The 55,917-nt window shown below is 56.0% G+C and carries 56 protein-coding genes and 1 tRNA gene (1 of these 57 running past the window's edge); 30 read left to right on the forward strand and 27 right to left on the reverse strand.

The features are described 5' to 3' along the window. Together ABWV33_RS10220 and infC are read right to left on the reverse strand one after the other, a co-directional pair. Positions 1-722: the 5' portion of a DUF3300 domain-containing protein gene (locus ABWV33_RS10220; RefSeq protein WP_353330539.1), read on the reverse strand. 595 nt of this gene lie to the left of the window's left edge; only the first 722 of its 1,317 coding nucleotides appear in the window; it begins with the start codon at positions 720-722; its stop codon lies off the left edge, out of view. Positions 723-857: 135 nt separating this feature from the next. Next, on the reverse strand, positions 858-1,436 hold the full coding sequence (gene infC / locus ABWV33_RS10225) for a translation initiation factor IF-3 (protein WP_162930607.1): 579 nt from the start codon (positions 1,434-1,436) through the stop codon (positions 858-860). A 162-nt stretch (positions 1,437-1,598) separates the two neighbouring features. On the opposite strand from infC, the gene ABWV33_RS10230 reads away from it, so the two are divergent. Next, the gene (locus tag ABWV33_RS10230; RefSeq protein WP_353330541.1) at positions 1,599-2,240 is read left to right on the forward strand and encodes a hypothetical protein; all 642 of its coding nucleotides are present in this window, start codon (positions 1,599-1,601) and stop codon (positions 2,238-2,240) included. Positions 2,241-2,324: 84 nt separating this feature from the next. On the opposite strand, the gene ABWV33_RS10235 is transcribed toward ABWV33_RS10230, so the two are convergent. The 6 genes from ABWV33_RS10235 to cobA all read right to left on the reverse strand — a co-directional run bounded on the left by ABWV33_RS10235 (position 2,325) and on the right by cobA (position 7,271). Next, complete coding sequence (locus ABWV33_RS10235) at positions 2,325-3,167, reverse strand: ferredoxin--NADP reductase (protein ID WP_113824545.1); 843 nt, start codon at positions 3,165-3,167, stop codon at positions 2,325-2,327. A gap of 109 nt (positions 3,168-3,276) precedes the next feature. Beyond that, positions 3,277-3,684 carry a DUF934 domain-containing protein gene (locus tag ABWV33_RS10240; protein ID WP_353330543.1) on the reverse strand — a complete coding sequence of 136 codons (408 nt, stop codon included), beginning with the start codon at positions 3,682-3,684 and terminating at the stop codon, positions 3,277-3,279. Next, entirely contained in the window at positions 3,681-4,442 is a 762-nt protein-coding gene (locus tag ABWV33_RS10245; RefSeq protein WP_113824543.1) for a phosphoadenylyl-sulfate reductase, read from the reverse strand. Before ABWV33_RS10245 ends, ABWV33_RS10240 begins: the two co-directional genes overlap by 4 nt. Beyond that, entirely contained in the window at positions 4,432-6,096 is a 1,665-nt protein-coding gene (locus ABWV33_RS10250) for a nitrite/sulfite reductase (protein ID WP_353330545.1), read from the reverse strand. The genes ABWV33_RS10245 and ABWV33_RS10250 overlap by 11 nt, the downstream gene beginning before the upstream one ends. Before the next feature lie 75 nt (positions 6,097-6,171). After that, on the reverse strand, positions 6,172-6,486 hold the full coding sequence (locus tag ABWV33_RS10255; protein WP_353330547.1) for a DUF2849 domain-containing protein: 315 nt from the start codon (positions 6,484-6,486) through the stop codon (positions 6,172-6,174). Continuing rightward, complete coding sequence (cobA, locus tag ABWV33_RS10260) at positions 6,486-7,271, reverse strand: uroporphyrinogen-III C-methyltransferase (RefSeq protein ID WP_353330549.1); 786 nt, start codon at positions 7,269-7,271, stop codon at positions 6,486-6,488. Before cobA ends, ABWV33_RS10255 begins: the two co-directional genes overlap by 1 nt. A 142-nt stretch (positions 7,272-7,413) precedes the next feature. On the opposite strand from cobA, the gene ABWV33_RS10265 reads away from it, so the two are divergent. Next, positions 7,414-7,875: an Lrp/AsnC family transcriptional regulator gene (locus tag ABWV33_RS10265; RefSeq protein WP_121996965.1), complete on the forward strand. Its 462-nt coding sequence runs from the start codon at positions 7,414-7,416 to the stop codon at positions 7,873-7,875. Between the two features lie 32 nt (positions 7,876-7,907). Here ABWV33_RS10265 and ABWV33_RS10270 read toward each other — a convergent pair whose 3' ends face one another. Continuing rightward, complete coding sequence (locus ABWV33_RS10270) at positions 7,908-9,089, reverse strand: cytochrome P450 (RefSeq protein WP_353330551.1); 1,182 nt, start codon at positions 9,087-9,089, stop codon at positions 7,908-7,910. Between the two features lie 46 nt (positions 9,090-9,135). Here ABWV33_RS10270 and ABWV33_RS10275 point away from each other — a divergent pair, with 46 nt between their 5' ends. The 6 genes from ABWV33_RS10275 to ABWV33_RS10300 all read left to right on the forward strand — a co-directional run bounded on the left by ABWV33_RS10275 (position 9,136) and on the right by ABWV33_RS10300 (position 18,139). Then, a complete protein-coding gene (locus ABWV33_RS10275; RefSeq protein ID WP_353330553.1) occupies positions 9,136-10,869 on the forward strand; it encodes a sensor histidine kinase in 1,734 nt (577 codons plus the stop codon). After that, complete coding sequence (locus ABWV33_RS10280) at positions 10,866-12,095, forward strand: sigma-54-dependent transcriptional regulator (protein ID WP_353330554.1); 1,230 nt, start codon at positions 10,866-10,868, stop codon at positions 12,093-12,095. Before ABWV33_RS10275 ends, ABWV33_RS10280 begins: the two co-directional genes overlap by 4 nt. Before the next feature lie 371 nt (positions 12,096-12,466). Continuing rightward, positions 12,467-13,468 (forward strand): DctP family TRAP transporter solute-binding subunit, encoded by a 1,002-nt coding sequence (locus tag ABWV33_RS10285; protein ID WP_113824535.1) that lies wholly within the window; start codon positions 12,467-12,469, stop codon positions 13,466-13,468. Between the two features lie 121 nt (positions 13,469-13,589). Next, positions 13,590-14,270 carry a TRAP transporter small permease gene (locus ABWV33_RS10290; protein ID WP_113824534.1) on the forward strand — a complete coding sequence of 227 codons (681 nt, stop codon included), beginning with the start codon at positions 13,590-13,592 and terminating at the stop codon, positions 14,268-14,270. After that, positions 14,270-15,688, forward strand: a complete 1,419-nt coding sequence (locus tag ABWV33_RS10295) for a TRAP transporter large permease (protein ID WP_113824533.1) — start codon at positions 14,270-14,272, stop codon at positions 15,686-15,688. Before ABWV33_RS10290 ends, ABWV33_RS10295 begins: the two co-directional genes overlap by 1 nt. A 192-nt stretch (positions 15,689-15,880) precedes the next feature. Further along, positions 15,881-18,139, forward strand: a complete 2,259-nt coding sequence (locus tag ABWV33_RS10300; protein ID WP_353330557.1) for a molybdopterin guanine dinucleotide-containing S/N-oxide reductase — start codon at positions 15,881-15,883, stop codon at positions 18,137-18,139. 105 nt (positions 18,140-18,244) lie between these two features. On the opposite strand, the gene tpiA is transcribed toward ABWV33_RS10300, so the two are convergent. Beyond that, complete coding sequence (tpiA, locus tag ABWV33_RS10305) at positions 18,245-18,994, reverse strand: triose-phosphate isomerase (RefSeq protein ID WP_353330559.1); 750 nt, start codon at positions 18,992-18,994, stop codon at positions 18,245-18,247. A 126-nt stretch (positions 18,995-19,120) separates the two neighbouring features. Between tpiA and ABWV33_RS10310 the strand changes: the two genes are divergently transcribed. Further along, positions 19,121-20,053: an isopenicillin N synthase family dioxygenase gene (locus ABWV33_RS10310; protein WP_353330561.1), complete on the forward strand. Its 933-nt coding sequence runs from the start codon at positions 19,121-19,123 to the stop codon at positions 20,051-20,053. 16 nt (positions 20,054-20,069) lie between these two features. Here the strand turns inward: ABWV33_RS10310 and ABWV33_RS10315 are convergent, their stop codons facing one another. From ABWV33_RS10315 to ABWV33_RS10335, 5 genes are all read right to left on the reverse strand, one after another. Continuing rightward, on the reverse strand, positions 20,070-20,438 hold the full coding sequence (locus ABWV33_RS10315; RefSeq protein WP_353330563.1) for a HesB/IscA family protein: 369 nt from the start codon (positions 20,436-20,438) through the stop codon (positions 20,070-20,072). A 165-nt stretch (positions 20,439-20,603) separates the two neighbouring features. Further along, positions 20,604-21,833: a glycerophosphodiester phosphodiesterase family protein gene (locus ABWV33_RS10320; RefSeq protein ID WP_353330565.1), complete on the reverse strand. Its 1,230-nt coding sequence runs from the start codon at positions 21,831-21,833 to the stop codon at positions 20,604-20,606. Between the two features lie 142 nt (positions 21,834-21,975). Next, entirely contained in the window at positions 21,976-22,338 is a 363-nt protein-coding gene (locus ABWV33_RS10325) for an SUF system Fe-S cluster assembly protein (RefSeq protein WP_113824527.1), read from the reverse strand. A gap of 514 nt (positions 22,339-22,852) precedes the next feature. Continuing rightward, positions 22,853-23,380 (reverse strand): porin, encoded by a 528-nt coding sequence (locus ABWV33_RS10330; RefSeq protein WP_353330567.1) that lies wholly within the window; start codon positions 23,378-23,380, stop codon positions 22,853-22,855. 229 nt (positions 23,381-23,609) lie between these two features. After that, positions 23,610-24,302 (reverse strand): CatB-related O-acetyltransferase, encoded by a 693-nt coding sequence (locus ABWV33_RS10335; RefSeq protein WP_353330569.1) that lies wholly within the window; start codon positions 24,300-24,302, stop codon positions 23,610-23,612. A gap of 101 nt (positions 24,303-24,403) precedes the next feature. On the opposite strand from ABWV33_RS10335, the gene ABWV33_RS10340 reads away from it, so the two are divergent. After that, entirely contained in the window at positions 24,404-24,871 is a 468-nt protein-coding gene (locus ABWV33_RS10340) for a MarR family winged helix-turn-helix transcriptional regulator (protein WP_353330571.1), read from the forward strand. Positions 24,872-25,046: 175 nt separating this feature from the next. On the opposite strand, the gene ABWV33_RS10345 is transcribed toward ABWV33_RS10340, so the two are convergent. Further along, positions 25,047-25,325: an NfeD family protein gene (locus ABWV33_RS10345; RefSeq protein WP_121996975.1), complete on the reverse strand. Its 279-nt coding sequence runs from the start codon at positions 25,323-25,325 to the stop codon at positions 25,047-25,049. Further along, a complete protein-coding gene (locus ABWV33_RS10350) occupies positions 25,325-26,215 on the reverse strand; it encodes an SPFH domain-containing protein (RefSeq protein ID WP_121996976.1) in 891 nt (296 codons plus the stop codon). Before ABWV33_RS10350 ends, ABWV33_RS10345 begins: the two co-directional genes overlap by 1 nt. Positions 26,216-26,377: 162 nt before the next feature. On the opposite strand from ABWV33_RS10350, the gene ABWV33_RS10355 reads away from it, so the two are divergent. The 5 genes from ABWV33_RS10355 to ABWV33_RS10375 all read left to right on the forward strand — a co-directional run bounded on the left by ABWV33_RS10355 (position 26,378) and on the right by ABWV33_RS10375 (position 31,937). Next, the gene (locus ABWV33_RS10355; protein WP_502930906.1) at positions 26,378-27,289 is read left to right on the forward strand and encodes a nucleoside hydrolase; all 912 of its coding nucleotides are present in this window, start codon (positions 26,378-26,380) and stop codon (positions 27,287-27,289) included. A gap of 73 nt (positions 27,290-27,362) precedes the next feature. Continuing rightward, the gene (gene tgt, locus ABWV33_RS10360; protein ID WP_353330576.1) at positions 27,363-28,493 is read left to right on the forward strand and encodes a tRNA guanosine(34) transglycosylase Tgt; all 1,131 of its coding nucleotides are present in this window, start codon (positions 27,363-27,365) and stop codon (positions 28,491-28,493) included. A 285-nt stretch (positions 28,494-28,778) separates the two neighbouring features. Next, positions 28,779-31,193 (forward strand): endopeptidase La, encoded by a 2,415-nt coding sequence (lon, locus tag ABWV33_RS10365; protein ID WP_113824520.1) that lies wholly within the window; start codon positions 28,779-28,781, stop codon positions 31,191-31,193. A 182-nt stretch (positions 31,194-31,375) separates the two neighbouring features. Further along, positions 31,376-31,849: an HU family DNA-binding protein gene (locus ABWV33_RS10370; RefSeq protein WP_251134324.1), complete on the forward strand. Its 474-nt coding sequence runs from the start codon at positions 31,376-31,378 to the stop codon at positions 31,847-31,849. A gap of 12 nt (positions 31,850-31,861) precedes the next feature. After that, positions 31,862-31,937 (forward strand) — tRNA-Val (locus tag ABWV33_RS10375). A 98-nt stretch (positions 31,938-32,035) separates the two neighbouring features. Here the strand turns inward: ABWV33_RS10375 and ABWV33_RS10380 are convergent. After that, entirely contained in the window at positions 32,036-32,452 is a 417-nt protein-coding gene (locus ABWV33_RS10380) for a YqaA family protein (protein ID WP_353330578.1), read from the reverse strand. 555 nt (positions 32,453-33,007) lie between these two features. On the opposite strand from ABWV33_RS10380, the gene ABWV33_RS10385 reads away from it, so the two are divergent. The 5 genes from ABWV33_RS10385 (at position 33,008) to ABWV33_RS10405 (ending at position 38,767) form a co-directional block, all read left to right on the forward strand. Then, entirely contained in the window at positions 33,008-35,815 is a 2,808-nt protein-coding gene (locus ABWV33_RS10385; RefSeq protein WP_353330580.1) for a [protein-PII] uridylyltransferase family protein, read from the forward strand. After that, a complete protein-coding gene (locus tag ABWV33_RS10390) occupies positions 35,790-36,065 on the forward strand; it encodes a hypothetical protein (protein WP_113824516.1) in 276 nt (91 codons plus the stop codon). Before ABWV33_RS10385 ends, ABWV33_RS10390 begins: the two co-directional genes overlap by 26 nt. Before the next feature lie 126 nt (positions 36,066-36,191). After that, entirely contained in the window at positions 36,192-36,980 is a 789-nt protein-coding gene (locus ABWV33_RS10395; RefSeq protein ID WP_113824515.1) for a DUF6778 family protein, read from the forward strand. A gap of 39 nt (positions 36,981-37,019) precedes the next feature. Further along, entirely contained in the window at positions 37,020-38,231 is a 1,212-nt protein-coding gene (locus ABWV33_RS10400) for an RSP_2647 family RNA methyltransferase (protein ID WP_353330583.1), read from the forward strand. Then, positions 38,228-38,767, forward strand: a complete 540-nt coding sequence (locus ABWV33_RS10405) for an RSP_2648 family PIN domain-containing protein (RefSeq protein ID WP_353330585.1) — start codon at positions 38,228-38,230, stop codon at positions 38,765-38,767. Before ABWV33_RS10400 ends, ABWV33_RS10405 begins: the two co-directional genes overlap by 4 nt. On the opposite strand, the gene ABWV33_RS10410 is transcribed toward ABWV33_RS10405, so the two are convergent. Then, the gene (locus tag ABWV33_RS10410) at positions 38,764-39,453 is read right to left on the reverse strand and encodes a M48 family metallopeptidase (RefSeq protein WP_121996985.1); all 690 of its coding nucleotides are present in this window, start codon (positions 39,451-39,453) and stop codon (positions 38,764-38,766) included. The two genes, ABWV33_RS10405 and ABWV33_RS10410, sit on opposite strands and share 4 nt — an antisense overlap. 131 nt (positions 39,454-39,584) lie before the next feature. Between ABWV33_RS10410 and ABWV33_RS10415 the strand changes: the two genes are divergently transcribed. Beyond that, positions 39,585-40,049, forward strand: a complete 465-nt coding sequence (locus ABWV33_RS10415) for a hypothetical protein (protein WP_353330587.1) — start codon at positions 39,585-39,587, stop codon at positions 40,047-40,049. A 96-nt stretch (positions 40,050-40,145) separates the two neighbouring features. On the opposite strand, the gene ABWV33_RS10420 is transcribed toward ABWV33_RS10415, so the two are convergent. From ABWV33_RS10420 to ABWV33_RS10440, 5 genes are all read right to left on the reverse strand, one after another. Continuing rightward, on the reverse strand, positions 40,146-41,330 hold the full coding sequence (locus ABWV33_RS10420; protein ID WP_353330589.1) for a vWA domain-containing protein: 1,185 nt from the start codon (positions 41,328-41,330) through the stop codon (positions 40,146-40,148). 4 nt (positions 41,331-41,334) lie between these two features. After that, the gene (locus ABWV33_RS10425; protein ID WP_113824509.1) at positions 41,335-41,502 is read right to left on the reverse strand and encodes an apolipoprotein acyltransferase; all 168 of its coding nucleotides are present in this window, start codon (positions 41,500-41,502) and stop codon (positions 41,335-41,337) included. Positions 41,503-41,508: 6 nt separating this feature from the next. Continuing rightward, positions 41,509-42,876 (reverse strand): DUF2927 domain-containing protein, encoded by a 1,368-nt coding sequence (locus tag ABWV33_RS10430; RefSeq protein WP_353330591.1) that lies wholly within the window; start codon positions 42,874-42,876, stop codon positions 41,509-41,511. Next, a complete protein-coding gene (locus tag ABWV33_RS10435) occupies positions 42,873-43,262 on the reverse strand; it encodes a GNAT family N-acetyltransferase (RefSeq protein WP_113824678.1) in 390 nt (129 codons plus the stop codon). The genes ABWV33_RS10430 and ABWV33_RS10435 overlap by 4 nt, the downstream gene beginning before the upstream one ends. 246 nt (positions 43,263-43,508) lie before the next feature. Continuing rightward, positions 43,509-44,354, reverse strand: coding sequence for an AAA family ATPase (locus tag ABWV33_RS10440; RefSeq protein ID WP_353330593.1), 846 nt, complete (start codon positions 44,352-44,354; stop codon positions 43,509-43,511). Between the two features lie 528 nt (positions 44,355-44,882). Between ABWV33_RS10440 and dksA the strand changes: the two genes are divergently transcribed. Both dksA and ABWV33_RS10450 read left to right on the forward strand, forming a co-directional pair. After that, positions 44,883-45,305 carry an RNA polymerase-binding protein DksA gene (dksA, locus tag ABWV33_RS10445; protein ID WP_113824677.1) on the forward strand — a complete coding sequence of 141 codons (423 nt, stop codon included), beginning with the start codon at positions 44,883-44,885 and terminating at the stop codon, positions 45,303-45,305. Positions 45,306-45,380: 75 nt separating this feature from the next. Beyond that, on the forward strand, positions 45,381-46,559 hold the full coding sequence (locus ABWV33_RS10450) for an FAD-dependent monooxygenase (RefSeq protein ID WP_353330595.1): 1,179 nt from the start codon (positions 45,381-45,383) through the stop codon (positions 46,557-46,559). On the opposite strand, the gene xth is transcribed toward ABWV33_RS10450, so the two are convergent. Then, a complete protein-coding gene (gene xth / locus ABWV33_RS10455; protein ID WP_353330597.1) occupies positions 46,560-47,363 on the reverse strand; it encodes an exodeoxyribonuclease III in 804 nt (267 codons plus the stop codon). A gap of 73 nt (positions 47,364-47,436) precedes the next feature. Next, complete coding sequence (locus tag ABWV33_RS10460; protein ID WP_113824504.1) at positions 47,437-47,760, reverse strand: HesB/IscA family protein; 324 nt, start codon at positions 47,758-47,760, stop codon at positions 47,437-47,439. 76 nt (positions 47,761-47,836) lie between these two features. Between ABWV33_RS10460 and ABWV33_RS10465 the strand changes: the two genes are divergently transcribed. The 7 genes from ABWV33_RS10465 to ABWV33_RS10495 all read left to right on the forward strand — a co-directional run bounded on the left by ABWV33_RS10465 (position 47,837) and on the right by ABWV33_RS10495 (position 54,734). Further along, a complete protein-coding gene (locus ABWV33_RS10465) occupies positions 47,837-48,991 on the forward strand; it encodes a deoxyguanosinetriphosphate triphosphohydrolase (RefSeq protein WP_353330599.1) in 1,155 nt (384 codons plus the stop codon). A 78-nt stretch (positions 48,992-49,069) separates the two neighbouring features. Beyond that, positions 49,070-50,815, forward strand: a complete 1,746-nt coding sequence (argS, locus tag ABWV33_RS10470; protein ID WP_113824502.1) for an arginine--tRNA ligase — start codon at positions 49,070-49,072, stop codon at positions 50,813-50,815. 81 nt (positions 50,816-50,896) lie between these two features. Then, positions 50,897-51,973: an SPOR domain-containing protein gene (locus tag ABWV33_RS10475; RefSeq protein WP_353330601.1), complete on the forward strand. Its 1,077-nt coding sequence runs from the start codon at positions 50,897-50,899 to the stop codon at positions 51,971-51,973. Beyond that, entirely contained in the window at positions 51,970-52,977 is a 1,008-nt protein-coding gene (gene nagZ, locus ABWV33_RS10480) for a beta-N-acetylhexosaminidase (RefSeq protein ID WP_353330603.1), read from the forward strand. Before ABWV33_RS10475 ends, nagZ begins: the two co-directional genes overlap by 4 nt. Then, positions 52,967-53,761: a segregation and condensation protein A gene (locus ABWV33_RS10485; protein WP_113824499.1), complete on the forward strand. Its 795-nt coding sequence runs from the start codon at positions 52,967-52,969 to the stop codon at positions 53,759-53,761. The genes nagZ and ABWV33_RS10485 overlap by 11 nt, the downstream gene beginning before the upstream one ends. Positions 53,762-53,792: 31 nt before the next feature. Continuing rightward, positions 53,793-54,398 (forward strand): SMC-Scp complex subunit ScpB, encoded by a 606-nt coding sequence (gene scpB / locus ABWV33_RS10490; RefSeq protein ID WP_353330926.1) that lies wholly within the window; start codon positions 53,793-53,795, stop codon positions 54,396-54,398. An 81-nt stretch (positions 54,399-54,479) separates the two neighbouring features. After that, positions 54,480-54,734 carry a hypothetical protein gene (locus tag ABWV33_RS10495; protein ID WP_113824498.1) on the forward strand — a complete coding sequence of 85 codons (255 nt, stop codon included), beginning with the start codon at positions 54,480-54,482 and terminating at the stop codon, positions 54,732-54,734. Here the strand turns inward: ABWV33_RS10495 and ABWV33_RS10500 are convergent. After that, the gene (locus ABWV33_RS10500) at positions 54,703-55,857 is read right to left on the reverse strand and encodes an MFS transporter (protein ID WP_353330605.1); all 1,155 of its coding nucleotides are present in this window, start codon (positions 55,855-55,857) and stop codon (positions 54,703-54,705) included. The genes ABWV33_RS10495 and ABWV33_RS10500 overlap by 32 nt on opposite strands. Positions 55,858-55,917 lie beyond the last annotated feature (60 nt).

Genomic DNA, 55,917 nt, shown 5'->3' on the forward strand with positions numbered 1-55,917 from the left:
TACCAATCGTCGTCATCATCAAAGATTTCCGCAATCAGTGCGACCGTACCAAAGGCGATCAGCCCGGTCGCAAGCGCATCCCCGGCGTCCGAGTCGTTGCTGTCGACATAAACCACCTCGGGATCATATTGGGGCACATAGACGACTTCGGGGTTGGTCGGTTGAATGATGATGGTTTCATCACCGGCGTCCTGGGTCACTTCAACGGTTTGCTCATCGCCGCTGGCCAAAGTCCCGGCATCGGCTGCGATCTTGCGCATGTCTTGCACCGCTGCCATGACATCGTCGTCTTGGGCCAGCATGACCGTGCCCATGGTTTCGGTCCATTCCACATGAACGGCCATATCCGTCAAAACATCAGGGAAGGCGGTCGCGAGAACCGTAACGCTTTCATCCCAGCCCTGTGTCTCGATCTCGGCTTTCAGGGTTTCGGCGTCTTTGTCTTTGTTGTCCTGAACAAATCGGTCGGCCTTGATCACTTCAAGGGGAAACGTCGCAGCCACAAGAACCTGTATCAGCAAGGTATCAGGGTAGAGTGCGACAGGCGCGACAAGCTTTTGCAATTCGTCAGGGGTCAGAAGCGTTACCTCTTCTGCAGGTTTGCTGTCTGCTTCCTGAGTTGCTTCAGTTGTGACTGCTGTTGTTGACGTATCTTGCGCAGCCAGAGGGTGCGCAGCCAGAAATGCACACAACAGTACCGCTGAATAGTTACGGGTCTTCATCCGGTCTCTCCCCGGTTGTTTCACCGAACAGCTTAGGCAAGAAAATGTTTGAAACCAAATGATTTTCTGGGAGCAAGACAGAAAACGCCCCGTTCCGAGGGAAACGAGGCGCGTTCTCAGATCTGAAATCAGATCTTATTTTTGTGGAAGAGGGCCGATCATCATGATCATCTGGCGGCCTTCCATTTTAGGCATGTTTTCGATCTTGCCGTGTTCCTTGATGTCGCTTGCGACACGCTCCAGCAGTTCACGACCAAGGTTCTGGTGAGCCATTTCACGGCCACGGAAACGCAGAGTCACTTTGACCTTGTCGCCGTTTTCCAGGAACTTGTACACATTACGCATTTTCACATCGTAATCATTGGTGTCGGTGTTGGGCCGGAACTTGACCTCTTTCACCTCAATGATCTTTTGCTTTTTGCGTGCTTCGCTCTCGCGTTTCTGCTGTTCATATTTGAACTTGCCGAAGTCCATGATCTTACAGACCGGAGGAGCGGCATTGGGCGAGATTTCAACAAGATCCAAGCCAGCCTCATCGGCCATTTGCATGGCGCGTGACGGCGTAACAACACCGACGTTTTCACCATCGGCGCCGATTAGGCGGATTTCATTGGCACGGATTTTTTCATTGACGCGCGGGCCGGTGTCACGTTGTGGCGGCGCATTGTGAGGTCTGCGAGCTATGGACTCATTCCTTTGATCGTTAAATTCGATGAGCGCGAAACGTAACTTTCATGCTAAGGTGATTCAAGGTGAAATTGCCCCTTATTAGCGGATTTTCGTACAACTTTCCCCCTTGTGATCCTGGTTGTGCTCCCTCATTTGACACTCAAGACGGCCATCTAGGGGCCGCCTTTGCAAAAAGGATAATAAAAGATGAAAACTCTGATAGCAGTATTGATCGTCGTTGCCGCCGCTGCAGGTGGGTATGTTTGGATGAATCAAGCCGAAGAAGCCCCCACGGTTGAGGGTGCGATGGACAAAGTTAAAGACGCGGTAAGTGATGCCGTAGAAGAAACCTCGGAAGCAGCCAGTGAAGCAGCCGCAGATGTATCAGAGGCCGCTGCTGAGGCCGCTGCCGCTGCCAAGGAAGCTGCTGAAAAGGCGGCTGCTGATGCCGCAGCTGACGCAGAGGCCGCCGCTGCCGCAGCTGCTGAAGAAGCTAAGAAAATGGCTGAAGAAGCAGCCGCCAAAGCCGCAGCCGCTGCCACCGAAGCGGGCGAGGCTGCATCTTCGGCTGTCGAGAGCGCAACCGATGCTGCAAGCACAGCCGCGGCAGACGCCGTAGATAGCGCCAGCAAAGCAGCAACAGACGCAATGGACAGCGCTGCCAAAGCGGCAACAGACGCTTTGAACGATGCGACTCAGGCTGCAACCGATGCCGCCACAGATGCTGCAACTGACGCGGCCACAGATGCTGCAACTGACGCGGCCACAGATGCTGCGACCGACGCGGCCACTGATGCCGCAACGGATGCGGCAACCGATGCTGCAAAAGATGCGGTGACTGGAAACTGATTTCGATCAGCAGATAGTTCTACCCAAAAAAGAAAACCGCGCCAGAATTCTGGCGCGGTTTTTTGTTTCTAAATCTTTGCTGGATCAGCCAACAAAGGCCTTTTCGATCACAAATTCCTTGGGTTCGGAATTTGCACCTTCGCGCAGACCAAAGTCTTCAAGGATAACTTTGATATCTTTGTTGAATTCCAGGGATCCGCAAACCATACCGCGATCGGTTTCAGGGTTGATTGGGGCAATGCCCAGATCTTTGAAAACGGTGCCGTCTTTCAACAGATCAGTGATCCGGCCCATCTTGGGGCTGTCTTCACGCGTCGTGGTTGGGTAGTAGCGGATCTTTTCGTGGAACCCTTCGCCCATCAGCTCGGCCAACATTTCGTCTTGTTTGATGTTTTCGATCAACTGACGGCCATATTCCAACTCGCCCACTTCGCGGCAGGTGTGGGTGATGACGATCTCGTCATAATCTTCATAGGTCTGGGGTTCACGCAGCAGCGAGGCAAAAGGCGCAAAGCCAGTGCCAGTGGCAAAAAACCAAAGACGTTTGCCGGGCAGCAGGGCGTCATGCACCAGCGTGCCAACCGGTTTGGGGCGCAGGATAATCTGGTCGCCCACATTGATGTGCTGCAGTTTCGACGTCAAAGGGCCGTTCTGAACTTTGATCGAATAGAATTCGAGTTCTTCGTCCCAACTGGGGGAAGCGATGGAATAGGCACGCAGCAGCGGTTTGCCATTGTCGCCCAACAAGCCGATCATGACAAATTCACCAGACCGGAACCGCAGCGAGGCGGGGCGCGATACGCGGAACGAGAACAGGCTGTCGGTCCAATGTTTGACCTCGGTCACAGTCTGAGCATCGGGGAGAACGGGCGCCTTTACGGCGGCGGCAGTTTTGGTGGCTTCGGTCACGGATTTCATCTCTGTCATCGGTTGCACTGCCGGTTGTTTAACCGACACCTCTGATTAATCTTTGATACAAGTCAGGAAAAGGGGGCAAATAGCCCCCTTTGGTTCAATTGCTGGCAAGGACGCAGGATTATCCGCGCAGGCGGGCTTGATAGTTGTGGGCTTTCCAATCGGCGCGGGCAACCCATTGGTCCTCGGGCTGACGTTCGGCCAAGATGCCATCGATCTCAACTTCGTCGAAACCGGCGCGACGCGCCATCGCATATTGATCCGCCAGAACGTGACCTTTAGCGCGCAAACGGCCAGTGTAGCCTTTCAAGCGTAGGGTACGCGCGATCGTGAAGCCGCGCCCATCCGCGAAGGATGGGAAATCAACGCGCACCATGTGGGCGTTGCCCAAACGTTCGCTCAGATCATCTGGGTCTGTGTCCGAAGGCACATCCAACGCGACGACATCGTTGGCGGCATCGTCTAGGGTTACAAAGCCATCGGTCCAGTCATCGGGCTGAAAGCCCTCGTCATTTACAACTACATTCATGTTTTTGCTCCAACACGCACCATTTTGCCATCGACGAAATGAATGCCGCATTCTTCTTTGGTTTCGTTGCGCCAGCGTCCAGCGCGGGGATCTTCGCCTTCTTTGACAGGCGAGGTGCAGGGCGCACAGCCGATCGAAGGATAGCCTTTGGCCACCATCGGATGCCGGGGTAGGCGGTTTTCTTCCATATAGGCACGCACGTCATCGGGGGCCCAATGGGCAAGCGGGTTCACCTTGATCCGCCCGGTGCCGTCCTCAACCTCAAAGAAGTTTAGCTCTGAACGGGTGCCGGACTGGAACCGCTTACGCCCGGTGATCCAACCGTCATAGCCGGACAACGCGCGCTGCAACGGCAAGGTTTTGCGCAACATGCAGCAGGCGTCGGTGTCGTGTGAATTGAGCGCACCATAAGGGTCGTCGCGGTCAATGTCGTCTTGATCTGCGCGAATGATGCGCAGGTTTTTCAGGCCCAGACGTTCGCTGACATCTTGCTGATAAACAAGCGTCTCTGCAAATAGCATTTGCGTGTCGACAAACAGCACCGGGGTCGATTTGTCGATCACAGCCGCCATATGCAGCAATACTACCGATTCAGCCCCAAAGCTTGAGACCAATGCGATATCGCCTGCCTCCTCCAGCGCTCCGTGCATGACATCGGTGGCGCTGTGGTGGCGGAAGCGGGCGTTCAAAAGGTCGACCTTGTTGGTCAGTTCCTGACGATCCGCTCCCAGCTCGGTTTGGATTTCATCAAGCGGCATCGGCCTGGGCCTCAGGGTAAAGGGCAGCCTTGAACGGGGCCAGACCTAGACGACGATAGCTCTCGAGGAAGGTTTCCTCTTCGCTGTTGCGCACGTCCAAATAGGCAAGTACTAGGCGTTCGATGGCCGGAACAATCTCGTCATACGAGAAACCGGGGCCTGCGCGTTCACCAACAGCGGCCGTTTCGGTCGCATCCCCACCCAGAGTGATCTGGTAGTTCTCAACGCCAGCGCGATCCAAGCCCAGGATACCGATGTGGCCAACATGGTGGTGACCACATGCGTTGATACAACCCGAGATTTTGATCTTCATCTCGCCAATGTCGTGCTCGAGCTTCAATTCGTCAAAGCGCGTCGCGATTTTCTGGGCGACAGGAATCGAACGGGCTGTGGCCAGCGCGCAATAATCCATGCCGGGGCAGGCGATGATGTCCGAAATCAACCCGATGTTGGCGGTGGCCAACTCGTGCTCTTTTAGACGCGCATGGATCGCGGGCAGGTCCGATTTGTGGACATGCGGCAAGATCACGTTCTGCTCGTGGCTGATGCGCAGTTCGTCATAGCCGAATTCTTGCGCCAGATCGGCCATAGCCCGCATCTGATCCGCCGTTGCATCGCCGGGTGTTTGGCCATGTTTCTTGATCGAAATCGTGACGATTGCATGATCGGCATCTTTGTGTGCGGAGATGTTAGTATCGACCCAAGAGCGGAACACCGGATCATTGGTGTAGGCGCTTTCGAACGACGCAACCGATGCTTCACGGAACGTTGGCGGAGCAAAGTGGCCTTTGATCTCTTCCAACAGGGCCATATCAGCGCCTTTGAACTGTGGGCGCACCTGCAGGAACCGTTCGTTGACCTTGGCACGAATGGCGTCGATGCCATGCTCATGCACAGTGATCTTGATGCGCGCCTTATATTTGTTGTCACGGCGACCGATTTGGTTCCAGACCGACACGGTCGATTCCAGATATGCCAGCAGATCGTCAAAGGCGACATATTCGCTGAGTGTTTTGCCGATCATAGGCGTACGGCCGAGACCACCGCCCACGATGACTTTGGCGCCTAGAACACCGTCACGCTCAATCAATTGCAGGCCGATGTCATGCGCTTTGATCACGGCGCGATCATTTTCCGCACCGGTGATCGCGATCTTGAATTTGCGCGGCATGAACTGGAATTCCGGGTGGTCGGTGGACCATTGGCGCAACAGTTCTGCATAGGGGCGTGGATCGGCGACTTCGTCCGCAGCAGCGCCGGCGAAGTGATCCGCTGTCACGTTGCGGATGGTGTTGCCTGATGTTTGGATCGCATGCATGCCGACCTCGGCCAGCGAGTCCAGCATATCCGGAATATCGTTCAGTTTCGGCCAGTTGTACTGGATGTTCTGACGGGTGGTGAAGTGGCCATAGCCCCGGTCCCACTTTTCGGCCAGCAAAGCCAGCTGGCGCATCTGGTCGCTGCTGAGCGTGCCATAGGGAATCGCAACCCGCAGCATATAGGCGTGCAGTTGCAGGTATACGCCGTTCATCAGGCGCAGGGGTTTGAATTCGTCCTCGGTCAAAGATCCGTCGATGCGACGATCCACTTGGGCGCGGAACTGGGCGTTACGTTCGGCAAGGAATTCGGTATCAAACTCGGAGTAGCGGTACATGGTTTTGCTGTCCTTGTTGCAGCCCCAGATTTCAGGGCCTTGGAATGGGAAGAGCGATCTTGGGCAGATCTAGGCTCAGGTCTGGGGCTGCGGGGGGAGTTCTTGTTTGCCGTGGAAATAATTCGACGGACCAGTGCGCCGGAAATCTTCACGGAAATGGGTCGGTTCCGGGCCAGTTGAACCAAGGGCAACATCGGCCAAATACGCGCCAACGATGATGTTGGCCTGACGTTCGGCATCGAGCAGGCGCACCTGTGCGTGGGCTTCATCAGTGATGACTTCGGCCTCGGACAAGGTGCGGGACCAGTCATCCGTTGCGGTCAGATAGATCACGTCACCTTCGAGAAGATGATTTGCGGTGACGACTTTAGGAGTGAAAGCACGGGCCATTATGCGAGTTCCTTCTTGAATTCGGTCAGAGCCTGCGCCGCATCGCGGGGCGCAAGGCCGTAAAAGGTCAGGGCGGGGCCGTTCAGTTCGGCCGCAGTAAGGTCAACAGGCAAGTTCTCAAGAGATGTCGCCAAAATACGCTGGTTTGGACGGGATGCGTTTTCAACCAAAGTGATGGGCGTCGCGCGGTCGGCGCCGTGCATTATCAGTCGGCCCTGAACAAAACGTGCAGATTTCTTGCCCATATAGATGGCCGCAACTTCGCCGCCTTGCGCGAGCGCAGCCCAGTCGTGATCTGCAAAGCCTTGCATGTCGTGGCCGGTCAGGAACCGAACCGAAGAATTGCGACCCCGGCGCGTCAGGCTTTGGCCGATCGACGCCACTGCCGCAGAGGCTGCGGTAATGCCGGGAACGATTGCCCACGAGATGTCAGCGGCTTGGACCGCGTCGATTTCTTCATCCAGACGACCAAATACGGTGGGGTCTCCGGATTTCAGGCGCACAACACGTGCACCAGTCAAAGCGTATTCGACCAGCAGGGCATCAATATCTTCTTGTTTCCAAGAAGGACCAAAGCCTGCCTTGCCTACATCAACCAATGTTGCCGTCTGACAGGCCACATCCAGAATGTCCTGACTGATCAAGCGGTCGTGCATCACGATGTCCGCAGCTTCAAAGGCACGCATGGCCTTGAGTGTCAGCAGGTCTGGATCACCAGGACCGGCGCCGACAAAGTCGACATGGCCTGGCATAGGCTGTGCAGTGGTGGTGAATTGATCAGGCATTGCGGCCCCCGGTGGTGTTTGACTTGACCTTCAATATAGGAAATATTCCCTACAAACTGCTATATGCAGGAGAAGATAAGGATGTTTGTTCCGGTTTTTGAATAAAGTGGAACACCAGTCTCGAAAGAAGGAAGAAACTAGAATGTCTGTACGAATAGACGATACGGATCGGAAAATTTTGGCAGAGCTGCAACGCGACGCGAGCCAGTCTTTGGATGAAATTGCCGGTCAAGTCGGCAGTTCAAAGACCCCAGTTTGGAATCGCATCCGTAAATTGCGCGCCGCTGGGGTGATCGGTCAGCAGACCGTGGTCCTGGACGCCGAGGCGCTTGGATACGAGGCCTGTTTCTTTGTCTTGATCCGCACCTCGGAACACGAGGCGGAATGGCAAAACGCATTCCTTAAGGCATTGCGAGATCGCCCCGAAGTGCAGGAAGCCCACCGACTGGCTGGGGATATCGACTATATTCTAAAGGTCCGTGTTAAGAACGCCCGCGCTTATGATGCGTTCTATCAGGCGTTGATTTCCGAAGTGCGCGTACACAACGTGACCGCGCTGCTATCGATGGAAGAGATCAAATCGACTACGATGCTGCCGCTGTAAAAAATTGGGGGCGGCGGCCCCCTTTGGTTTTTTCAGGTTTGGACAATCAAGTTCGACAGACCGTGAAAGTGATAGGTATCGGAATACTGCGGCTGCTCGAATAGGCGCAGATTGGGGCATCGCTCAAACAAGATCGGAAGGGCGACGCGCATTTCCAGACGTGCCAAAGGTGCGCCAACACAGAAATGCAGGCCACCCCCGAAACTGGTATTGGTTTGGATCGGACGTGTTGGGGTAAACTGATCCGGGGCGCCCCACACGGTAGGGTCATGATTGGCCGCCCCAAGCAACAGCGCAACTTGGTCGCCACGATAGAAATGGTGGCCGAAAAGGGTAAGTTCTTCATAGGCATAGCGTGTGAACATGTGCAGTGGGGGATCATGCCGCAAAATCTCTTCGACAGTGGTGTCTAATGTTTCAGGATTAAACAGGTGCGATTGGGTTTTGGTCTGCAATAGGGTTTTGACCCCATTTGACAGGGCATGGACAGTGGCTTCGTGACCGGCGTTCAATACAAGGATGCAGGTGCCGATCAGTTCATCAGTCGACAGCTTGGTGCCTTCTTCCTCGGCTGCAATCAATCGCGTAATCAGATCATCGCGGGGATCGGTCCGACGTGGTGTGATGTATTCCGTTAGAAATGCGGTGAATTCCGCTGAGGATTTGGCGGCAGTGTCTTCGGTCTGGCGGGTTCGGTTGGCTTGATACATGGCAACCATGTCATGTGACCAACGGAGCAATTCCGGCGCCATCTTTTCAGGCACCCCTAGAAGGCGACAGATAGTGATCACCGGGACCTGAGTGCAATAGGCATTCAGCAGATCAAAGGGCTGATCGGGAAAGCGATCAATTAACTGGTGACACAGGGTTTCGATATCCGGCGTGAGGGCTGTGATTGTGCGTGATGTAAACGCCCGCAGGATCAAAGCCCGCAAACGGGAATGGCGCGGTGGTTCCGCTTCTAGCAAAGAGTGGGCCTCGACCTTGAGCCATGGGGCCAGATGATCGGGCCCTTGAATTGCCATCTCAGTGGGAACTTCGCGCCCAAACCGGCGGTCGCGTAAGATGGTGTGCACCGCCTCATGTGTGAACGCTGCGGGCATTTTGTACTGCTGCCAGAACAGCAGCGGGCCTTGCGCCCGCGCCTCAGCATAATAGGCATAAGGGTTCTGAACAAACGCGGGATCTGTCGGGTCTTGGTCGAATGTCTTCATAAGGCGCACCCTTGCGTTGACGCGTGTTGGATGCAAGACCCTTGATATGCAACGACATTGGATCATCCTTGGATTTTTGTTGGTGGTCGGCGCGCTCAGCGCCGGCGTTTGGTCGTATGGCTACAGTCAAGCGGTTGGACAATTGGCCAAACGCGGCGAGGCTGATCTGGAACTGGCCAGCGGCCGGCTCAGTACACAATTGCAGCGGTTTCAAGAAACGGCTGTGTTGTTGGCGGACCATCCGGCCTTGGACCATCTGGATACCCCGTTGGGTTTGGAGGCGGCAAAGGCCCTGTTGCTTGGCGTCGCGGATAAGACATCGGCGCTTGAATTGATGTATGCGGATAGAACCGGCACGGTTTTGGTTTCAGCGCGTGGTCTTGCCCCACCGAACTTGAATGCCCGGTCCTATTTCCGTCGGGCGATGCAAGGGGCGCTTGGCAGCGGTCACGGAATCAAAGATCCGCTGGAACGGCGTGCTTATTATTATGCTGCTCCGGATTTCTCCCCCGATGGGCGGGTGCGCGGGGCCTTAGTCATAGCGGTTGATATTGCGAATATCGAATGGGATTGGCGCGGGAGTAAGCCAGCGGTTTTCTTTACCGATACAAGGGGAGAGGTCTTTATCTCGAACCGGTCGGAAATTCTGTTCTGGCGTCGGGGGCCGGGGGGAGCTGGTTTGATACCACCCAATGGCGGGGCTTTGCCCTTTCAGGCGCAGGTGCTGGACCCACATGAGATCTGGCGCTTGGATTGGGGCCCATATTTGCCGGATACAGCCCTGCATCTGGTTCAGAACCTGCCGGTCATCGGATTGCGGGGCGAAGCGTTGATTGACGTTGCCCCGGCGCGGCAACTGGCGTGGTTGCAGACCTATGCGGTGGCGGCGATTTGCCTTGCGTTTGGGGCGATGTTGTTTCTGGCCACTGAACGGCGACGTACGTTGGCCGAGGCCAACGCGGTGCTGGAAAGCCGGGTTTCGGAACGGACACGCGCCTTATCCGCCAGCAATGTGCAGCTCCGGCGTGAAGTGTCTGAGCGTCAAGAGGCCGAAGCCGCATTAAAAAAAGCGCAGGCTGAGTTGGTCCAAGCTGGAAAGCTCAGTGCCTTGGGGCAGATGTCCGCAGGGATCAGTCACGAGTTGAACCAACCGCTGATGGCAATTCAGCAATTTGCAGACAACGGCACTGCTTTCCTTGAGCGCGGCAAGGCCGAGCGCGCGGGTGAAAATCTGGGCCGGATTTCGCAAATGGCGACACGTATGGCCAGGATCATCAAGAACCTGCGTGCCTTTGCCCGCAATGAAAACGAGCCGATGGGGCGCGTGGATTTGGTGCAGGTGATCAATACAGCGGTTGAGTTGACGGAACCGCGCCTGAAAGCAGATGGCGTGGACTTGATCTGGGCCTCTCCCACACAAGCGGTATATGCGTGGGGCGGCGAGGTGCGTCTGGTGCAGGTCTTTGTCAATCTGTTGAACAATGCGGCGGATGCGATGGCTGGGGCGGATTTGCGTGAAATAGAGATCAAGCTGACACCGGGCGCGCGCTTGGAAGTCGCCGTGTGTGACACCGGACCGGGGATAGAAGAGCCGGAAAAGATCTTTGATCCGTTTTATTCCACCAAAGCCGTCGGCAGTTCCGAAGGCATGGGGCTTGGGTTGTCAATTTCATATGGGCTGGTTCAGAGTTTCGGCGGCAATATCCGAGGGTCTAACCGGACTCGGGGCGCAATGTTTGTGGTCGAATTGGACTATTACAAAGAAGGAACGGCGGTATGATCCGTAAAATCCTGGTGGTTGATGACGATGTCGCTGTGCGGGAGGCTTTGGCGCAAACTTTGGAGCTGGCCGATCTCGATGCCATCACTGCAGGGTCATTTGTCGGGGCCAAGGACCATATCACGCCCGAATTTGACGGCGTGATCCTGTCAGATATTCGCATGCCCGGGCGGGATGGGTTTCACCTGTTGAACTACACCAAAGATGTGGACGAAGAACTGCCGGTGATCTTGCTGACCGGTGAGGGTGATATTCCGATGGCCGTGCAGGCGATGGGAGAGGGGGCCTTTGGGTTTCTTGAAAAACCCTGCGCGGCGGTGGATCTGTTGCCTGTGTTGGAACGGGCGTTGAAAACGCGCGGATTGGTTTTGGAAAACCGAACCCTGAAGCAACAGCTTGAAACCGGTGATCCGGCGGCGCGGATGTTGTTTGGGACTTCTCCGCAATCCGAAGAATTGCGACAAAAGGTCCGGCGATTTGCGCCGACAGGAGCCGAAGTTTTGGTGACAGGGGCACCTGGCAGCGGCATTTCCAAAGTAGCAGAAGTGATCCATCTGATGTCACCAACGGGTCAGGGACCGTTTGTGAAGCGCCCCGCCGCTGGCACGAATGCTACAGAATTTGCACAATTTTGTACGGACGCGGTGGGAGGGTCTTTGTTTATTGATGAAGTGTCTGCATTGCCTGAGGCCACGCAATACGCGGCTCTGGAATTGATCGAACAGGGGCCAAACACGCGCATCATTGCCGGAACAACCGTGGACCTTGCTGATTTGGTAAGACGGGGCATGTTCAATGCCGACTTGTTTTACCGGTTGGATGTGATGCGGGTACGGATCCCGGCTTTGGCCGAACGTCCCGAAGATATTCCGGTGATCTTTCGCCATTATGTGGCACAGGCGGCGGAGCAGGCTGGCATTGAAATGCCAGAGGTCACACCAGAACATCTGGCGGCGCTGATGGCACAGGATTGGCCCGGGAATGCGAGATCCCTTATGTCAGCGGCGATGCGGTTTGTTCTAGGTATGCCAGAAGATGTGGCGGAAGCCTCGGAAATGGGATTGGCGGAGCAATTGGCGCGGGTGGAACGGTCATTACTGATCGCGGCTCTAGGGCGTCAGAATGGCAAAGCATCCGATACCGCTAAGGCTCTGAAGCTGCCTCGCAAGACGTTTTACGACAAGCTTGCGCGTTATGGCATTCGCCCCGAAGATTACCGGCGTTAACCAAACACTCCCGCGCTCTGACCACGCATCCTAGATGCGCGGCCACAGGCCTTGGGCGGGGCAGCCCGACTGCGCCGGACTGCGGTCAGTCTGGATCCTAAGGTGAGTCGCGGAACGATTCGGTGAAGTGTGCGGAAATTCGCACAGTGCGCGTTCGAGGTGTGCGGGAAACCGCACAGCGGAGTTTGTCCCAGTTTTATCTGCGCTCATTAATTCGATATAACATGTTGTAAATGAACAGATATGATCTAACTGCAAGTCAGGTCTGCTGAGTTGTTGAGTACGTGGCTGCGATTCGTTTCACTCACCGCAGCGCGCCGCAGCTGCGGCGTATGCCTATGAATTCTGAATTATTCTGGAGGGAGAGACAGATGAAACTTTTGACAACAGCAGCCACGGCATTGGCATTGAGCGTTACCGCAACGGCTGGTTTTGCGGCATGCGATGATGGCGAAATCGTAGTGAAGTTCGCGCATGTGACCAACACTGACAAGCACCCCAAGGGGATTGCTGCTTCGTTGCTGGAAAAGCGTGTGAACGAAGAAATGAACGGTACTATGTGCCTTGAGGTTTACCCAAACTCAACGCTCTACAACGATAACAAAGTTCTCGAAGCGATGCTGCAGGGCGATGTTCAGCTGGCGGCACCTTCGCTGTCCAAATTCGAAAAGTTCACCAAGCAGTTCCGTCTGTTTGATCTGCCCTTCATGTTTAAGAACATCGACGCAGTGGACGCATTCCAAGGGTCTGAAGATGGTCAGGCTATGCTGGACAGCATGCAGCGACGTGGTCTGCAGGGGCTCGGGTTCTGGCACAATGGTATGAAGCAGATGTCGGCGAACAAGCCGCTGATTTCTCCATCTGATGCCAATGGCCTGAAATTCCGCGTACAATCCAGCGATGTTCTGGTTGCACAGATGGAAGCCATCGGCGGTTCGCCCCAGAAAATGGCATTCTCAGAAGTGTACGGCGCGCTGCAGCAGGGTGTTGTGGATGGTCAGGAAAACACCTGGTCCAACATCTACGGCAAGAAGTTTTTCGAAGTGCAGGACGGTGTCACTGAAACCAACCATGGCATCATTGACTATCTGGTTGTGACCAGTGTCGATTGGCTCGACAGCCTGGATCCAGCGGTACGGGATCAGTTCACAACTATCCTGAATGAGGTCACAGAGACCCGCAACAAAGAAGCGTTTTCTGTGAACGAAGCGGCCAAAGCATCGATCACAGAGGCCGGTGGTAAAATCGTCCAGCTGGACGCAGATCAGCGTCAGGCTTGGGTCGATACAATGCGCCCAGTTTGGGACAAATTCGCAGGCGACGTTGGTCAAGACAAGATTGACGCAGCACAAGCGATCAACGCCAAGCACTAACCAACAAGACAGGCGCTGCTGCATTCGGGGACTGGGGAGTGTTCGACGCAGCCGCCAAGGCGGGCCACGAGATGGCCCGCCGCTAAAAAAAATCATTCAATAACAATGTGGGGACAGTGAGATGTCTGGTTCGAGATCCGGGTCACCCGGGGTCATCGACCAGATCGAAGAGACCGTTATTGCGGTACTCTTGGGTCTGATGACGGCGGTGACATTTGCCAACGTGATTGCACGCTTTGTGTTCAATTCAAATATTCTATGGGCCTTGGAACTGACGGTCTTTATGTTCGCTTGGCTCGTGTTGCTGGGCGCGTCGTATGCGGTCAAAACCCATGCGCATCTGGGCGTTGATGCCATCGTGAACATGTTGCCGACCGCGGGGCGTCGTGTGCTGGCATTGATCACTGTCGGCGCATGCCTGATTTTCTCGCTGCTGATGCTGAAGGGCGCGTATGATTATTGGGCTGTTTTTGCCGATCTGCCGCCCACATCGGGGCGTTGGTTCCCGACGGGGTTTGACCTGAAAGCGCGCAGCCAATCGTTTTACGAGGTGCAGGATGTTCCCATGGTTGGCATGTTCTCGTTTCTCGAAGATCTGATCAACTACGGGGATCGCTATGAAAAGCTGCCCAAGGTTGTGCCGTATCTGATCCTTCCCTTGTCGATGTTTTTGCTGGTGCTGCGCTTTGCGCAGGCTGGAATTCAAGTGTGGAAGGGCGAGGCGGATCGCCTGGTGGCCAGCCACGAAGTTGAAGATGAGTTGGACGAGGCTCGGGCCCGCGCGACCGAGGGAGAAAACTGATGGACGTCATTCTGTTGTTTGGCATGGTCATTGGCCTGATGCTGATTGGTGTGCCGATCGCTGTGTCGCTGGGCCTGAGTTCGACCCTGTTTTTGTTGGTTTATTCCGACAGTTCGCTGGCCTCTGTCGCGGGTACCTTGTTCGAAGCATTTGAAGGTCACTTTACCCTCTTGGCGATCCCGTTTTTCATTCTTGCCTCGACTTTCATGTCGACTGGCGGTGTGGCGCAGCGGATCATCCGGTTCTCGATTGCATGTGTCGGGCATTTTCAGGGTGGATTGGCGATTGCCGGTGTGTTTGCCTGTATGATGTTTGCGGCGCTTTCTGGATCGTCCCCTGCGACCGTGGTCGCCATTGGGTCGATTGTCATCGCAGCCATGCGTCAGGCCGGGTATACAAAAGAGTTCGCAGCAGGCGTGATCTGTAACGCGGGTACTCTGGGCATCCTGATCCCGCCGTCGATCGTGATGGTGGTTTATGCAGCCTCGGTGGACGTGTCCGTTGGGCGCATGTTCCTGGCGGGGATTATTCCCGGCTTGTTGGCGGGTCTGATGCTGATGGTGACGATTTATGTGATTGCGCGGATCAAGAACATGCCCAAGGGCGAATGGGCCGGATGGGGTGAAGTTGGCTCTTCTTTCCGCGAGGCATTCTGGGGTCTGTTTTTGATCGTGATCATCATGGTCGGGATCTACGGCTACCCTTGGTATTCGACCGAATTGGGCATTTACAAAGAAGGCGCGATTTTCACGCCAACCGAAGCGGCGGCTGTTGCCTCTGTCTATGCGTTCTTTGTGGCGACGTTTGTTTACCGCGATATGGGACCGCTGGCCGAAAAGGGCGACCGCCCACGTCGGTCTGTGATGCAGGCCCCATTGGCTTTGCTGTCAGTGTGGGTGCATCCCGATACCAAGCGCGCGTTGTTTGATGCGGGTAAGTTGACCGTTACACTGATGTTCGTGATCGCTAACGCTCTGATCCTGAAGCACGTTCTGACGGATGAACAAGTCCCACAGAGTATTGCAACCGCGATGTTGTCCGCTGGATTTGGTCCTGTGATGTTCCTGGTGGTTGTGAATGTGATCCTGTTGATCGGTGGTCAGTTCATGGAGCCTTCTGGCTTGTTGGTGATCGTTGCGCCTTTGGTGTTTCCGATTGCAATTGAGCTGGGCATTGATCCGATCCACTTGGGTATCATCATGGTGGTGAACATGGAAATCGGGATGATCACACCGCCTGTTGGTCTGAACTTGTTCGTCACTTCTGGCGTGGCAGGGATGCCAATGATGTCGGTGGTCCGAGCGGCTCTGCCGTTCTTGGCCGTCCTGTTCGTGTTCCTGATCATGGTGACCTATATTCCATGGCTCAGCACGATGATCCCCAACGCGGTTATGGGACCTGAGATCATTACCAATTAGACATCGAAAACGGGTGATGCCCTGTTTTAGGTGAATCTGCGATGTCAAAACTGATTGTACCCTGCCAGAGGAAATCTGGCAGGGTATTTTCGTGTTGGGTGGGGCCCTTGGCTTGCGATTTGGACCGCGATCCCGATAGTGCTGGATGTTAGAGTACATGACCGCCCGTGTGTTAAAGATGAGGACCAGCGATTGACCAAGGCAACAGATTTTCCCCTGACCAGTTTTCACTGGGGCACCTATCGGGCCGAAGCCCGCAACGGTGACCTTGTTGCTTTGCACCCGTTTGAGGAAGATCCTGACCCTTCGCCAATCGGGCAGGGGTATTTGGGGGCCTTGAAAGGCCCTGATCGTATCACCGCGCCAATGGTGCGCAAAGGCTGGCTCGAAGGCGGCGCGGGTACCAAGGGGTCTTTGCGGGGCAAAGACGCCTTTGTTGAGGTTAGCTGGGATGAGGCAGAACAACTGATTGCGGATGAACTGACGCGGGTCATCAACGCCCATGGCAACCAAAGCATATTTGCTGGATCTTATGGTTGGGCCAGTGCCGGACGGTTTCATCACGCGCAGAGCCATCTCAAAAGGTTTCTGAACCTTCTTGGTGGCTTTACCCGATCTGTGAATAGCTACAGCCTTGCCTCTGGCGAAGTCATTCTGCCCCACGTGTTGGGTGGGGCAGAACTCATCTACGATGCCACCAGTTGGCAGTCGATCATTGAATCGTGCGACCTGATGGTCGCGTTTGGTGGCGTTCCAATAAAGAATTCGATGATAGGCCAGGGGGGGCTGGGGGCACACCGCACGCGGCCAGCCCTGTTAGAAGCAAGGGCGGCGGGGGTTGAGTTCGTCAATATCTCACCTCTGAAATCGGATCTGTCAGATGCGCTTAGCGCTGAGTGGATCGCGCCCAGACCTTCGACCGATGCGGCGCTGATGATTGGCCTTGCCCATGTATTGCTGAGCGAAGGATTGTCCGATCGTGCATTTCTAGACCGCTACACCGTCGGGTTTGATCGTTTTGCAAACTATCTGACAGGTGAGAGCGACGGCATCGTCAAAAATACTGATTGGGCCGCTGAAATTTGTGGGATTCGGTCCGAAGAAATACAAACTCTGGCGCGGCGCATGGCCAGTGGACGCACAATGATTTCTGTGGCTTGGGCGCTGACCCGACAAGACCACGGAGAGCAAAACTTTTGGCTGGGCACTGTTCTGGCCGCCATGCTGGGACAGATCGGCCTACCAGGGGGCGGCGTTGGCTTTGGGTATGGGGCGGTGAATACGGTCGGGCTTGAGCGACCCAGTCCCCGGTTTCAGGCGGTGCCGCAAGGGCGCAATAAGGTAAAGACCTTTATCCCCGTCGCTCGGATTGCCGAGATGTTGGAAAACCCGGGCGGAGAGTTTGACTATAACGGGAAGAAGCACCAGTTTCCTGACACAAAACTGATCTGGTGGGCGGGCGGTAATCCGTTTCACCATCATCAGGATCTGAACCGATTGCGCCGGGCCTGGGCGCGGCCTGATACGGTGATTGTGAACGATTGGTGCTGGAATAGCGCGGCACAACACGCTGATATCGTATTGCCTTGTACCACACCGTTAGAGCGCGCGGATATCACCTTGTCACCGCGTGATCCGTATCTTGTGGTGATGGACAAGGTCGTCGAGCCCAGTGGGCAGGCGCGGGACGATTACGATATTTTCCGGGGCATCGCGCGCCATCTGGGGATCGATAGGAAATATTCCGAAGAGCGGGACGCTGACCAGTGGATCACTTGGCTGTATGAGCAATCCCGAAAATCAGCCACGCGGGCGCAAATTGACCTGCCTCCGCTTGATGAATTGCGCAAAACCGGATGGTTCAAGATGCCGGTACCGAACGAGCCGCACATCATGCTTAGCAAATTTCGACAAGACCCCGAAGCGTCGCCGCTGCGAACGCCCAGCGGTAAGATCGAGATTTTTTCAGAGAAGATTGCAAGCTTTGGTTACGATGACTGTCCGGGGCATCCGACGTGGATGGAACCTGTTGAATGGCTGGGGCGAGCAGAGCAGGGACAATTGCACCTGATTTCGAACCAGCCGAAAAACAAACTGCACAGTCAACTTGATCAGGGACCAGTGGCGCAGGGCGACCGTATTGGCGGGCGTGAGCCTGCGATGTTGCATCCCGACGACGCTGCCGCACATGGCATTCGTGACGGGGACTGTATCCGTGTCTTCAACGGCCGTGGCGCATGTTTGTGCGGGGCGGTCGTTTCAGATTCAATTGTGCCCGGGGTTATTCAGATTAGTACCGGTGCTTGGTTCCGGCCTGACCCAGACACAGATGTCTGTCTTAGCGGCAATCCAAATGTCTTGTGTAAGGACAAAGGGACATCCAGATTGAGCCAAGGACCCACAGCACATTCGTGCTTGGTTCGCGTCGCGCTTCAGGACGAACGCCTTTGATGACATGTGGACAATCTGAAAATCGGTTTTGGGGCGAGACTGCCCCAAAACAAACGTGTTCTGCTTCCCATCTGGAGGAAGAGATCACAGCTCAGTAACGTTCCTTCAGGATTGCTCAAGCGCTGTGATGATGGGGGAAAAATCAGCTGCTTTCAGGCTCGCTCCGCCAACCAATGCACCATCTACATTTGGCACTGCAAAGATTTCGGCCGCGTTCGAGGGCTTTACTGACCCCCCATATAGCAAGCGGACAGAGCGGCCCACGCCCTCGCCAAAGCGGCGTTCCAAACGGACACGAATGAAGTCGTGCACCTCAGCGATTTGTTCCAATGTTGGCACCATTCCGGTTCCGATAGCCCAGATCGGTTCGTAGGCAATAACCAAGTTCTCGCCTGTTGCCTGATCCGGGATCGATCCGGACATCTGGCCAGCGATAATATCCAGCGTATTGGCAGCCTCGCGTTGCGCAAGACTTTCTCCGAGGCAGATCACAGTAACAAGGCCGGCATTCATCGCTGTGCGTGCTTTGGCGCGTACGTCTTCGTTGCGTTCATCATGATCTTCGCGGCGCTCCGAGTGGCCAAGGATGACGGCGGTCGCCCCAGCATCCAGCAACATGTCTGCGCTGGTGTCCCCCGTGTGAGCCCCTGAAACGGCTGTATGGCAGTCTTGGCCACCAATTGTGATCTGTGATTGAGCCGTCACATTAGCTGCGCGAGACAGCAAGGGGGCCGGTGGGCAGATCAGGATATCCACGTCCGGGGTCGGATGGATTGAGGCCAGTGTGTTCAGCTCAGCGAGGGCCGCGCTGGTGCCATTCATCTTCCAATTACCTGCTGCCAATTTGCGCCGCATGCGTATCCCTCTCACGATCGTGTTCTTTTTAACAATCAGCATCCGATACCATTGCCCAGTACAAGTGACAATTGGTCTTGCTTGCTCTAAGAGCGCGGGTCAGAGCAGAATTTGCAGGGTAGACAGATGATCGACAATCTCGATTTGGCCAAGCTTGACGCACGCGAGACAGGTGAAATGACTCGGTTGGCCGATGCGGTGAAAAATGTGGGGTTTCTGACGGTTTCGAACACTGGGATCGAAGCGGATCGCGTGCGGCAGGTGATGGACAGCTATCGATCGTTTTTCGCCTTGCCCGAGCCAATAAAGCGCAAAGTGGATATGGCGCTTACTGGATCAAACAGAGGGTGGGGCGCCGCGCAGTCCGAACAGGTCGATCCGGGGGCAAACCCTGACTATAAACAGGTGTTTGATTGCGGATATGAATTGCCCGCCGGTGATCCGGTCGCGGCGCGCGAGCTGAGCGTATACGCCCCAAATCTCTGGCCAGAAGACATGCCGGATTTTAAGGTTGATATTCAGGCCTATTATACTGAGACGGCGGGCGTGGCGATGCGGATCTTGCGCGCCATCGCTGCTGCAATCGGCCAAGACGACACTGCGTTTGATGACTCCTTTGGAACGCCTATGGCATTGTTGCGTGGCAATTATTACCCCGAACGTCCAGCATGGGCTGGCGACAAAGATTTCGGTATTGCTGCACACACGGATTACGGTTGTCTGACCTTGCTGGCAACGGACGGGGTTCCGGGGCTTGAGGTGCAGATGCCGGATGAAAGCTGGCAGCCCGTGTCGGCGTCGCCGGGTCTTTTTGTGATCAACTTTGGCGAAATGCTTGAATTCTGGACCGCTGGTCAGGTCAAAGCAACATTGCACCGTGTCAAAGGGGGATCAGAAGAGCGGATCTCCGTGCCGCTGTTTTTCAACCCTGCCTATGACACAAACGTGGCCCCCGTTGGATCCGGGCAAGTGATCACCGCTGGGGACCACCTGACGCGTCGGTATGATGAAACATACATCCACCTCCAAGATAGGTCGGGTTCCACCCCGGCAACCTAGGAATCGGACGTCAAATTTAGCTGGCTGCGGCTATGTCTTGATCTTTGAACTTGATCGACTCGCCGCATCCGCAGGCCTCTGTCACGTTGGGGTTGTTGAATTTGAACCCCGCTTCAAGCAGTGAAACCTCATAATCGATTTCGGTTCCAAAGAGGAACATCTGCGCCATCGGCGCGATCATGACTCGTGCTCCATCCTGTTCAACAACCTCGTCCAAGGGGTTGGTTTCAGTGACATATTCCATGGTGTATTCCATGCCCGCACAGCCGCCCTTTTTGACGCCGATGCGCAAGCCGGTATGACCGTCTTTAGCCATCAGTTTGGCGATCTGGCCAGCGGCCTTGGGGGTGATGGTGACAGCTTGTTTGCCGGGAATGCCGAACATTGGAAACTCCTATGCGCGGATCACGCGCTTGTTGTCCCTAACTTAGGGCCGCAAGGGCGCAGGCTCAAGAGGGGCAATGATCAACTTTGGATACATGTTTCTGGGAAACACGAAAAAGGGCCGCTTGATGAGCAAACGGCCCGATTTGATTGGGATCGATTTGGCTTACAGACCCATGCAGTTGGCATAATAGGTTACAGTCGCAGGCCAATCTGAGAACATGCCTTTGATCTTTACGTCCTGTGCCAGAACATCCAGCAGCTGATAATACATGCTGTCATCGGTGGTAACATCTTTGACAGATTGGAAATACCAACCTCCTCCGCTGGCCAAGGGGCCAGAGCGTTCAAGCGTCCAGGTGATGATCTCAAGCCCCGCGTCCTGTGCGGCAATGGCCCAAGCAGAAGCGACGATTTTGTCCTGCTCGGTGGTCACCAGCATCCACATCGGCGGAGCGATGAAGTTCACACCTTTGGATTTGAGATCAACAAAGTCGTGCGGAAAGGTTTCTGGGTTGGTGTGGTCGAACCCGTCGATCTTGTAGGAGGCATCGAGAAAGACGGCTTGTTTGCCGAATTCAGGTTCGTTTTCAATCCAATACAGCACATCGTCGAGGTTGAAGGACTGCGCCCAAACATCGGATGCAGGCACGCCAGCGGCCTTATATTCGTCGATTATTTTCTGAGCATAATCAGCTTGAGAAAAGCCGTTAAAGGGCATTTCAACCGATGGGGATTTTAGCTCGGGCGTGAATTTTGCACCTAGGGCGCGGAACAGCTCGATCGACTCGGCGTGGGTCATTTGCTGTGCGCCGTCGGTGAACAAATCGGTGCGATAGGGCGCGATCCCGCCCTGGTAAGCCGCTGAAGTCTTGGCAGTTTTGTCGGCACTGTCCATCTTGGGCTTCAGCGTCCGAAATTCAGCCAATGTAATCTCTGAGGTTCGGCATTCAGCCGTGGCCGGGGTGTCGTCCGTGGCAGCTGTGAACGGGGTTTTGCATGTGGAGGCAAGGTCGCTGGTCAGGATGTTGGTGGTGGTGTGCAAGTCGTTTTGGGCGTGACGGCAGACCAGCTCCAGATCCTTGGTGAATGTAACGTCACATTCCAGAATCCCGGCGCCCATGCCTGCGGCGGCGACGTTTGATTCTACGGTATGCTCGGGAAACATCAGCGGGGCGCCACGGTGACCGATTGAAAACAGCGACCGTTTTGGGGCTTGACCCGCACAGGATTGCAGCTTGGTTTTCAGCGCACCCTCGGGCAGCTTTTCGATAAGGTAAGCGGGACGCGGGCCATAATTGAGCCCGGTTGTAGGAACCTCAGAAGAGGTTGACCCGACAGCAAAGGCTAGCGAGGGGCTGAGCGCCAGAGCGGTGCAGAGTGCAGGAAAACGCATTTGAAATCTCCGATATTCGTTTGCCCGGAGAGGTGCCAGCAGACTGTGACAGGCAGGCGACGGGACCGTGACGGTCCCGTTACTTTTTTGTAAAGCCGCAGCGACAATGCCGCAAGTTTTCACATGTAACCGCTTGAATGCGTTACATGAAGCCCAATTCAAGGCGGGCTTCGTCGGACATCATTTCCATGCCCCAGGGCGGTTCCCAGATCAGTTCGACGTCGACGTGTTTGACACCGGCAACGGGTTCGATGGCTTCGATCAACCAACCGGGCATTTCGCCTGCGACAGGGCAGCCAGGGGCCGTCAAGGACATCAGCACCTTGACCTCGTTCTGGTCATTGATGTCGATGGTATAGATCAAACCCAGCTCGTAAATGTTGACCGGAATTTCGGGGTCATACACGGTACGGCAGGCTTCGACCACGAGCTCGTAAAGCGGGTGGGTCACAGAGGAGGGTGCAATCAAAGGGGCACCTTCTAGGGGTTCGGTCGATTGAGTCATCGGGGGCCTCAGTATGGTTCCTGAGTGTTTATATAGGGAAGCAGCTGTGGAGCGTCCAGAGGTCAGCGTGTCATGTCGCACTCGCAGAATGGATAGCGGATCACCGGGGGGTGACATGCGTGCATCCCCCGTGCACCCCCTGTGCACCGCCGCGGCGCAGCAAATTTGACCCTGATGGATGGCGTTAGGGATATCAGAATTGAGCCACCCTCGGTCTGAAGGGCTGAACCCGGAGGCCGCCTTTTTGGGTGAAAGAGCCGCCTGCGGATTTTGGTTAGTTTTCCAACTTTCCAATGGCCTCGGCTATTTTGGCAAGGCCTGAATAGACCGCGCCACCCAGAATGCAGGCGCCGACGATAATTCCGACAAATAAGATGATTGAACCCGGCTCCATGAGGGGTCTCCTTATGTGGTTTCTACCCGTCAAGGGACGGCGGCTGTGGTTGGGACGGCGACTTTGCAGTCCTCAACCTTTTTTCGGGGCGCTTGGCTTTTTAACTGGCCCTGATGAGACTTAGAATTGGTAGGAGATACCGAGCGCCAGAGAGGTTGTATCCGCATCAACGCCCGTGGATTTGATATCGAAACTGTCCCGAATAAGTTCCCCGCTGAGGATAATGCTATCCGTTGCTTTGTACCCAACCCCAATGCCATAGGTTGCGCCGCTTTCGTTGGTATTGCCAAGGTCGATATTTGCGTAGCCGAGAATGCCATAGACCAAGGTCGGCCCCAAATCGTAACCGGCCTTTAGCTTTAGCCGGGTTGTGTCCATGTCTTTGGATGGGCCTAACCCTTTGTATTCGGCGGTGCCATAGCTCAGTTCAGCCCCGATGACCCACTTGTCGGCAAGGCCGTGGTTATAGCCCAGCTGCAGGCCATAGACGGCGGAATGGTCGCTAAGGCCGGCCGTGCCGCTGGTAAGGTCAGCGTCTGAGGCGCCAAAGTGAACGCCGGCGTAAAAGCCGTTCCAATCGTCGCCTGCGAGGGCGAGGGTCGGGGCGTTAAGCAGGGCCGCGATTGCGGTCAATGTTGCGATCTTCATTGTCTTTGCTTTCTAGGTTGTTCGCAGGGCGTTCTTGTCCAAGCGATTGGGTTGCCCTGGCATCTGCAGGGGGGTGATTGGCCCGCAGGCCTTCGGCCGATGAAACATGGTTTCATCAGGGAACGCCGTTGGGCGGAGGTTTGGGGCGTCGGCTAGCGCGAGACAGCCTTCTTGGCTGCGCAAAATGACGCAGAGAGAGACCGTTTTGTGCTGTGGGACTAGTCTGAGCTTAGTCTTGAGGTTCGTTCATGATGTCAGCATCGTTTTGCTCCGCCAACGCAAGAACATCGCCTTGTTCGATCAGGTGGAGGTTTCGGGCAATTTTTTCCGAGGGCCAAGACCACCAAGCGATTTCCAGCAACTGGCTAATTTCAGCAGGGTTAAACCGCATGCGGATGATTTTTGCGGGGTTGCCGGAAACCACCGCATAATCTGGAATTTTGCCACGCACGACGGCCCTTGCGGCGACGATGACGCCGCAGCCAAGTTCGGCTCCGGGCATTAATACGGCCTCTCGTCCGATCCAGCAATCATGTCCCACAATCGTATCTCGCCCCCGAGGGAGGGACGCGCGGTAGGTGCCCATTCGGTCTGGGTCAAAGACGCTAAAGGGATAGGTTGAAAGGCCGTCCATAGGGTGGTTGGCGGTGGCAGTTATGAATTGCACGCCTTGCGCAATCTGGCAGAACCTGCCGATGCGCAATTGCTCTGGCGCGCCGGGGAACAGGTAAGGGGCCAAAGCGCCTGCATGATCGTCTGGCAAGCTACGGTCATTGTAATAAGTCCAATCCCCAACTTCTATGTTGGGGTGGTCGATGACTTCGGACAGGAAAACCGTGGCTGGATCATGCGAGCCATCCGGAAAGATCAAAGGGTTTTTGGTTCTTGGGTTGGGTAGAGGTATCCGGTTCTCGTCAGCCATGGGGCCACTCCGCGTCTGGAAACATGATCTTGCATAGGGTAATTATGATGTGGGAGAAAATATGTCAACTCAGTTGACGAATAAATTGAGGAGGCATTCAAATGTCCAACGATACAGAGGATATGACGCCTGCTGAGATGCTGTATGCCGGGATCGTAATGACCCGTCCTTTGTTGCGTAATATCACCTCGCGTCTTGAGGCGGATTTGGACGGGACGGGTGTTGGTGTTGGCGAACGGGCCATTCTGGAGGTGCTGGTATCGGTCCCTCAGGCCACTGGACCTGAAATCACCCAGATGCTGCAAGTGACACGGCAGCTTGTCGGGCGCTTGCTCAAGGAGATGATCGAGCGGGGGCTTTTGAAAACCATTCCCAATCCCAAGCACCGGACCTCGCATTACTATACTTTGACAAAAGAAAGCCGCGATTTGATTGAAGAGATTCGTGCGACAGAGATGGCGCGGATTGGTGAATTTGCTGCGTGCTTCACGCCCGAAGAAATTCGCGCGTATTACGCCGTGCAGAAGAAGCTGGATGCGGTCATGACACAGGGTTACGACGGCCAATAAAGGGCTGATCTGACACGCTTAGCAACAGATGCATTTTGCCAGGAGTCACATCGGTTTCGTGTCATCATCACTTAACTGGCTGTGGAAGTGCTCTGGTCAGAAGGGAGCCATCAACACACCCATTCAGGCGCTAGTGTCTTTACCCCGACCCGAAGGCCGGGGAGAAGAGGAAGGCTCAGTCGTTGATGTCATTGGTGAAGTGTTTCACCTGACCTTTGGGTAGGGCGAAGAACTTGCGCATGATCAGCCAAGCGGCCAGTGACAGCGCGGCAAAGATCAGCAGGAGCACCGACAGGCTGAGGCTCATTCCTGAAAGCAGCAGGATAAGCCCAACTGCGAGTGCGCCGATGGCAAAGCCCAGAAAGACAAAGCCGGGGATCAGCACCTCAAGGATGCCAAGCACCAGCGCTCCGGCCATCCAGACCCACCAGAGTGTCCAGAATTCAGCGGTCATTACTTACCCCCTTTCAGCATTTTGAAGGCATCTCCGAAGGCTTCGAGTGCGTTGGCAGGTAGGACGATGGTTTGTTTGCCGGTGCCGTTGCCCAAGGCGTTCAGAGCGTCGACCTGTTTCAGGGCAACTTGGTATTGCGCAGCTTCAATGCCGTGATCGGCGATGGCTTTGGCCACGACTTCGGTGGCGTAGGCTTCGGCATCGGCTTCGATGCGGCGGGCTTTGGCGATCTGTTCGGCGGCATAAAGTTCGGCGTCGGCGTTCAATTCGACGGCGCGTTTTGCACCTTCGGCTTCGGTCACCTGTGCACGGCGGGCGCGCTCGGCGTTGAGCTGTTGCAGCATCGCGTCGCGGGTGGCTTGATCCAGATTCACGTCTAGGATTTCGGCGCGGGTGACTTCGATACCCCAATCATCAACCGAACTTTCAACTAGGGCTTTGATTGTAGTGATCAGTTGGTTGCGGTTGGATTGCACTTCGTCGAGATCCATTTTGCCGATTTCAGCCCGCACGATGCCGGCAACGGTTGTAGAAATCGCGGCGTCCACATCGCGGATCCGGTAGACGGTCTTTTCCGGTTCGGTGATGCGGTAAAAGACTGAGGTATCGACTTGTACCAGCACGTTGTCTTTGGTGATCGCGTCTTGGCTCGCAGTAGGCAACTGACGTTCAAGGATCGAGATGCGGTGCGCAACAGCGTCCAGAAACGGCACGATAAAGTTGATGCCGGGGCCAAGCACGGAATGCAGGCGGCCAAAACGTTCCACCACGTATTTTTCTGACTGGGGAACGATGCGTATACCTTTGAGGATGACGACGACAATGAAGACCGCGCCAAGCAGGTAAAGGATGTTTTGGGTAATCAGGCCGATGAGCTGATCTTCGGTCATGAGGGGCTCCTAAGGTGTTGTGTACAATGGTATACACTTGTGGGTTGTGTGGTGCATTTTCAAGATGTGTAGGGGGGGAAAGGCTGGGTGCGCAACTCATTTACCGCGTCGGGCGGGGCGTTGGGGATTGGCGCCCGGAGGCCTGTGGCGTATCGAAGGGGTATGAAAATGATTATTGATACAGATCCGGGAATCGATGATGCGATGGCGATTGCCTACGCCGTCGCTGCCCCTGAGATCGAGTTGCTGGCGTTGACCACCGTGTTTGGCAATACCTTTGTTGGGCAATCCAGCCGGAACGCGCGGTACCTGTTGGACCGCTTGGGCGTCGACGTGCCGGTGGCGCAAGGGGCGGCATTGCCTTATGGCGCCAGCGACTATCAGCCCTCGGCCTATGTGCATGGTCCCGAAGGGTATGGGGATATGGTGGATATTCCCGAGGTGGGCCGCAACCATGCCTTGCCAGCAGCAGAGTATCTGGTTGAGATGGCGCGGGCGCACAAAGGCGAGTTGGTGGTTTGTGCCATTGGCCCGCTGACCAACATCGCGGATGCTTTGCGGTTAGATCCTGAATTCGGGCGCAACCTCAAGCAATTGGTGATCATGGGCGGGGCGGTGTATTGTCCCGGCAACATCACCGACGCGGCTGAGGCAAATATCTATCACGATGCCAGGGCCGCGGATGAGGTGTTTGCCGCCGAGATGGAGACGGTTCTGGTTGGCTTGGATGTGACGCTGCAAACGCTGTATACCCCGCAGGATTTTGAGACTTTGGCCGGGGCATCTGTCGATATGGGCGGGTTCTTGCGCGATATTTCGCAGTTCTACCTAAAATTCTACAAAGAGGCTGCTGGGTTGGAGGGCTGTGGGTTGCACGACTCGACGGCTGTGATTGCCTGTGCGCATCGGCATCTCTTTGATCTGGCTGAGGTCGGGGTTTCGGTCGCTTTGGACGGGCCTGAATTGGGCGCGACGCGCACGGATGCGGCGCGGCCAAAAATCAAGGTCTGCCGGGGAATAGATCACGCCGCGGTTGTTGGGCTGTTCTCAGATCACGTGGCGCGATTGCCCTGAGGGGCAATCGGCTTGCAAAAAACGCGGTGATCGGGCACATCCTGCCCGCTTGAGCCAATTTGGAGTGTCTCAGATGTCTGACCGTATCTCTTTTGATCTGCATGCCACCGATGGCAAAGCCCGGACCGGGGTGATCAACACCCCGCGCGGAGACATCCGCACGCCTGCTTTTATGCCGGTTGGCACCGCAGCGACGGTCAAGGCGATGATGCCGGAAAGCGTGCGCGAGACCGGTGCGGATATTCTGTTGGGCAACACCTATCACCTGATGCTGCGCCCCACCGCTGAACGGATCGACCGTTTGGGGGGATTGCACAAGTTCATGAATTGGGACCGGCCCATTTTGACGGACTCGGGCGGGTTTCAGGTCATGTCGCTGGCGAATTTGCGCAAGTTGACGGAAAAAGGCGTGACGTTCAAAAGCCACGTGGATGGGTCCAAGCACGAACTGACACCGGAACGGTCGATGGAGATCCAAAAGTTGTTGGGATCTGACATTGTGATGTGTTTTGACGAATGCCCGGCTCTGCCTGCGGATCGGGATCGGATCGCTGAGTCGATGCGCCTGTCAATGCGGTGGGCCGAGCGGTCAAAGGACGCCTTTGGGGATCGTCCTGGGCATGCTTTGTTTGGCATTATGCAAGGGGGGCTGGAGGAAGATCTGCGTGAAGAAAGCGCTGCGGCTCTGACCAAGATCGGCTTTGACGGCTATGCGGTTGGCGGATTGGCCGTGGGCGAGGGGCAGGAGGCGATGTTTGACTGCCTTGACTATGCACCCGATTACCTGCCGCAGGACAAACCTCGCTATCTGATGGGCGTTGGCAAGCCGGATGACATTGTGGGCGCTGTCGCGCGTGGTATCGACATGATGGATTGTGTCTTGCCGTCGCGATCTGGGCGCACCGGTCAGGTGTTCACCCGCAATGGAGTGGTGAACATCAAAAATGCCCGCCACGCGGATGATCCGCGTCCCTTGGACGAGGCGTGCAGCTGTCCGGCCTGTTCAAAATACTCCCGCGCCTATCTGCATCATGTGTTCCGATCCAACGAGATGATTTCGGGCATGCTGCTAACCTGGCACAACCTGCACTATTTCCAAGAGATCATGCAGGGCATGCGCGACGCGATTGCGGCGGGCACCTTTGCGTCTTGGCAGGCGGATTTTCATGCTCAGCGCGCCCAAGGCGATATCGAACCGCTCTAGTGTTGCGTGCTTGTGACGGTGGGCCGCTCGCGCATATGTGCATCACCCCGCCCACCATCTCGTATTGAATTTTTGTAGCGGGATTTATGTGTGAATGAAAATTCATCATGTGCCCGTTCTCGCCTTGCGGTCAGGTGTGACACAGGTCATTCTATCGCTCACGAATTTGCCGGTGCGGTTGAAATGCAGGTCTCTGTGCCCCACGTTGTTAACCCATGACCGGAGATGGCCGAGTGTTGCCTTGAATAGGGACCAGTGCCGTCTTGCCAATGATAAGGATAGAGCATGCAAGAGCCTCTGAACTCCTCTTACCCGGTATTGCCGCTGCGCGACATTGTGGTGTTCCCACATATGATTGTGCCGCTGTTTGTGGGCCGTGAAAAATCGGTTCGCGCCTTGGAAGAGGTAATGCAGGACGACAAACAGATTCTGTTGAGCAGTCAGATTGATCCCGGTGAGGATGATCCAGCGACAGATGGGATTTATAAGGCCGGGGTGCTGGCCAATGTACTGCAACTGCTGAAGCTACCCGATGGCACCGTAAAGGTGCTTGTCGAGGGGCAAGCGCGGGTGCGGATCACGGAATTCCTTGAAAACGATATCTTTTTTGAAGCGCGCGCCGAGTATCTGACCGAGATGCCCGGTGACGTGACCACAACCGAGGCGTTGTTGCGCACGGTTGGGGATGAATTCGAGCGCTATGCAAAGGTGCGTAAAAACATCCCGGAAGAGGCTTTGGCGGCGGTTGGTGAAAGCACCGAGCCTGCGAAGCTGGCGGATCTTGTCGCCGGTCATCTGGGCATTGAAGTTGAGCAAAAGCAGGAACTGCTGGAAACGCTGAGCGTCAGTGAGCGTCTGGAGAAGGTTTATGGCCTGATGCAGGGCGAAATGTCGGTTCTGCAGGTCGAGAAAAAGATCAAGACCCGTGTCAAATCTCAGATGGAGAAGACACAGCGCGAATATTATCTGAATGAGCAGATGAAGGCCATTCAGAAGGAATTGGGCGATGGTGAAGAGGGCGGCAATGAAGTTGCCGAACTGGAAGCCAAAATTGCCAAGACCAAGCTGAGCAAGGAAGCGCGCGAAAAGGTCGAAGGCGAGCTGAAGAAGCTCAAGAATATGTCGCCGATGTCGGCGGAAGCTACTGTTGTGCGCAACTATCTGGATTGGATCCTGTCGATTCCATGGGGAGATAAGTCCCGTGTGAAAAAGGATCTGGGCCGTGCGCAGAAGATTTTGGATGATGACCACTATGGTTTGGAAAAGGTCAAAGAGCGTATCGTTGAATACCTAGCGGTGCAGCAGCGGTCGAAAAAGCTGAAAGGCCCGATCCTGTGTCTTGTTGGTCCTCCGGGTGTGGGGAAGACCTCGCTTGGGAAATCAGTTGCCAAGGCAACGGGCCGTGAATTCATACGTATTTCGCTGGGCGGTGTGCGTGATGAATCCGAGATCCGGGGACACCGTCGGACCTATATCGGATCGATGCCGGGTAAGATCATTCAGGCGTTGAAAAAGGCCAAAACAACCAACCCGCTGATCTTGCTCGATGAAATCGACAAGATGGGTCAAGATTTCCGGGGTGATCCCGCGTCGGCGATGCTGGAAGTGTTGGATCCGGAGCAGAACGGCACCTTTGTCGATCACTATCTCGAGGTTGAGTATGACCTGAGCAATGTGATGTTCCTGACCACCTCGAACAGCTACAATATGCCAGGGCCGTTGTTGGATCGGATGGAGATAATCCCGCTGGCGGGCTACACCGAAGATGAAAAGCGTGAGATCGCGAAGCAGCATCTGGTAGGCAAGCAGGTCAAGAACCATGGGTTGAAAGCCAAGGAATTCTCGCTTGAGGATGAAGCGTTGACCGATATCATTCGGGTCTACACCCGTGAGGCTGGCGTGCGGAATCTGGAGCGTGAGATCGCCAAGGTTGCGCGGAAATCGCTGACCAAGATCATCAAGAAAGAGGCGGACTCGGTCACGGTGACGTCGGATAATCTGGATGAATTCCTGGGTGTGAAGAAATTCCGCTATGGTCTGGCCGAAAAAGAGGATCAGGTCGGGGTTGTAACCGGGCTTGCCTATACCTCGGTCGGGGGCGAATTGCTGAGCATCGAGGCGCTGCGCCTGCCGGGCAAGGGTCGGATGAAGACGACCGGTAAGTTGGGCGATGTGATGAAGGAATCCATCGAAGCGGCGTCGAGCTATGTGCGGTCGGTGTCCCCTCAGTTGGGAATTAAGCCGCCACGGTTCGACAATTGGGACATCCACGTGCACGTGCCCGAAGGGGCGACGCCCAAAGATGGACCAAGTGCGGGTCTGGCCATGGTGACGTCGATTGTTTCCGTGTTGACCAAAATCCCGGTGCGCAAAGATATTGCGATGACGGGCGAGGTCACATTGCGCGGCAACGCGTTGGCGATTGGTGGTCTGAAAGAAAAACTGTTGGCTGCTCTGCGCGGTGGGATCACCACGGTTCTGATCCCGCAAGAGAATGAAAAGGATCTGCCTGAGATCCCGGACAATGTGAAAGAGGGTTTGGAAATCATTCCTGTCAGCCATGTGTCCGAAGTTCTGAAGCACGCGCTGGTCAGACAACCCGAAGCGGTTGAATGGGATGAGGCTGCAGAAGAAGAAAAAGCTGCCGCCGCGAAATCGGCGATTTCATCGGGTGATGGAGCCACGGCAACTGCGCATTAAGTCGGGTTGGTTTTAAAAATTTGAAGGGGCGTGCCAATGGGCGCGCCCCTTTCTCTTTTTGTCGTGTCACCAAAGCGGTCCAAAGCTGAGGGTCACAGGTTTAAGAAATATTTGGGTTATTGTGGCAAAACCGGAAACAAAGCTGTATTCTGAGACAAAGCAAAAAATCATAGAGGCATGACATGGCAAGACGAGCGACGAAGACCGCGACGACCACACGCAAGCCTGTGGCGAGCAAAGCGAAGCCCAAGGCACCAGTTGTGGCTGCCGACCCGGAAGTCTTTAAGGACACAGCCGATTCCGAAGGGCCTTTGCCCAAGGTTGTGAAAGTTTCAGAGCCAGAATCCAGTGATGTGGAAACCGGTGAACCCGAAATGAAAAAACGGGAACTGATTGATCTGGTTGTGGCCCGGTCTGGTGTGAAGAAAAAGGATGCGAAGCCTGCGATTGAAGCGGCGCTGGCTATTCTTGGCGAAACAATTGCCGAAGGTCGCGAACTCAATCTTCAACCTTTGGGCAAGCTGCGCATCAACCGCACAGAAGACAAAGGCAACGGTCGGATCATCATCTGTAAACTGCGGCAGAGTCTGGTTTCGCAGAATGTAATTCAGAGCGATGAAAAAGAACCTCTTGCAGCGGCGATGGAGGAGCTGTAAGAGGCTGCTCACGGGTGATTAGCTCAGTTGGTAGAGCGCTTCGTTTACACCGAAGATGTCGGGAGTTCGAGCCTCTCATCACCCACCAAATTCTCGTATCTCGTTGTTGGATTTGATGCATGCCTGACGGATTGTTGGGCGTGGTTTCCGGATTTTTTTGGGTTTTCTGTTTGATGTTCCAGTGACTTAGATGACCCAGCCAATCGCCACATAGCGAAGCGATTTCCCGACTGCGACTAGGGGCAGGAACACCGCAAGTCGTACGTTCAACGCCCCAGCCGCAAGGGTTAGCGGATCGCCAACCACCGGGACCCACGCGAACAACAACGACCAAAGCCCATAGCGGTTAAAGGCCTGTTCAGCGCGTGTCAGTTGCGGTTGTGAAAAGGGGAACCATCGGTGATCTGACCAATGCATCAAAAACCGGCCCAAGTACCAGTTGAGAAGTGCGCCAAGCGTATTGCCCAATGCCGCGATTGAAACCAGCAGCCATGTATTGAACTCGCCTGAGGTCAGAGCCAGTGTCAGCATCACTTCGGATGAGAAGGGCAGAATGGTTGCGGCCAAGAACGCCCCGAAGAACAAGCTGATCAGGGTAAGCATAAGAGGGCAGTCCTGCGATTGGTTTATGGCGCTTGATCTAGCGGGCAAGATGAGGCGCGCCGCCCGGATCGTGACATCAGCTACCGTTTCCCTGACTCATCCGCAAGCTGGCGAGGGACAAGTGTGATACAGCTTGGACTGCAGTGTTCGCGTGGTCGGCGGATCAAAACGCCTGATCTGGTGTCGCGGCGGCGTGGCCACGCGATCACGGGAATTGATCCGCTCATTGAAGGTGCCGGCACCGTATTCCAACTGTTGCAGGGGACCGGGTGTGGGGGGCGGCCGCGCATTTGAGGCTTTTTTGTTCGCGGTTTCGAACTTTTTCAACCATGTATCCATGACGTTGCCGCATTCCCCAGTGATGACGCTGTCGGCCTTGATCTGGGCCCCGGTGCTCACTTTGCCAAAGTGGGTGCATTGATTTCATTGGGCCAGTGTCGTGGCGTATGTTGGGTCGGGAATGATTTTGATTTACCTTGACGAACAACGATTTTCCATCTTGTTTCCTTTCTTTGTCGCATTGACCTGCCTCGGTGGGCTGCGCAATTTGGCGACATGAGCAACCTGTTTGAAATCACCCGCCTTCCACGTCCTTTTGATGCAGATCTGGGGGCGGACGCGCGCGCCTTGGTGCCGGATGCAACGGGGGACTTGGCCCTGTTGATCGAAGGAGTTGGCGGGTCGAGCCCTTATTTGAAGAACCTGATCGGACAAGAACGTGATTGGATCCTACCAGCGTTGGCGGATCCAAATGCGGCGATCGAAGCCGTGTTTGCTGATTGCAAGGGGCTGGCCCCGGATCAGTTAAAGCCGGAATTGCGACGGGCCAAGCGGCGCGTGGCGTTGGTGACCGCTCTGGCGGATATTGCCGGGGTTTGGCCGTTGGAACGGGTGACCGAGGTGTTGACCGACTTCGGGGCCCTGGCGGCGGATGTTGCGGCCAAATCTGAGCTGGCAAATCTGATTAGACGGGGCAAAGTGCCGGGTCAATCCGAGGATGATGTTGAAACCGCTGCCGGGATGGTGATCCTGGCCATGGGCAAGATGGGCGCGCACGAGCTGAACTATAGCTCGGACATCGATATGATCGTGCTGTTTGATGAAACCCGTTATGATCCGGATGATTTTTATGAGGCGCGCCAGTCTATGGTGCGCGCCACCCGGAACATGTGCGCCACGCTGAGCGATAAGACAGCCGATGGGTATGTGTTTCGCACCGATCTGCGTTTACGCCCGGACCCTGCGGTCACGCCGGTCTGCATGGCGATGGAAGCGGCCGAGCGGTATTATGAAAGCCTGGGGCGGACATGGGAACGCGCGGCTTACATCAAGGCGCGCCCCTGTGCAGGGGACATCGAGGCAGGGCACCGCTTTCTTATGACGTTGAAGCCATTCGTGTGGCGGCGGCATTTGGATTTTGCCGCCATTCAAGACGCCCACGATATGCGGCTACGGATTCGTGAAAACAAAGGCACCGGTGGGGCGCTGAACATTCCGGGCCATGATATGAAGCTGGGGCGGGGGGGCATCCGAGAGATCGAGTTTTTCACCCAGACGCGGCAGTTGATTGCAGGCGGACGGGATCGGGATCTGCGTCTGCGTGGCACAGTCGAAGGCTTGACGGCGTTGGCCTCCAAAGGCTGGGTGCCGGATGAGGTGGCGGTAAAATTGAGTGACCATTATCGCGCCCATCGCGAGGTCGAGCATCGCATTCAGATGGTGCATGACGCCCAAACCCACAAGGTGCCCAATTCCGAGGAAGGCATTGAACGCATCGCCTGTTTGATGGGGGTGGATCGCCAAGAGTTGATAGCGGATCTGACTGCGCGGCTGACCGAAGTGCACGAATTGACCGAAGGATTCTTTGCCCCAGATGCTGGTGCTGTGGTTAAACCAGAGCCGATCAAGGTGGAATTTGATGCCTCGGTTCTGGCACGGTGGACAACGTACCCTGCGTTGCGATCAAGCCGGGGTGCCCAGATATTCGAACGGTTGAAACCGGAGTTGCTGTCCCGTTTGGCGCGGACTGCCAAGCCCGAAGAGGCGCTGTTGGCGCTGGATGGGTTTTTGGCAGGTCTTCCGGCCGGGGTGCAGTTGTTTTCCCTGTTCGAGGCCAATCCGCAATTGATTGATCTGCTGATTGATATCGTTGGTACTTCGCATGCGCTCGCCAATCATCTGTCGCGCAATGCCTCGGTATTTGACGCGGTGATCGGGGGGGCATTTTTTGAGCCCTGGCCGGGTCTTGAGACGCTGACACAAGAGTTGAAAGAGTTGTTGGGTGCTGAAGCGGATTACGAGACCCAATTGGACACGGCGCGCCGGTGGACGAAAGAGTGGCATTTCCATATTGGTGTGCACCATTTGCGCGGTTTGATCGACGCAGCAGATGCGGGGGCGCAGTATGCTGAATTGGCGCAAGCCGTGATTGATGCGATCCTGCCGATTGTGACCGATCAGTTCGCGCGTAAACATGGGCCGCCTCCGGGACGGGGGCCGGCTGTGCTGGGCATGGGGTCGCTGGGGGCGTCGCGGATCAATGCCATGTCTGATCTGGATATGATCGTGATCTATGACCCACTGGATCAGGAGGGGTCGGACGGCAAACGCCCCTTGTCCACACGACCCTATTATGCCCGTCTCACGCAGGCGTTGATCACGGCGCTGAGCGCGCCGATGTCTCAGGGGCGTTTGTATGAAGTCGACATGCGGTTGCGACCCTCTGGAACCCAAGGGCCAGTGGCAACCAGTTTGGCCAGCTTTACCGCTTATCAGAGCGATCAGGCTTGGGTTTGGGAACATCTTGCGTTGACGAGGGCGCGGGTTGTGGCTGGCAATGCAGAGCTGGGTGACGATTTGGAAAGTTTCCGCCAAGAAGTGTTGGCCAAGCCCAGAAAGACCGGAAAGGTTCTGCGCGACGTTCAGGATATGCGCGACCGACTGTCGGCGGCGAAACACCCGGCAGGGGTGTTGGATGCCAAAACCGGGGCGGGACGGATGATGGACATCGAACTGGTCGCTCAAGCCGGTGCCTTGCTTGCGGGGCTTGCGGCACGGGATGTGCATTCGGGGCTGGAGGGGGCCGTCGCTGTTGGATGGTTGAATGTCGCGGACGCTCAAACGCTCAAGGACTGCTACGATCTATGCTGGTCTGTGCAAACTGCGGCGCGGTTGCTGTCCGGCAAGGCGATTGAAGCAGATAAGATTGGCGAAGGTGGGGCCGCCTTTTTGTGCCGCACCACTGGGTATGACAAGATAGAAGACCTGCAAGCGGCGCTTGTGCAGAGCTATGACACCGCGGCAGCGGTGATCGCCAGGGTCATAAAGGAGGCCGCAGATGAACCAGACCAAGGACCCGATTGATCAAAAAGGCCTGATGATTGAGGCGTATAGAATCGAGGGAATCAATGACTCTCAGTGCCGCAGCATTTTTCTGGACTGGGCGTTGAGTCTGCCGGAAGGGGTCGCCCAGCGGGACGCCATTGAAACACTGATTCAACGCCATGCAGATGATGCGCCAGATCACCCGATGAGCGCTGTTTTAAAGGCTGGATTGACGACGATGACCTCCCCAAAGCGCCGGGGTGGTTGGCGATCCCGTGAGCGCAACTAGGACGCGAAAAAAGAAATCACCGCTAAATCGAGCGGAAATTGTCTAAAAGTTGCCCCAATTGGGCGGCAAACCTTGGATGTCAAAACAACGGGAATGCGTCTCGGGGTTTGTTCAAGGAGAGAGACAATGAAATCCATGCAAAAGATCCTACTTGCGGGTTTGGGGCTGGCTGTCTCGGCATGTACCGCCGTAGACGTGCCAACCCGGAACGTTCCGTTCGAGCAATTGCCAACATCGGCTGTATCCGCGCCTGTGGGATACCAATCCACAGAAGTGGGCCGGGCTTCGATTGACGCCACCTCTTTGGCGCCGATCTCGAGCGCCTCGGCCGCTGCCAATGCAGCACCTGTGCAAAGCGGAGCCACATCATTGGCCGCGCCTTTGCAATTACACCCGGGTCATGCGCCTGTAACGGTCAAATCCGTTTCGGTTTATGTGCCACGCTCGCTGAAAGTGTCTGAAGCCAACCGATACCTGCCGCGTGGTGACATTGTCTGGCGCGAAGACCCAATCGGCGACCGTCACGCTCAGGTTCAGAAAATCGTTCAGGACGCTCTGTCAAAAGGGGTTGCCGGGTTGAATGGTCCGGTCGAAGTAAACTTGGCTGTGAATCTGGTTCGCTTCCATGCGTTGACCGAAAAGGCGCGTTATACCACGGGTGGCGTTCATTCGATCACCTTTGATCTGGCGCTGGTCGATCCAAAAACCGGTGAATTCCTGACAGAGCCCCGGCAAGTGCGCGCAGATCTGGATGCCTTTGGTGGCCAGCAGGCGATTAACGCTGTAGCCCATGGTCAGACCCAAAAGGTGCGTATTTCAAACCACTTGGCCGAAGTGATCCGGCAGGAGTTGAGCAAGCCCGAGGGCTATGAAAACGCAAGCCTTGGCTTTTTCCAGGTTTTGAACAACCTCTGAGGCTTTCCCATACCCAAGAATTTCCGTAAGAGGGCGCTTATGACAGCGCCCTCATCTTCTTTTGCCCGCCCCACTGTTCGCATGAAACCGAAAACCAATGCGCGTGCCGTGCGCCATGGTGCCCCTTGGGTTTATGCCAATGAAATCGTCACCGACCGCCGGACCAAGAGCATTCCGGCTGGCGCATTGGCCGTGCTCGAGGATGAAAATCGTGCACCGCTGGGATTGGTGGCGTTTAACCCCGATTCCAAAATTATGTGCCGAATGCTGGATCGCGATCCAGCAGCCGAGCTGAATGTGGCATGGTTTCAGGCCCGCTTGCAGCGTGCGCTTGAGATGCGGGAGCGTTTGTTTGATGCACCGTTCTATCGTCTGGTTCATGCGGAATCGGACGGATTTCCCGGTGTGATCATCGACCGCTTTGGTGATGCCTGCGTGGTTCAGCCGAATGCAGCCTGGGCCGAAGTGCACCTAGAGGCGCTGACCGAAGCTTTGGTCGCGGTCACTGGGGTGAAGACTGTTCTCAAGAACGCGTCGGGTCGGACCCGTGGGTTGGAAGGTCTGGATGACGTCAATGCTGTATTAATTGGCAGCGCGCCTGACGCCCCTGTGCCGGTGCCGATGAATGGTGCGACCTATATGGCCGACCTGACAGGTGGTCAGAAAACCGGCCTGTTTTATGACCAGCGTCCGAACCACGCCTTTGCTGCGCGGTTGGTCGCGCCGGGTGCGCGGGTATTGGATGTGTTTTCCCATGTGGGCGGTTTTGGTCTGGCAATGCTGGCGAATGGAGCGGCCGAGGCGATTGCGGTTGACGGTTCTGCTCCTGCGTTGGCGTTGGCTGCGCAAGGCGCTGAGGCGTCGGGCGTTGGCGATCGGTTTGCCACCCGCCAGGGCGATGCGTTTGATGTGTTGTCTGCTTTGTCGGCTGAGGGCGAGACATTCGATGTGGTTATTTGTGATCCACCTGCCTTTGCGCCTTCGAAACAGGCGCTTGAGGCTGGTTTGCGCGCCTATGAGCGGGTTGCGCGGCTGTCGGCACAGTTGGTCAAGCCGGGTGGTTATCTGGGGCTGTGTTCCTGTTCTCATGCGGCGGACCTGAGCAAATTTCGCACGGCGTCGGCGCGTGGCATTGGACGGGCAGGTAAGTCGGCGCAATTGCTGCACACCGGATATGCAGGCGCGGATCACCCGCAATTGCCGCAACTGGCTGAAAGTGGCTACCTCAAAGCGGTGTTTTTTCGACTGTGAAGGTTGTTCTGGACACCTGCGTTCTGTTCCCAACTGTGATGCGCGAGATGCTGATGGGGGTGGCTGATTTGGGCCACTTTACCCCGCTTTGGTCAACGCGGATCTTGGGTGAATGGGCGCGGGCGGCTGTCAAGCTAGGCCCAACGGGCACGATGCAGGCGGAAGCCGAGATTGCCTTGCTGCGCGCGGCTTGGCCCGCAGCTGAATTGCCGCCAGCCCCGGGGGTTGAGGCGCGGCTGTGGTTGCCAGACCCGGCGGATGTACATGTTCTGGCAACGGCGATTTCCGGCTCTGCAGATCTGATCGTCACCCTGAACGCCAAGGACTTTCCGCGTCGGACCCTGTCTGAAGAGGGTTTAGACCGCATTGATCCTGACGCCTTCCTTTGCAATTTTTGGCGTGAGGACCCGGAAAGTGTCGCGCTTGTTGGTGCAAAAGTGCTGGCCGAGGCACGCCGATTGTCGGGGGATGCGTGGGATATGCGCCCGCTTTTGAAAAAGGCGCGCTTACCACGATTGGCCAAGGCACTGGGTTAGCCTTGGGTTTTCCACCGATTTTCGAGGGTTTCCAAAGCCGCAATCCGTTCGGCGGTTTTAGGGTGGCTCATCAACCATGCAGGCGAAACGCCGGCCCGGCTTTGGGTCAGTTCTTCGAGTTTTAAGAACAGGCTTTTTTGCGAGGCAATCCCAATCCCGGCTTTGGTCAGCAGGGCGGCGGCATATTCATCGGCCTCATATTCATCGCTGCGGGACAGGCGCGCCATCAACAGCGAGGCGGTCATATTGGCGATCCACACTCCGATAAAGGGAATGTAGCGCCCCAACACCATCGCCAACGCGGTGCGCAGGGCGTTCTGGCCCGAAAAATCGATCATGCGGCGGCGCGAATGACCCAAGGCCACATGGCCTAGCTCGTGAGCAATGACCGAGCTCATCTCAGCCGCGCTGACGTCGCCTGCTTGGAATTTGCGATAGAACCCTCGGGTGATAAATATACGCCCGTCTGGTGCGGCCAACCCGTTCACCGGGTCGATTTCGTAGATGAACACAGGAATACGTGTCAAACCAAGGGCAGCGGCCATCTGATCGGTCAGCTGTTTGAGCTTGGGATCAGCGAGTTCCGTCGATTTGGCATCCAGATCTTTATGAGTCCGCCAGACCGAAAACCGGTACATGGCAAGGGCATAGAGGATCGCCAGAAGGATCGGGGTAAAACGCAACATGGGTTAGATATGGTGGTACGGACGGGGCAAAGCAATCCCATTGCAGTGGATCATGTTCAGGTATTGTATTTTCCTAAGGTGCTCTCTAATCAAAGTTTGGTTGTGTTTTAGGTGTGTGAATTGGGTAGAGCATGAGAAATTTCATTCAAAAAATGTACGTTTTGTGTCTACGCCTTTTTGGATTATATGGATTTTGTTTGTTTGGGTTCTTCATTTTTGGGGCGGCCACGGTCCCGGAGAATTTACAGGCGCATGTGGCGTTCTGGCCTGCTGTCGGACTTGCTATTGGACTTAACGTTGTTTTGGCGATACCGCCTGCAACCCCACGATGGCTGAGCCGCCCGCCGAATGCCTTAGTAGGCGGTGCCTTGTTCTTTTTTGTGAGCGTTCCTGCCACCGGGTACTTTCTCACTGGGGTTTATGTGGCAGGAGCTACTTTTCCAGATGGAATTGAAGGAATGGTTTGGCTGGAAAATCTTCTGTGGTTTCCAGTCTACTTAACTGGGGCGGTTAGCTTGGCGGCTCTGTTCTTAGGATCTATGCCAAAGGAAAGAGGTGGTGCCCCTGATGTTTCCCGCCGCGAGAGCAGCACCTAAAAATACGTCTGCGCTAACTGCGAACGGTTTGAACGCAGTGGAATATTCTTGGACTAACCCCAGTAGAGGCAGGGCATAAGTTTTCGATTTGACCCTTTACCGCGTCAGATCCCGCATGCCCTGTTCCAACCCAGACAAGGTCATCGGCACCATGTTGGCTTCAAAGATCTCTTTGATCATGCTGATGGAGTGGGTGTAATCCCAGTATTTTTCCGGCACCGGATTGATCCAGAGGTTGGATTTCCACTGTTCACGTGCGCGCTGTAGCCAGACTTGACCGGCTTCGGGGTTCCAGTGCTCATTGGCTCCGCCGGGATAGGCGATCTCGTACGGGGACATTGAGGCGTCGCCCACAAAGATGCATTTGTAGTCAGGCCCGTAGGTGCGCATGATTTCGTCGGTCGAGGTTTGTTGATCCCAACGGCGGCGATTGTCGCGCCAGACACCTTCGTACAGGCAGTTGTGGAAGTAGAAATACTCCAGATGCTTGAACTCGGTCCGGGCGGCTGAAAACAGCTCTTCCACGACTTTGATATGGGGATCCATCGAGCCGCCAACGTCGAGGAACAACAACACTTTGACTGCGTTGTGGCGTTCGGGGCGGGTTTTCACGTCCAGATAGCCGTGTTCGGCGGTGGCCTGAATGGTACCGTCCAGATCCAGCTCTTCGACCGCGCCTTCGCGGGCCCAGCGACGTAGACGTTTCAGGGCGACTTTGATGTTGCGGGTGCCCAGTTCGACGGAGTCGTCCAGATTTTTGAATTCGCGTTTGTCCCACACTTTGGTGGCGCGCTGGTGGCGGCTTTCTTTTTGTCCGATCCGCACGCCTTCGGGATTGTAGCCATAGGCCCCAAAAGGAGAGGTTCCGGCGGTGCCGATCCACTTGTTGCCGCCCTGATGGCGACCTTCTTGTTCTTTGAGACGCTCGCGCAGCGTTTCCATCAGCTTGTCAAAACCGCCCAGCGCCTCAATTTCAGCCTTTTCTTCGGCTGAGAGGTGCTTTTCAGCCATCTTTTCCAGCCAATCGCCCGGAATATCGACAGCTTCCATCACGTCCTGAAACGAGATGTCTTCGAGGCCCTTAAAGCTGGCGGCAAAGGCGCGGTCAAACTTGTCGATGTTGCGTTCGTCTTTCACCATCGACACACGCGCGAGGTAATAGAATGCCTCGACGTCATAGGTGGCCAACCCAACCTTCATCCCCTCCAGAAATGTGAGGTATTCCCGCAGGCTTACGGGGATACCAGATTTTCGGAGGTTTTCGAAGAAAGGTAGGAACATTGGCTCACATCATCAGACGGTGGATTAACAATGTTGCTATCATCCCAACCAAGGAGAAAGCAATTGCATAGCCCGCTGCATACTGGGCGATATCCGCCTTTGTGCCGCTACGTTTCTTGGCGCTCATGCCGCCGAGAAAGGCACCCAGCAGTGCCATCCCAATGATAATCATGCGTGTTTATCCGCCCAACTTGTTGTGGGGGTTCAGGGATGCAGCCTCTTGCATCTTGGCACGAACCGCCCAATCCGAGCCAAACCCGTAGCGTGCCCATCCCAGACTGTCCAGCCTGACAGACCCGGCTTGCTGTGGCTTTCCGGCGAGGTCCAATGCCTCGGCTTTCAGCAACATCAGAGTCGATAGCAGGGCGGCATTTTCGGATTGGCGAGCGACTTTCAGGTTGGGTTCGATCTGGCGTAGCGCAGTGGCGCTGTCACCGCGAGAGATCGCATAGGCCGAAGTCTGGGTGGTGATATAAGCGCGGTGCAGTTCAGTTCCCGGCGTCTGGGCAAGAAAGTGCAGGGCGGTTCCGAAATGTTGTTGGGCCAATTCAGGGTCACTCAATTGGGTCATGCGCCCAAGCATATAGTGGCTAAAGGCCCGGCGGTGGTCTTTCCATCCCAGGTTCTGCGCGATGTTGGTTGCGGCGCTTGCCGCGTTGCGACGGGTTTGGGGTGTCGCGCCGGGGCCCAGCGCGGTCTGGACCGCATCGATCCAGTTGCGCGGTGTCAGGGCGACCGGTTCGGGTTGTATATTGGACCCAGCCGGATTCATCCGTGCGAGCAGGTCAGGCAAGATCGCGGCTACCTCGCTGCGGGACATGCCTGTGCGCAATTCGGGCGCATATGTGGCCTGTAGGATCAACATGTCAAAGCCGGTCAGAACCGTATGCACGTTGTCATCGTTAAAGACCGAATCCGGAAGGCGGTAGAGATCGTTTAGGGGACCAATGGCCTGTGCGAGTTCTTCGTGCAGGCAATCGCGTACCTCTTGCGGGCTGGCGTCATAAGGCAGGAATATGCCCAACCGTTCGCGTTTGCGCAGTAGAGACCAGTTTGTTTTAGGCTTGCGTCGGTCGCGTCGGAATTCAGCAAGGCTGGAAACATTGGGAACAACGAAACACGCTGCTTGCGGTAGGGCCTCGCGGATGTCATCGCGGCTGACGGCTTCGATCGTGATGCGCGCCTGCCCACCGCTGACTTGTTGGATGTCGATCCCGGCTTCGCGTCGCAAACGGTCAATCAGACGCGTGAGATCGGCTTGTAGATTAGGCGGTGGTGAGCCGGTAACCCGGACGCTGATCGGAGCCTCGAATCTGGTGAAAACGGGCAGGGCGCGGCCGCTTTCCAGTTCGAAATGAAGCGACAGAAAATCCGCTGCGATATTGGCGTTCGAGCGCACCGGCCGGGACGGGCTGGGCGAGGCGAAAGACTTCATTGGCGGCAGGGTGCTGTCCGAGATCTGAGCCCGCGTCGGCGGGTCTTCAAGCGGGACAGTGTTACAGCCTGCGGCAACAAGGCCCAGAATAAGGACTGAGCGACGGATCATGGGCGCTGATACCGGATAAACGGCGTTTGCTTGCCGATGCGGTCATACAACTTGCGCGCCGTTTCGTTGAAATCTTGGGTCAGCCAATACACCGAGGGGCATTCTTTTTTGTCAGCCGTATCATAAACCGCTTGGATTAGGGCCCGACCAACACCGGTGCCACGGGTTTCGGGGCGAGCATAGAGGTCTTGCAGATAACAGGTATTCTCAATCTTCCAGGCGTGACGATGGAACAGGAAGTGGGTGAGCCCCACAAGGGCGCCGTCTTGTTCTGCGACGAGGCAGGAAAAATCTTGGGGATCGTCACCGATGAGGCGCTCAAAAGTGGCGTCATACACGGCGTCGGGGACAGAAGTCTCATAAAATGCCAGATAGTCCGTCCACATTTCGGCCCAAGCGGCGCGATCTGTGGTCCGCAGGTCTCGTACAATCGGAGCATTGGTCACGGGAAAAATCCTAAATCGGTAAAAGGTATCAATCTGCTACTTTTGCGGATCGTTCACGGCCGTTTTATGGTGGCATTCTGGCGGTGCCAAGGCAAGGGACCATGCACCATTGATTTACAATGAAAAAAGGCGGAGAAAATTCCCCGCCTTTGTTTAACTTTCCATGAATCGCTCGGTTTTCCGAGCTTACCGTTGGCCGCGCGCCATAAAGGCAAGGCGTTCGAACAGGTGCACATCCTGTTCGTTCTTCAGCAGAGCGCCATGCAATTTGGGCAATGCGTTGGTGCCATTCTTTTTCAGATCGTCTGCAGTCAGATCTTCGGCCAGCAACAACTTGAGCCAATCCAGCACCTCGGAGGTTGAGGGCTTTTTCTTGAGCCCGGAGGTTTCACGGATCTCATAAAACTGGGTCAGAGCGGTGGTGAGCAGTGCTTCTTTGATCCCCGGGTGATGCACTTCGACGATTTTGCGCATGGTGGCGTCGTCAGGGAAACGGATGTAGTGAAAGAAGCAGCGGCGCAGGAACGCGTCTGGCAGCTCTTTTTCATTGTTCGATGTGATGATGACGATTGGGCGCTGACGGGCTTTAATGGTTTCACCGGTCTCATAGACGTGGAACTCCATCTTATCGAGCTCTTGCAGCAGGTCATTGGGGAACTCGATGTCTGCCTTATCGATTTCATCGATCAGAAGAACAACTTTCTCATCCGCTTCAAAGGCCTGCCAGAGCTTACCTTTTTTGATGTAATTGGCCACGTCGTTGACGCGCTCGTCGCCGAGTTGGCTGTCGCGCAACCGGCTGACGGCGTCATATTCATACAGGCCTTGCTGTGCGCGAGTGGTGGATTTGATGTTCCATTCGATCATCCGCAATCCAAGGGCGCTGGCAACCTGTTTGGCCAGTTCGGTTTTCCCTGTGCCCGGCTCGCCCTTGACCAAAAGGGGCCGTTCCAGTGTGACAGCGGCATTGACCGCGATGGTCAGATCGTCAGTTGCCACGTAATCGGCGGTGCCCTGGAAGCGTGCAGTCATCAACTGGCCCTCATCTTGTTCTAGTGTTTCGTGCGCCGGACGGGCGCGTTAGGGACACGAGGTAAATGGGTGGCGCGTTTTTGACAAGATGCGTCGCTGCGTCGAGAATCGAAACAATTTGGCTGAAGGGGCCGTTTTATCCTGAGCGGGCAGCGTTGGCGTCCGACCGTAATTGCAAGCGCTTTCAGGGCGCTTTTTGCCGGGTGTTTCGTAGGGCAGGCCGACTCTAGGTTGAAAACAGTCTGTTTCAGTGCACGGTATTGGTTGGTTCATGTTTGCTGGCGGTAGTTGGTGCCGTTACGTCACTTTGATGCCAGTATTCGAATGTTAAGGAAACAGTGCATAAAAACAAAGTGTTCGGCGCAATGTTCAGGAACTATCAACTTGAAACCCGCTACAGCTGCTTGGATGGGGCTTTGTGTAGTGACAATCACGAATTGGTCGGATAAATGCTGCGGCAGAAGGGGGAGCCAAATGTCTGGGGATTTTAAGATGACGGACGTTGCTGGCCATACCGAGGGAGCCACTATGAAGCAGGAAACTATTCTGCCGGACGACTACCGCCCGGCTGAAAGTGAACCGTTTATGAATGAGCGACAGGTTGAGTATTTTCGCCGTAAGCTCTTGAACTGGAAGAACGAACTGTTGGAAGGAAGCCGCGATACAATCGAAGGCCTCCAAGATGGGACGCGCAATATACCGGATGTTGCAGATCGTGCCAGTGAAGAAACAGATCGTGCGCTTGAACTGCGCACCCGGGATCGCCAGCGTAAACTTGTTGCAAAAATCGATGCTGCCATGCGCCGGATCGACGAGGGGGAATACGGATATTGTGATGTGACTGGCGAACCCATTTCGCTGAAACGTCTAGATGCCCGCCCGATTGCAACGATGAGCTTGGAAGCGCAGGAGCGTCACGAGCGTCGCGAAAAAGTTCACCGCGACGATTAAGTTCGTTCTAAACCGCGACAAAATGCAAAAACGCCGGGGCCTGTTGCCTCGGCGTTTTTGCGTTAAAGGGGGTGTATGGAACTACAAGATCACAAAATCATAGTTGTCGGCGCCGGAATCGGGGGGCTGACTGCTGCTTTAGCGCTGAGGGCGCGTGGGGCGGATGTTACTGTTTTTGAACAGGCAGAGGCGATCACCGAGGTAGGGGCCGGATTGCAAATCAGCCCCAATGGGCGCGTGGTTTTGCGGGCACTTGGTTTGGAAACAGCTTTTGATCAGGTCTCGGTGCAGGCGCAGTCTGTTGTTTTGCGCGATTACCGGCGTGCGGCAGAGGTTCTGCGGCTCGATCTTGCGAAATACGCGGCAGAGCAGGTGTTTTCCTTTGTTCATCGCGCGGATCTGATTGATGTCTTGGCCAGTGCGGTGCGCGCAGCTGGTGTGCATGTGCGGTTGTTGCAAAAGGTGGAGCGGGTCGAAAATGGCCCTAAGCCGGTGCTGCATTTGGCCAATGGTGCACAGGTTCAGGCCGATCTGATCATTGGTGCAGATGGATTACACTCTCCAACAAGGGCAGCGCTGAATGGGGCGGACGCCCCCTTTTTCACCGGACAGGTGGCCTGGCGTACGATTGTCCCAAACACAGTGAACTTGCCGAACGAGGCAAATGTGTTCATGGGGCCGGGGCGGCACTTGGTTTGCTATCCTTTGCGCGGCGGATCAGTTGTGAACATCGTGGCCGTGCAGGAAAAGGCGGAATGGGCTGCCGAAGGGTGGCATCACGTCGATGATCCGGAAAACCTGCGTCGGGCCTTTGCTGGGTTCCAAGGCGTGGCGCGTGCGTTGTTGGATCAGGTCGAAGATGTGCGCCAATGGGGTCTGTTTCGCCATCCGGTGGCGGATGTCTGGCAGCAGGGGCGTTTGGCCATCTTAGGCGATGCGGCGCACCCGACACTGCCCTTTATGGCGCAGGGCGCGAATATGGCGTTTGAAGACGCTTGGGTTTTGGCAGATTCATTGGCGACGCAACCAGATATCGAAATGGGTTTGGCGCAGTATCAGGCCCGTCGTCATCAACGGGCCAGTCGGGTGATCGAGGCCGCAAACGGCAACGCGTGGAAATACCATTTGAGCTTCCCACCAGTGCGCGGCTTAGCGCATTTGGCGTTGCGATTGGGTGGTGCAGTTGCGCCAGAACGGATGGTTCGTCAGTTTGATTGGCTCTATGGCTACGATGTGACCGCTGGATCGGGTTGATCAGAAGGTGAGATCAATCCAGACCGGCACGTGATCGGATGGCTTTTCGTATCCGCGAATCTCTGAATCGATTTTGCATTCGTTCAACAGATCTGCTGCCTGTGGGGTGAGCAGAAAATGATCAATCCGGATCCCATCGTTTTTATTCCAGGCACCCGCTTGGTAATCCCAGAATGAGTAGTGACCCGGGCCTTGGGTGCGGGCGCGGAAAGCTTCGGTAAAACCAAGGTTCACAATGCGTTGGAACGCAGCGCGGCTTTCGGGGCGAAACAGCGCGTCCTCGCGCCACGCCTCAGGGCGTTTGGAGTCTTCGGCTTGCGGGATGATATTGTAATCGCCCGCCATCAGAGCCGGTTCCTCGGCGGCCATAAGCTCTTGTGCACGAGCGTAGAGACGCTCCATCCATTTGAGTTTGTAGTCGTATTTCCCACCCTCGACGGGCTTGCCATCGATCAGTTCCACCGGGTTGCCGTTAGGCAGGTATAGCCCGCAGACCCGCAGCGCCTGTTCACCGATAACCGTCGCTTCGATCCAGCGCGCCTGTTCATCGCTGTCATCGCCGGGCAACCCGCGACGCACGTCTTCCAGCGGCAGCTTGGACAGGATCGCAACGCCGTTGAACCCTTTTTGCCCGTGGGTTTCTACGTTGTACCCGCGTTCTTCGAACAGCTCGCGAGGGAATCCTTCGTCGACGGATTTGATTTCCTGCAACAGGACCACATCGGGCTGGGCTGTATCTAGCCAAGCTGGCAGAGCCTGCGCACGCGCCTTGATACCGTTGATGTTGAAGGTTGCAATTTTCATGGCGGTGTCCCCGGATTAGCACGCCCGACGATGTATCCCCCAACTTACGTCAGGGGGCAAGGCGCAGGGGCACCTACATCGAGAAAGACGTGCCGCAGCCGCAAGATGAGGTGGCATTGGGGTTTTCGATCACAAAGCGCGCGCCGATCAATTCTTCGGTGAAATCAATCACCGCGTTTTCCAGAAATGGCAGGGACACGGTGTCGACGACGACCTGTTGGCCCTGACCTTCGAGGATCAGATCATCGGCTGCCGGGGCGTCCAATGCGATTTCATATTGGAAGCCAGAACAACCGCCGCCCTCGACGGCAACGCGCAGGGCTTGCCCCTGATCGGCGGCACCAATTTCGGCCAAACGTTCGAACGCGCGGTCGGTGACTTTGGGGGGCAGGTTCACGGCGGAACTCCAATGTTTCTTTATGCTTCGCTGTACAATATAGAAAGTGCAAGGACAGGCGACAAGGACAGACCTCATGAGAGCGGCCTTTGCCTCGGATCCCGCACGTGCCAGGGGACGGCTCGTACCGGAGGAAGAGAGTAGTTTTCGTTCCTGCTTTCAGCGGGATCGGGATCGGATTATTCACGCCAGCGCGTTTCGCCGGCTCAAACACAAAACACAAGTTTTTGTGGAACATGAGGGTGACAATTATCGCACCCGCCTGACCCATTCCATCGAAGTGGCGCAGGTCGCGCGGACCATTGCTGGCGCCTTGGGGTTGAATGTGGAACTGACCGAGGCGGTCGCATTGGCGCATGATCTGGGCCATACCCCGTTTGGACACACAGGCGAGGATGCATTGCATGAGCTGATGGTGCCCTACGGTGGGTTTGATCATAACGCCCAGGCGATCCGCATCGTCACCTCGTTAGAACGCCATTATGCCGAGTTTGATGGGTTGAACCTGACGTGGGAAACGCTGGAAGCCATTGCAAAACACAATGGCCCTGTTGTGGGCGATCTGCCGTGGGCCTTGGCCGAATGCAACGCTGCTCTGGATTTGGAGTTGCACACCCATGCCAGCGCAGAAGCGCAGGTGGCGGCTTTGGCAGATGACATAGCCTACAACAATCACGATCTGCATGACGGATTACGTGCGGGACTGTTCAGCGATGCTGAAGTGGCAGAATTGCCGATCGTTGGTTCAGCTTATGCCGAGGTGGACAGGTTGTATCCGGGGATTGATGAAAATCGCCGCCGTCACGAGGCGCTGCGCCGAGTGTTTGGTGTCATGGTGTCGGACGTCATTCAGACTGCACAGGCTTTGCTGGCGGGGTCTGGGGCACAAAGCGTCGAGGATATTCGAAACTTGGGCTATTCCGTGGTTCAGTTCTCGCCTGAGGTCTGGGCGCAGCTGAAAGAAATCCGTACCTTTCTGTTTACGCGCATGTACCGCGCCGCGCCGGTGATGGTGGTGCGAGCTGAGGTGTCCAAAGTGGTCGAAGATTTGTTCCCGATTTATCTGAATGACCCTAAACAAATGCCGGAACGCTGGCACGAGGAGATCGAGGCGGCGACCTGTGAAACCGCGTTGGCGCGGATCGTTTCGGATTATATCGCCGGGATGACGGACCGGTTTGCCCTGCAGGATCACGCGCGTTTGACTGGATCAGACCCAAACCGGGTGTGATCTGTACGCAAACGGCTTGGTTCCATTGACCTTAGCGCCGCGCGTGTTAAACCGCCGAGCAAGCAAAAGGACGCCAAAATGAACCTGTTTTCCGAGATCCGCAGCCTCGTGCTGGATGCGCTGGCCGCAATGCAAGCCGAAGGTACCCTGCCTGAGGGGCTCAGCTTTGACAATGTTGCCGTCGAACCGCCCCGCGATGCGGCGCATGGGGACATGGCGACCAATGCAGCGATGGTTTTGGCTAAGCCAGCCAAGATGAAACCACGCGATATTGCCGAAGCTCTGGCAGCCAAGCTGGCAGGAGATGATCGCATCACCGGTGCCGAAGTGGCCGGACCGGGATTCTTGAACCTGCGTTTGTCCGCTACTGTCTGGCAGGGGGTTTTGGCAGCCGTTCTGGATCAGGGGACCGCGTTTGGTAAATCCGACATGGGTCAGAACCGGAAGGTGAACGTGGAATACGTATCCGCCAACCCAACCGGTCCGCTGCATGTGGGACACACGCGAGGTGCGGTGTTTGGCGATGCTTTGGCGAGCTTGCTGGACTATGCTGGCTATGACGTCACCCGTGAATATTACATCAACGATGGTGGTGCTCAGGTCGATGTGTTGGCGCGGTCTGTCTATCTGCGCTACCTCGAAGCGCACGGTCAAGAGGTTGCTTTCGTCGATGGTACCTATCCTGGTGATTACCTTGTCCCGGTTGGGCAGGCGCTGAAAGATAAGGTGGGCGATGCCTATCTTAATCAGCCCGAAGATGTGTGGCTGGCTGATGTTCGCGAATACGCGACCGAAGCAATGATGGACCTGATCCGGGCCGACCTGGCCCAGTTGGGCATCAAGATGGACAAGTTCTTTTCGGAAAAATCGCTGTATGGCACCGGTCTGATCGAGGCGGCGCTGAAGTCGTTGGATGACAAGGGGCTGATTTACGAGGGTGTGCTTGAGCCCCCGAAGGGCAAAAAGCCCGAAGATTGGGAACCCCGCGAACAAACTTTGTTCAAGTCGACCGAGCACGGTGATGACGTGGATCGTCCGGTTAAAAAATCTGACGGCGGCTGGACCTATTTCGCGCCGGATATCGCGTATCACTACGACAAGGTCAGCCGTGGCTTTGACGAGCTGATCGACGTGTTTGGGGCCGATCATGGCGGATACGTCAAGCGGATGAAGGCGGCGGTTTCGGCTCTGTCCGGGGGCACGGTCCCGCTGGATATCAAACTGACCCAGTTGGTGAAGCTGTGGAAAGACGGTGAACCGTTCAAGATGTCCAAACGGGCAGGGACGTTCATTACCCTGCGCGATGTGGTGGATCAGGTTGGTCCCGATGTGACACGTTTTGTAATGCTGACCCGCAAGAACGATGCCTCGCTCGACTTTGATTTCGACAAGGTGTTGGAGCAGAGCCGCGAGAACCCCGTGTTCTATGTTCAGTATGCCCACGCGCGGGTGATGAGCGTACTGCGTCGTGCTGCAGAAGCCGGGATTGCAGCGGATGAAGCGACGTTGAAATCAGCCGATCTGAGCAAGGTTAATCACGAGGCAGAGCTGGTTGTTGCCAAGAAACTGGCAGAATGGCCACGCTTAGTTGAGACTGCTGCGCGCACCAATGAACCCCATCGGGTCGCCTTTTATCTATATGAATTAGCAGGGGATTTTCACGCATTGTGGAACCGGGGCAACGAATTGACCGAGCTGCGATTCATCCAAGATGGCGATGCAGCCACAAGTCAGGCAAAAATGGCACTGGCACAGTCTGTAGCCGTTGTTATTTCTGCGGGTCTTGGTATTCTAGGTGTCAATCCGGCGCAGGAGATGCGGTAATATAAACCGCCCGAAACCGCCGGTCTGAGGCAGACATAAGACAACCTTGGCGCATTGACGCACGAGGGCAGTGAGGCGGACATGGCGAGTTTTGACTACACGGGGCAGGTTGCTCCGCAACAGGTGCATTATACCTATCAGATGCCCCCACAAGGGGCGCCTGAGCCTCTTTATGAAGCTGATGATCACGATGCGTTGGGCCATAGTGGGCCGGCTACATCCGGCTTTGCTACAAGCCGTATGGTCACCCTGTTGGGTGCGGTTGGATCGCTTGCACTGGTTGTTGGTATCGGCATTTGGGGGTTTAAACTGGTGGCGCGTGACGTCAGCGGCGTTCCAGTTGTGCGGGCGATCGAAGGTCCGATGCGCATTCAGCCCGAAAAACCCGGTGGTACGCCTGCGGACCATCAGGGGCTTGCGGTGAACAATGTTGCGGCGCAAGGCACGGCAGCTGCACCTGCAGACCGGTTGATGCTGGCTCCGCGGCCGGTGTCGTTGGCGGAAGAAGATGCGCCGATGGGGGAACTTGCAACAACCCAGGTCGCCCTGAACGAAGTTGGTGAAAATGCGTTAGACGCATTCCGCAATGGGTCCATCGACGAATTGGTGGCAGAATTGACGGAAGGGGTTGAACCTTTGTCGCTCGTAGATGCGGCGTTGCCTGAAGCACAGGTTGCAGGGATTGTTCAGCCAGAACCATTGGCGGCGATTGATCCCGCGGATCTTGTGGCGCAGCAGCCAGCGATCGCGTTGCTGGATGAACCGGGTGTACAGCGATCCTTGCGCCCTCGCGTCCGTCCGGCCCGTGTTGTGCAGGCCTCGGTCAGTTCATCTACATTGAACGAAGCGATCAATTCTGCTGTTGCCACTGCGGCCAGCCTGGATATCGATGCCGAAAGCCTGCCAGTTGGCACGCGATTGGCGCAGCTTGGCGCCTATGACAGCCCTGAAATCGCCCGCGCGGAATGGGATCGGCTCAATGCCCGGTTCGGCGATTACATGGATGGCAAAAAACGGGTTGTGCAAAAAGCCTCCAGCGGGGGTCGCACTTTTTATCGTCTGCGGGCCATGGGTTTCGACGGGCTGAGCGATGCACGCCGGTTCTGCTCGGCGCTGGTTGCTGAAAAAGCGGATTGTATACCGGTTACGACGCGATGAATTTCGGCGCCACAATTCTGGATGCAGATGGGTTTCGGCTGGCATCTGACGAAAAGGCGCTGTTCCGAGAAGTGAACCCATTTGGGTTCATTCTGTTTGCGCGCAACATAGATACAGCGGATCAAATCCGCGCCCTATGCGGTGACTTCCGCGAGGCGGTTGGCTGGCACTGCCCAATTACAATCGACCAAGAAGGCGGGCGTGTTCAGCGCCTGCGCGCGCCGCTGGCACGGGTTTGGAAAGCCCCGTTGGATCATGCTGCACAAGCAGGCGAACACGCTGAGAGGGCGATGTATCTGCGGTATCGGTTGATTGCACATGAACTGCATGCCTTGGGCATTGATAGCAATTGCGCGCCCATGGTGGATATTGCGCAGCCAGAAACCCACGCGTTTTTGCGCAACCGCTGCTATGGGAACATGGCGGATACTGTAGCCCGTCTTGGGCGTGCCGTTGCGCAGGGGCACCTGGACGGTGGCGTCTTGCCGGTCGTGAAACACATTCCGGGCCATGGGCGTGCGACTCAAGACAGCCATTTTGATTTGCCCCATGTAACGGCGGATCTGGAAGAGCTTGAAGACACAGATTTTGCGCCGTTCCGAGCGTTGAATGACCTGCCTTTGGGGATGACGGCGCATTTGGTCTATGATCAGATTGATGCTGCACCTGCTACAATTTCGGCACCGATGATGGACGTGATCCGGGAAAATATCGGCTTTGACGGTTTGATCATGACCGATGATATCTCGATGAAGGCGCTGAGCGGGTCGTTAGGGGCTTTGTCCCGCCAAGCGATCGAGGCAGGCTGTGATGTGATTTTGCATTGCAACGGAACCTTGTCTGAGCGCGCCGAGGTCGCAAACGCGGCAGGGCTCATGACCGATGCGGCACAGATGCGGGCCGAACGGGCCATTGCAGCACGGTTGACCCCTGAAAACCTTGACACAGTGGCCGCCGAAGCGGAACTATCTCGCCTTATGGGCGGGCAGGTGTATGACGGATAACCTTTTTTCGGACGATCAGGTCTCGGTCGCCGAGCGACTGGCGGCCGAAGCGCTGATTGTCGATGTTGACGGGTTCGAGGGCCCGTTGGATGTGTTGCTGTCTTTGTCGCGCACGCAAAAGGTAGATCTGCGCCGGATATCCGTGTTGGACTTGGCGCGACAATATCTTGCCTTTGTCGAACAGGCCAAGGCGTTGCGTATCGAATTGGCAGCGGATTATCTTGTGATGGCGGCGTGGCTTGCGTTTTTGAAGTCGCGATTGCTTTTGCCGCCGGATCCCAGCGAAGAAGGCCCGACCGGTGCTGAATTGGCTGCACATCTGGCGTTCCAGTTGGAACGATTGCAGGCGATGCGCGATTCAGCGGCGCGCTTGATGGCCCGGGACCAACTGGGGCGAGACTTTTTTGCGCGTGGTCAGGGGGAAGACATCACCAAAATCCGAACGGTGACATACTCCGCGACCCTGTTGGAGTTGATGCAGGGCTATGCGCGTATCCGAACCCGTGATGAATTCCGCCCCTTTGTGATGGATCGCGATTCGGTGTTTACCATGGAAGAAGCATTGGAACGTATGCGGGGATTGATCGGTTTTGCCGGGTCGTGGACGGATATGATCAGTTATTTGCCCGAAGGGTGGTCCGGTGATCCGACACGCCGTCGATCTGCGACCGCGGCCACTTTTGCCGCCTCGTTGGAACTGGTGAAAGAGGGGCATCTGGAGATCAAACAATCAGAAAGCTTTTCCCCAATCCATCTGCGGAAAAGGGAGCAAAAGCGTGAGTGACACCGGACAAAGCCTGTTCGAAGCGCCCCCAATGGCCGAACAGGAACGCATGGTCGAAGCGGTTCTGTTTGCCAGCCCCGAGGCGGTGACGGTCAAGGAACTGGAACAGCGCATGCCCCATGGCTGCAATGTGGCTGAAGCGCTGATCCATCTACAAACCCGGTACGAGGGGCGCGGCGTAAGGGTTATTCGCATCGGCGACACATGGGCCATGCGCACTGCACCTGATCTGGGCTTTCTGATGCAAAAAGAAACGGTTGAGCAGCGCAAGCTGAGCCGCGCAGCCATCGAAACCTTGGCGATCATTGCTTATCACCAACCAACGACACGCGCCGAAATCGAAGAAATTCGCGGCGTGTCGGTGTCGCGTGGAACGATCGATCAACTTTTGGAGATGGAGTGGATTCGTCTAGGGCGGCGGCGTATGACTCCGGGGCGTCCGGTGACATTTGTTGTGACGCCTCAGTTCTTGGATCATTTCGGGCTGGAAAGCGCACGTGATCTGCCGGGCTTGAAAGAACTGCGCGCCGCAGGACTGTTGGAAAACAGACCCCCGCCGGGGATGTTTCCGTTGGGGACAGCGCGGGATGATGACGATGAGGATGATGAGCAAAGCGAACTTTTCGAGGATCCTTAATGTAAATGCCCTGAAAACGGCGCATTTTCACACTATTTTATGAACCACGAGTGGTTCGGGCAGCGACACAGGATATCTGACATGAACATGAATCAAGTCATCAATATGGTCATTCGCACCGTTATGCGGCGGTTGGTCAACTCTGGTATCAACGCGGGTATGGATGCGGTTGCAAACCGGGGGCAGCGCAAAAACAAATCCCATCATGATATGGATGCTGAGTTAGGCATCAAATCTGCACCGCAGCAACAGCCCTCGGCCGAGCGGTTGGCAAAGCGGGAAATGCGTCAGGCTCGCCGGGCAGCTAAGGCTGCACAGCAGGCGACCCGGATGTAACCGACCGGCGCAGGCTTAGGGCTTCGACCGCTTCGATAAGACAGAGAAATGCTGAAGCGGTTAAGCACCCGATGAGACCAAACTGAGAAAATAGTACGGATCCGATAAACGGGGACAAGAACACGCACAGATAAGTGACTGTGCTGTTCAATCCCATTATGGCACCGCGTTGGATCGGATCCAGGGCCGTCAACCGCGCCACCACGAGATTCAGCGCGAGGTGTTGGCCAATGCCCCAGAAGAATGCAAATCCCACCAACCCCAGGTAACTAGTTGAAGCTAAGCCCATCAGGCCATAGCTGACCGCGACCATAGTAAACAGCGGCGTCGTTGCACGGGCAAGACCCACCCGGTCTAGAAGCGGGTCCACCAGCACCGCCAGCCCGAATCCGATTCCATAGCTGAGCGAGATTGCACCTGCCATCGCGCTGGTGCCGTGCAAGACTTCGGTCACATGGATGCCCATGAAGAAGTACGACGTGTAAAAAGCGGTCATGATTAGGGATACAGCGGTTAACGCACGTCTCAGGCCCGGGACCCGCAAGGCGCTAAGTGGCGATGTTAACCGACCGCTGCCCACACCCATAGTACGCAGAGGCGAGGACAGCACCCACAGCAGGGCCGCAGCAGCCGTTAAAACGGCATAAACCGCACGCCACCCTACCAGATCCGTTGCATAGGCCGAGACACTGACACCAAGCACTAGCGATACAGTCCAGCCGGTCAAAACTGCGCCTGTCACTTGCGCTTCGCGCCCTGCAGGAGCGATCGAGGCGGGCAGGGCATAAATAGCGGGCAGAGCGATCCCGGACGCGACCCCACAGAGCGCCTGTGCAACGATCAAGGCAATCAGAGTTGGTGCCCAGGCGCTGGCCGCCAAGCCGAGCGCTAATCCAATCAGGGCTAGGCGCAACATACGCCCAGCACCATAGCGATCAGACAGGGGGGCAAGGGTCAGTGCTGCGAATGCGGTGCCAAGCCCATAGGCGCTGGCGGCATGCATGACTTGGGCTGCCGGTACGCCCAGCGTTTGACCCACGGCAGAGACAATCGGCGCAAGGAGAAGTGAATTCGCCCCGATGATACCGATGGAACTGAGAAGAATTAGAATCGGCGCCCACATGTACAATATCCATGAATCTTGTTCGGTGTTCGTGCTATTCCTTGGAATGGCATACGGCAA

This window comes from Phaeobacter sp. NW0010-22 (assembly GCF_040365955.1).
Lineage (GTDB): Bacteria > Pseudomonadota > Alphaproteobacteria > Rhodobacterales > Rhodobacteraceae > OMPR01.

Excerpts from the sequence above, each read along its gene's own strand:
- argS (WP_113824502.1), top strand. The coding sequence starts at position 49,070 with ATGAACCTGTTTTCCGAGATCCGCAGCCTCGTGCTGGATGCGCTGGCC.
- scpB (WP_353330926.1), top strand. The coding sequence starts at position 53,793 with ATGGCCGAACAGGAACGCATGGTCGAAGCGGTTCTGTTTGCCAGCCCC.
- tgt (WP_353330576.1), top strand. The coding sequence starts at position 27,363 with ATGTCTGACCGTATCTCTTTTGATCTGCATGCCACCGATGGCAAAGCC.
- ABWV33_RS10230 (WP_353330541.1), top strand. The coding sequence starts at position 1,599 with ATGAAAACTCTGATAGCAGTATTGATCGTCGTTGCCGCCGCTGCAGGT.
- dksA (WP_113824677.1), top strand. The coding sequence starts at position 44,883 with ATGAAGCAGGAAACTATTCTGCCGGACGACTACCGCCCGGCTGAAAGT.
- tpiA (WP_353330559.1), bottom strand. The coding sequence starts at position 18,994 with ATGCGGCGCAAATTGGCAGCAGGTAATTGGAAGATGAATGGCACCAGC.
- ABWV33_RS10500 (WP_353330605.1), bottom strand. The coding sequence starts at position 55,857 with ATGTGGGCGCCGATTCTAATTCTTCTCAGTTCCATCGGTATCATCGGG.
- ABWV33_RS10485 (WP_113824499.1), top strand. The coding sequence starts at position 52,967 with ATGACGGATAACCTTTTTTCGGACGATCAGGTCTCGGTCGCCGAGCGA.
- ABWV33_RS10495 (WP_113824498.1), top strand. The coding sequence starts at position 54,480 with ATGAACATGAATCAAGTCATCAATATGGTCATTCGCACCGTTATGCGG.
- ABWV33_RS10290 (WP_113824534.1), top strand. The coding sequence starts at position 13,590 with ATGTCTGGTTCGAGATCCGGGTCACCCGGGGTCATCGACCAGATCGAA.
- ABWV33_RS10245 (WP_113824543.1), bottom strand. The coding sequence starts at position 4,442 with ATGCCGCTTGATGAAATCCAAACCGAGCTGGGAGCGGATCGTCAGGAA.
- ABWV33_RS10395 (WP_113824515.1), top strand. The coding sequence starts at position 36,192 with ATGAAATCCATGCAAAAGATCCTACTTGCGGGTTTGGGGCTGGCTGTC.
- ABWV33_RS10400 (WP_353330583.1), top strand. The coding sequence starts at position 37,020 with ATGACAGCGCCCTCATCTTCTTTTGCCCGCCCCACTGTTCGCATGAAA.
- ABWV33_RS10280 (WP_353330554.1), top strand. The coding sequence starts at position 10,866 with ATGATCCGTAAAATCCTGGTGGTTGATGACGATGTCGCTGTGCGGGAG.
- ABWV33_RS10450 (WP_353330595.1), top strand. The coding sequence starts at position 45,381 with ATGGAACTACAAGATCACAAAATCATAGTTGTCGGCGCCGGAATCGGG.
- ABWV33_RS10255 (WP_353330547.1), bottom strand. The coding sequence starts at position 6,486 with ATGGCCCGTGCTTTCACTCCTAAAGTCGTCACCGCAAATCATCTTCTC.
- ABWV33_RS10385 (WP_353330580.1), top strand. The coding sequence starts at position 33,008 with ATGAGCAACCTGTTTGAAATCACCCGCCTTCCACGTCCTTTTGATGCA.
- lon (WP_113824520.1), top strand. The coding sequence starts at position 28,779 with ATGCAAGAGCCTCTGAACTCCTCTTACCCGGTATTGCCGCTGCGCGAC.
- ABWV33_RS10345 (WP_121996975.1), bottom strand. The coding sequence starts at position 25,325 with ATGACCGCTGAATTCTGGACACTCTGGTGGGTCTGGATGGCCGGAGCG.
- ABWV33_RS10355 (WP_502930906.1), top strand. The coding sequence starts at position 26,378 with ATGAAAATGATTATTGATACAGATCCGGGAATCGATGATGCGATGGCG.
- ABWV33_RS10440 (WP_353330593.1), bottom strand. The coding sequence starts at position 44,354 with ATGACTGCACGCTTCCAGGGCACCGCCGATTACGTGGCAACTGACGAT.
- xth (WP_353330597.1), bottom strand. The coding sequence starts at position 47,363 with ATGAAAATTGCAACCTTCAACATCAACGGTATCAAGGCGCGTGCGCAG.
- nagZ (WP_353330603.1), top strand. The coding sequence starts at position 51,970 with ATGAATTTCGGCGCCACAATTCTGGATGCAGATGGGTTTCGGCTGGCA.
- ABWV33_RS10295 (WP_113824533.1), top strand. The coding sequence starts at position 14,270 with ATGGACGTCATTCTGTTGTTTGGCATGGTCATTGGCCTGATGCTGATT.
- ABWV33_RS10415 (WP_353330587.1), top strand. The coding sequence starts at position 39,585 with ATGAGAAATTTCATTCAAAAAATGTACGTTTTGTGTCTACGCCTTTTT.
- ABWV33_RS10250 (WP_353330545.1), bottom strand. The coding sequence starts at position 6,096 with ATGTACCGCTACTCCGAGTTTGATACCGAATTCCTTGCCGAACGTAAC.
- ABWV33_RS10285 (WP_113824535.1), top strand. The coding sequence starts at position 12,467 with ATGAAACTTTTGACAACAGCAGCCACGGCATTGGCATTGAGCGTTACC.
- ABWV33_RS10270 (WP_353330551.1), bottom strand. The coding sequence starts at position 9,089 with ATGAAGACATTCGACCAAGACCCGACAGATCCCGCGTTTGTTCAGAAC.
- ABWV33_RS10340 (WP_353330571.1), top strand. The coding sequence starts at position 24,404 with ATGTCCAACGATACAGAGGATATGACGCCTGCTGAGATGCTGTATGCC.
- cobA (WP_353330549.1), bottom strand. The coding sequence starts at position 7,271 with ATGCCTGATCAATTCACCACCACTGCACAGCCTATGCCAGGCCATGTC.
- ABWV33_RS10265 (WP_121996965.1), top strand. The coding sequence starts at position 7,414 with ATGTCTGTACGAATAGACGATACGGATCGGAAAATTTTGGCAGAGCTG.
- ABWV33_RS10475 (WP_353330601.1), top strand. The coding sequence starts at position 50,897 with ATGGCGAGTTTTGACTACACGGGGCAGGTTGCTCCGCAACAGGTGCAT.
- ABWV33_RS10240 (WP_353330543.1), bottom strand. The coding sequence starts at position 3,684 with ATGAATGTAGTTGTAAATGACGAGGGCTTTCAGCCCGATGACTGGACC.
- ABWV33_RS10310 (WP_353330561.1), top strand. The coding sequence starts at position 19,121 with ATGATCGACAATCTCGATTTGGCCAAGCTTGACGCACGCGAGACAGGT.
- ABWV33_RS10370 (WP_251134324.1), top strand. The coding sequence starts at position 31,376 with ATGGCAAGACGAGCGACGAAGACCGCGACGACCACACGCAAGCCTGTG.
- ABWV33_RS10425 (WP_113824509.1), bottom strand. The coding sequence starts at position 41,502 with ATGATTATCATTGGGATGGCACTGCTGGGTGCCTTTCTCGGCGGCATG.
- ABWV33_RS10335 (WP_353330569.1), bottom strand. The coding sequence starts at position 24,302 with ATGGCTGACGAGAACCGGATACCTCTACCCAACCCAAGAACCAAAAAC.
- ABWV33_RS10330 (WP_353330567.1), bottom strand. The coding sequence starts at position 23,380 with ATGAAGATCGCAACATTGACCGCAATCGCGGCCCTGCTTAACGCCCCG.
- ABWV33_RS10420 (WP_353330589.1), bottom strand. The coding sequence starts at position 41,330 with ATGTTCCTACCTTTCTTCGAAAACCTCCGAAAATCTGGTATCCCCGTA.
- ABWV33_RS10410 (WP_121996985.1), bottom strand. The coding sequence starts at position 39,453 with ATGTTGCGTTTTACCCCGATCCTTCTGGCGATCCTCTATGCCCTTGCC.
- ABWV33_RS10275 (WP_353330553.1), top strand. The coding sequence starts at position 9,136 with ATGCAACGACATTGGATCATCCTTGGATTTTTGTTGGTGGTCGGCGCG.
- ABWV33_RS10435 (WP_113824678.1), bottom strand. The coding sequence starts at position 43,262 with ATGTGGACGGACTATCTGGCATTTTATGAGACTTCTGTCCCCGACGCC.
- ABWV33_RS10315 (WP_353330563.1), bottom strand. The coding sequence starts at position 20,438 with ATGTTCGGCATTCCCGGCAAACAAGCTGTCACCATCACCCCCAAGGCC.
- ABWV33_RS10390 (WP_113824516.1), top strand. The coding sequence starts at position 35,790 with ATGAACCAGACCAAGGACCCGATTGATCAAAAAGGCCTGATGATTGAG.
- ABWV33_RS10325 (WP_113824527.1), bottom strand. The coding sequence starts at position 22,338 with ATGACTCAATCGACCGAACCCCTAGAAGGTGCCCCTTTGATTGCACCC.
- ABWV33_RS10350 (WP_121996976.1), bottom strand. The coding sequence starts at position 26,215 with ATGACCGAAGATCAGCTCATCGGCCTGATTACCCAAAACATCCTTTAC.
- ABWV33_RS10320 (WP_353330565.1), bottom strand. The coding sequence starts at position 21,833 with ATGCGTTTTCCTGCACTCTGCACCGCTCTGGCGCTCAGCCCCTCGCTA.
- ABWV33_RS10430 (WP_353330591.1), bottom strand. The coding sequence starts at position 42,876 with ATGATCCGTCGCTCAGTCCTTATTCTGGGCCTTGTTGCCGCAGGCTGT.
- ABWV33_RS10235 (WP_113824545.1), bottom strand. The coding sequence starts at position 3,167 with ATGACAGAGATGAAATCCGTGACCGAAGCCACCAAAACTGCCGCCGCC.
- ABWV33_RS10380 (WP_353330578.1), bottom strand. The coding sequence starts at position 32,452 with ATGCTTACCCTGATCAGCTTGTTCTTCGGGGCGTTCTTGGCCGCAACC.
- ABWV33_RS10465 (WP_353330599.1), top strand. The coding sequence starts at position 47,837 with ATGAGAGCGGCCTTTGCCTCGGATCCCGCACGTGCCAGGGGACGGCTC.